Annotated in this window: 54 protein-coding genes and 1 tRNA gene (1 of these 55 running past the window's edge); 27 read left to right on the forward strand and 28 right to left on the reverse strand. The window is 68.4% G+C overall.

The window, feature by feature from the left end:
• The 4 genes from AC1RM6_RS13530 to AC1RM6_RS13545 all read left to right on the forward strand — a co-directional run.
• Nucleotides 1–3,528, forward strand: a 3,528-nt coding sequence (locus AC1RM6_RS13530) for a beta strand repeat-containing protein (RefSeq protein ID WP_493101991.1), incomplete at its 5' end; no start/stop codon positions are given.
• 14 nt (nucleotides 3,529–3,542) lie between these two features.
• Nucleotides 3,543–6,731 (forward strand): CHAT domain-containing protein, encoded by a 3,189-nt coding sequence (locus AC1RM6_RS13535; protein ID WP_493101993.1) that lies wholly within the window; start codon nucleotides 3,543–3,545, stop codon nucleotides 6,729–6,731.
• A gap of 421 nt (nucleotides 6,732–7,152) precedes the next feature.
• Nucleotides 7,153–8,115, forward strand: a complete 963-nt coding sequence (locus AC1RM6_RS13540; protein WP_493101995.1) for a CPBP family intramembrane glutamic endopeptidase — start codon at nucleotides 7,153–7,155, stop codon at nucleotides 8,113–8,115.
• 144 nt (nucleotides 8,116–8,259) lie between these two features.
• Nucleotides 8,260–8,487, forward strand: coding sequence for a hypothetical protein (locus tag AC1RM6_RS13545; protein ID WP_493101996.1), 228 nt, complete (start codon nucleotides 8,260–8,262; stop codon nucleotides 8,485–8,487).
• A 153-nt stretch (nucleotides 8,488–8,640) separates the two neighbouring features.
• Here the strand turns inward: AC1RM6_RS13545 and AC1RM6_RS13550 are convergent, their stop codons facing one another.
• Both AC1RM6_RS13550 and AC1RM6_RS13555 read right to left on the reverse strand, forming a co-directional pair.
• Nucleotides 8,641–8,946: a hypothetical protein gene (locus AC1RM6_RS13550; RefSeq protein ID WP_493101998.1), complete on the reverse strand. Its 306-nt coding sequence runs from the start codon at nucleotides 8,944–8,946 to the stop codon at nucleotides 8,641–8,643.
• A gap of 84 nt (nucleotides 8,947–9,030) precedes the next feature.
• Nucleotides 9,031–9,168 carry a hypothetical protein gene (locus AC1RM6_RS13555; protein ID WP_493102000.1) on the reverse strand — a complete coding sequence of 46 codons (138 nt, stop codon included), beginning with the start codon at nucleotides 9,166–9,168 and terminating at the stop codon, nucleotides 9,031–9,033.
• A gap of 259 nt (nucleotides 9,169–9,427) precedes the next feature.
• Here AC1RM6_RS13555 and icmH point away from each other — a divergent pair, with 259 nt between their 5' ends.
• From icmH to AC1RM6_RS13580, 5 genes are read left to right on the forward strand one after another with little or no spacing between them, the layout of a single operon-like run.
• Entirely contained in the window at nucleotides 9,428–10,297 is an 870-nt protein-coding gene (icmH, locus tag AC1RM6_RS13560; protein WP_493102001.1) for a type IVB secretion system protein IcmH/DotU, read from the forward strand.
• 7 nt (nucleotides 10,298–10,304) lie between these two features.
• The gene (gene tssM, locus AC1RM6_RS13565; RefSeq protein WP_493102003.1) at nucleotides 10,305–11,756 is read left to right on the forward strand and encodes a type VI secretion system membrane subunit TssM; all 1,452 of its coding nucleotides are present in this window, start codon (nucleotides 10,305–10,307) and stop codon (nucleotides 11,754–11,756) included.
• Complete coding sequence (gene tagF, locus AC1RM6_RS13570; RefSeq protein ID WP_493102005.1) at nucleotides 11,741–12,367, forward strand: type VI secretion system-associated protein TagF; 627 nt, start codon at nucleotides 11,741–11,743, stop codon at nucleotides 12,365–12,367. Before tssM ends, tagF begins: the two co-directional genes overlap by 16 nt.
• Complete coding sequence (locus AC1RM6_RS13575) at nucleotides 12,364–13,125, forward strand: PP2C family protein-serine/threonine phosphatase (RefSeq protein WP_493102007.1); 762 nt, start codon at nucleotides 12,364–12,366, stop codon at nucleotides 13,123–13,125. Before tagF ends, AC1RM6_RS13575 begins: the two co-directional genes overlap by 4 nt.
• Nucleotides 13,122–15,122, forward strand: coding sequence for a serine/threonine-protein kinase (locus tag AC1RM6_RS13580; protein ID WP_493102008.1), 2,001 nt, complete (start codon nucleotides 13,122–13,124; stop codon nucleotides 15,120–15,122). Before AC1RM6_RS13575 ends, AC1RM6_RS13580 begins: the two co-directional genes overlap by 4 nt.
• A 294-nt stretch (nucleotides 15,123–15,416) precedes the next feature.
• Here the strand turns inward: AC1RM6_RS13580 and AC1RM6_RS13585 are convergent, their stop codons facing one another.
• Nucleotides 15,417–15,581 (reverse strand): hypothetical protein, encoded by a 165-nt coding sequence (locus tag AC1RM6_RS13585; protein ID WP_493102010.1) that lies wholly within the window; start codon nucleotides 15,579–15,581, stop codon nucleotides 15,417–15,419.
• Between the two features lie 72 nt (nucleotides 15,582–15,653).
• On the opposite strand from AC1RM6_RS13585, the gene AC1RM6_RS13590 reads away from it, so the two are divergent.
• The 6 genes from AC1RM6_RS13590 (at nucleotide 15,654) to erpA (ending at nucleotide 22,967) form a co-directional block, all read left to right on the forward strand.
• Nucleotides 15,654–18,332, forward strand: coding sequence for a bifunctional [glutamine synthetase] adenylyltransferase/[glutamine synthetase]-adenylyl-L-tyrosine phosphorylase (locus AC1RM6_RS13590; protein ID WP_493102012.1), 2,679 nt, complete (start codon nucleotides 15,654–15,656; stop codon nucleotides 18,330–18,332).
• Nucleotides 18,333–18,494: 162 nt separating this feature from the next.
• Complete coding sequence (gene glnE, locus AC1RM6_RS13595) at nucleotides 18,495–20,402, forward strand: GlnE family protein (protein WP_493102014.1); 1,908 nt, start codon at nucleotides 18,495–18,497, stop codon at nucleotides 20,400–20,402.
• 54 nt (nucleotides 20,403–20,456) lie between these two features.
• Complete coding sequence (locus tag AC1RM6_RS13600) at nucleotides 20,457–20,921, forward strand: peroxiredoxin (RefSeq protein WP_493102016.1); 465 nt, start codon at nucleotides 20,457–20,459, stop codon at nucleotides 20,919–20,921.
• Nucleotides 20,922–20,961: 40 nt separating this feature from the next.
• Entirely contained in the window at nucleotides 20,962–21,807 is an 846-nt protein-coding gene (locus AC1RM6_RS13605) for a ferritin-like domain-containing protein (protein WP_493102018.1), read from the forward strand.
• Between the two features lie 262 nt (nucleotides 21,808–22,069).
• A complete protein-coding gene (locus AC1RM6_RS13610) occupies nucleotides 22,070–22,576 on the forward strand; it encodes a M23 family metallopeptidase (protein ID WP_493102020.1) in 507 nt (168 codons plus the stop codon).
• 46 nt (nucleotides 22,577–22,622) lie between these two features.
• A complete protein-coding gene (gene erpA / locus AC1RM6_RS13615; RefSeq protein ID WP_493102022.1) occupies nucleotides 22,623–22,967 on the forward strand; it encodes an iron-sulfur cluster insertion protein ErpA in 345 nt (114 codons plus the stop codon).
• Nucleotides 22,968–23,082: 115 nt separating this feature from the next.
• Here the strand turns inward: erpA and AC1RM6_RS13620 are convergent, their stop codons facing one another.
• Entirely contained in the window at nucleotides 23,083–23,946 is an 864-nt protein-coding gene (locus AC1RM6_RS13620) for a sigma-70 family RNA polymerase sigma factor (RefSeq protein ID WP_493102024.1), read from the reverse strand.
• Complete coding sequence (locus AC1RM6_RS13625; RefSeq protein WP_493102026.1) at nucleotides 23,943–24,401, reverse strand: carboxymuconolactone decarboxylase family protein; 459 nt, start codon at nucleotides 24,399–24,401, stop codon at nucleotides 23,943–23,945. Before AC1RM6_RS13625 ends, AC1RM6_RS13620 begins: the two co-directional genes overlap by 4 nt.
• A gap of 128 nt (nucleotides 24,402–24,529) precedes the next feature.
• On the opposite strand from AC1RM6_RS13625, the gene xth reads away from it, so the two are divergent.
• Complete coding sequence (gene xth, locus AC1RM6_RS13630; RefSeq protein ID WP_493102289.1) at nucleotides 24,530–25,309, forward strand: exodeoxyribonuclease III; 780 nt, start codon at nucleotides 24,530–24,532, stop codon at nucleotides 25,307–25,309.
• Between the two features lie 77 nt (nucleotides 25,310–25,386).
• The gene (locus AC1RM6_RS13635; protein WP_493102028.1) at nucleotides 25,387–26,124 is read left to right on the forward strand and encodes a hypothetical protein; all 738 of its coding nucleotides are present in this window, start codon (nucleotides 25,387–25,389) and stop codon (nucleotides 26,122–26,124) included.
• 40 nt (nucleotides 26,125–26,164) lie between these two features.
• On the opposite strand, the gene AC1RM6_RS13640 is transcribed toward AC1RM6_RS13635, so the two are convergent.
• The gene (locus AC1RM6_RS13640) at nucleotides 26,165–26,812 is read right to left on the reverse strand and encodes a hypothetical protein (RefSeq protein WP_493102030.1); all 648 of its coding nucleotides are present in this window, start codon (nucleotides 26,810–26,812) and stop codon (nucleotides 26,165–26,167) included.
• Between the two features lie 61 nt (nucleotides 26,813–26,873).
• On the opposite strand from AC1RM6_RS13640, the gene AC1RM6_RS13645 reads away from it, so the two are divergent.
• The gene (locus tag AC1RM6_RS13645) at nucleotides 26,874–27,023 is read left to right on the forward strand and encodes a hypothetical protein (protein ID WP_493102032.1); all 150 of its coding nucleotides are present in this window, start codon (nucleotides 26,874–26,876) and stop codon (nucleotides 27,021–27,023) included.
• A 103-nt stretch (nucleotides 27,024–27,126) separates the two neighbouring features.
• Here the strand turns inward: AC1RM6_RS13645 and AC1RM6_RS13650 are convergent, their stop codons facing one another.
• The 5 genes from AC1RM6_RS13650 to lptF all read right to left on the reverse strand — a co-directional run bounded on the left by AC1RM6_RS13650 (nucleotide 27,127) and on the right by lptF (nucleotide 32,425).
• Nucleotides 27,127–27,756 (reverse strand): LysE family translocator, encoded by a 630-nt coding sequence (locus AC1RM6_RS13650; protein WP_493102034.1) that lies wholly within the window; start codon nucleotides 27,754–27,756, stop codon nucleotides 27,127–27,129.
• Between the two features lie 165 nt (nucleotides 27,757–27,921).
• Entirely contained in the window at nucleotides 27,922–29,070 is a 1,149-nt protein-coding gene (locus AC1RM6_RS13655) for an N-acetyltransferase (protein ID WP_493102036.1), read from the reverse strand.
• A 15-nt stretch (nucleotides 29,071–29,085) separates the two neighbouring features.
• Nucleotides 29,086–29,793 carry a sterol desaturase family protein gene (locus tag AC1RM6_RS13660; RefSeq protein ID WP_493102291.1) on the reverse strand — a complete coding sequence of 236 codons (708 nt, stop codon included), beginning with the start codon at nucleotides 29,791–29,793 and terminating at the stop codon, nucleotides 29,086–29,088.
• A 311-nt stretch (nucleotides 29,794–30,104) separates the two neighbouring features.
• Nucleotides 30,105–31,193: an LPS export ABC transporter permease LptG gene (lptG, locus tag AC1RM6_RS13665; RefSeq protein WP_493102038.1), complete on the reverse strand. Its 1,089-nt coding sequence runs from the start codon at nucleotides 31,191–31,193 to the stop codon at nucleotides 30,105–30,107.
• A gap of 8 nt (nucleotides 31,194–31,201) precedes the next feature.
• Nucleotides 31,202–32,425, reverse strand: a complete 1,224-nt coding sequence (gene lptF, locus AC1RM6_RS13670) for an LPS export ABC transporter permease LptF (RefSeq protein ID WP_493102040.1) — start codon at nucleotides 32,423–32,425, stop codon at nucleotides 31,202–31,204.
• A 118-nt stretch (nucleotides 32,426–32,543) separates the two neighbouring features.
• Between lptF and AC1RM6_RS13675 the strand changes: the two genes are divergently transcribed.
• From AC1RM6_RS13675 to AC1RM6_RS13685, 3 genes are read left to right on the forward strand one after another with little or no spacing between them, the layout of a single operon-like run.
• Nucleotides 32,544–33,059: a DUF2141 domain-containing protein gene (locus AC1RM6_RS13675; RefSeq protein ID WP_493102042.1), complete on the forward strand. Its 516-nt coding sequence runs from the start codon at nucleotides 32,544–32,546 to the stop codon at nucleotides 33,057–33,059.
• Between the two features lie 2 nt (nucleotides 33,060–33,061).
• Complete coding sequence (locus tag AC1RM6_RS13680; RefSeq protein ID WP_493102293.1) at nucleotides 33,062–34,027, forward strand: diacylglycerol/lipid kinase family protein; 966 nt, start codon at nucleotides 33,062–33,064, stop codon at nucleotides 34,025–34,027.
• A gap of 11 nt (nucleotides 34,028–34,038) precedes the next feature.
• Nucleotides 34,039–34,995, forward strand: coding sequence for a hypothetical protein (locus AC1RM6_RS13685; protein WP_493102044.1), 957 nt, complete (start codon nucleotides 34,039–34,041; stop codon nucleotides 34,993–34,995).
• A 206-nt stretch (nucleotides 34,996–35,201) separates the two neighbouring features.
• On the opposite strand, the gene ilvD is transcribed toward AC1RM6_RS13685, so the two are convergent.
• On the reverse strand, nucleotides 35,202–37,052 hold the full coding sequence (gene ilvD, locus AC1RM6_RS13690) for a dihydroxy-acid dehydratase (protein ID WP_493102046.1): 1,851 nt from the start codon (nucleotides 37,050–37,052) through the stop codon (nucleotides 35,202–35,204).
• 115 nt (nucleotides 37,053–37,167) lie between these two features.
• Between ilvD and AC1RM6_RS13695 the strand changes: the two genes are divergently transcribed.
• Nucleotides 37,168–38,121, forward strand: a complete 954-nt coding sequence (locus AC1RM6_RS13695) for a LysR family transcriptional regulator (RefSeq protein WP_493102048.1) — start codon at nucleotides 37,168–37,170, stop codon at nucleotides 38,119–38,121.
• On the opposite strand, the gene AC1RM6_RS13700 is transcribed toward AC1RM6_RS13695, so the two are convergent.
• The 4 genes from AC1RM6_RS13700 to AC1RM6_RS13715 form a co-directional block, all read right to left on the reverse strand.
• Nucleotides 38,096–38,365, reverse strand: a complete 270-nt coding sequence (locus AC1RM6_RS13700) for a hypothetical protein (protein WP_493102050.1) — start codon at nucleotides 38,363–38,365, stop codon at nucleotides 38,096–38,098. The genes AC1RM6_RS13695 and AC1RM6_RS13700 overlap by 26 nt on opposite strands.
• Before the next feature lie 103 nt (nucleotides 38,366–38,468).
• Nucleotides 38,469–40,466: an ATP-binding protein gene (locus tag AC1RM6_RS13705; RefSeq protein WP_493102052.1), complete on the reverse strand. Its 1,998-nt coding sequence runs from the start codon at nucleotides 40,464–40,466 to the stop codon at nucleotides 38,469–38,471.
• 185 nt (nucleotides 40,467–40,651) lie between these two features.
• Nucleotides 40,652–41,908: a serine palmitoyltransferase gene (spt, locus tag AC1RM6_RS13710; protein WP_493102054.1), complete on the reverse strand. Its 1,257-nt coding sequence runs from the start codon at nucleotides 41,906–41,908 to the stop codon at nucleotides 40,652–40,654.
• On the reverse strand, nucleotides 41,865–42,107 hold the full coding sequence (locus tag AC1RM6_RS13715) for an acyl carrier protein (protein ID WP_493102055.1): 243 nt from the start codon (nucleotides 42,105–42,107) through the stop codon (nucleotides 41,865–41,867). The genes spt and AC1RM6_RS13715 overlap by 44 nt, the downstream gene beginning before the upstream one ends.
• A gap of 138 nt (nucleotides 42,108–42,245) precedes the next feature.
• Between AC1RM6_RS13715 and AC1RM6_RS13720 the strand changes: the two genes are divergently transcribed.
• Complete coding sequence (locus tag AC1RM6_RS13720) at nucleotides 42,246–42,794, forward strand: Pycsar system effector family protein (RefSeq protein ID WP_493102057.1); 549 nt, start codon at nucleotides 42,246–42,248, stop codon at nucleotides 42,792–42,794.
• Between the two features lie 19 nt (nucleotides 42,795–42,813).
• On the opposite strand, the gene AC1RM6_RS13725 is transcribed toward AC1RM6_RS13720, so the two are convergent.
• From AC1RM6_RS13725 to hspQ, 8 genes are all read right to left on the reverse strand, one after another.
• Nucleotides 42,814–43,716, reverse strand: a complete 903-nt coding sequence (locus AC1RM6_RS13725; protein ID WP_493102058.1) for an NAD-dependent epimerase/dehydratase family protein — start codon at nucleotides 43,714–43,716, stop codon at nucleotides 42,814–42,816.
• Between the two features lie 40 nt (nucleotides 43,717–43,756).
• Nucleotides 43,757–44,881, reverse strand: coding sequence for a glutamate 5-kinase (proB, locus tag AC1RM6_RS13730; RefSeq protein ID WP_493102060.1), 1,125 nt, complete (start codon nucleotides 44,879–44,881; stop codon nucleotides 43,757–43,759).
• Between the two features lie 229 nt (nucleotides 44,882–45,110).
• Nucleotides 45,111–46,166 (reverse strand): GTPase ObgE, encoded by a 1,056-nt coding sequence (gene obgE / locus AC1RM6_RS13735; RefSeq protein WP_493102062.1) that lies wholly within the window; start codon nucleotides 46,164–46,166, stop codon nucleotides 45,111–45,113.
• A 57-nt stretch (nucleotides 46,167–46,223) separates the two neighbouring features.
• Complete coding sequence (locus tag AC1RM6_RS13740; RefSeq protein ID WP_493102063.1) at nucleotides 46,224–46,793, reverse strand: TetR family transcriptional regulator; 570 nt, start codon at nucleotides 46,791–46,793, stop codon at nucleotides 46,224–46,226.
• Between the two features lie 140 nt (nucleotides 46,794–46,933).
• Nucleotides 46,934–47,506 carry a GNAT family N-acetyltransferase gene (locus tag AC1RM6_RS13745; RefSeq protein WP_493102065.1) on the reverse strand — a complete coding sequence of 191 codons (573 nt, stop codon included), beginning with the start codon at nucleotides 47,504–47,506 and terminating at the stop codon, nucleotides 46,934–46,936.
• A 185-nt stretch (nucleotides 47,507–47,691) separates the two neighbouring features.
• Nucleotides 47,692–47,958 (reverse strand): 50S ribosomal protein L27, encoded by a 267-nt coding sequence (rpmA, locus tag AC1RM6_RS13750; protein WP_493102067.1) that lies wholly within the window; start codon nucleotides 47,956–47,958, stop codon nucleotides 47,692–47,694.
• A gap of 27 nt (nucleotides 47,959–47,985) precedes the next feature.
• Nucleotides 47,986–48,342, reverse strand: a complete 357-nt coding sequence (rplU, locus tag AC1RM6_RS13755; RefSeq protein ID WP_493102069.1) for a 50S ribosomal protein L21 — start codon at nucleotides 48,340–48,342, stop codon at nucleotides 47,986–47,988.
• A 229-nt stretch (nucleotides 48,343–48,571) separates the two neighbouring features.
• The gene (hspQ, locus tag AC1RM6_RS13760) at nucleotides 48,572–48,943 is read right to left on the reverse strand and encodes a heat shock protein HspQ (protein ID WP_493102071.1); all 372 of its coding nucleotides are present in this window, start codon (nucleotides 48,941–48,943) and stop codon (nucleotides 48,572–48,574) included.
• A 143-nt stretch (nucleotides 48,944–49,086) separates the two neighbouring features.
• On the opposite strand from hspQ, the gene AC1RM6_RS13765 reads away from it, so the two are divergent.
• The 3 genes from AC1RM6_RS13765 to AC1RM6_RS13775 all read left to right on the forward strand — a co-directional run bounded on the left by AC1RM6_RS13765 (nucleotide 49,087) and on the right by AC1RM6_RS13775 (nucleotide 52,220).
• Nucleotides 49,087–49,176: transfer RNA gene (locus AC1RM6_RS13765), tRNA-Ser, on the forward strand.
• A 264-nt stretch (nucleotides 49,177–49,440) separates the two neighbouring features.
• Nucleotides 49,441–51,366, forward strand: coding sequence for a hypothetical protein (locus AC1RM6_RS13770; protein ID WP_493102073.1), 1,926 nt, complete (start codon nucleotides 49,441–49,443; stop codon nucleotides 51,364–51,366).
• Between the two features lie 170 nt (nucleotides 51,367–51,536).
• Complete coding sequence (locus AC1RM6_RS13775; protein ID WP_493102075.1) at nucleotides 51,537–52,220, forward strand: type 1 glutamine amidotransferase domain-containing protein; 684 nt, start codon at nucleotides 51,537–51,539, stop codon at nucleotides 52,218–52,220.
• Between the two features lie 30 nt (nucleotides 52,221–52,250).
• Here the strand turns inward: AC1RM6_RS13775 and AC1RM6_RS13780 are convergent, their stop codons facing one another.
• Nucleotides 52,251–52,643, reverse strand: coding sequence for a hypothetical protein (locus AC1RM6_RS13780; RefSeq protein WP_493102077.1), 393 nt, complete (start codon nucleotides 52,641–52,643; stop codon nucleotides 52,251–52,253).
• Between the two features lie 70 nt (nucleotides 52,644–52,713).
• On the opposite strand from AC1RM6_RS13780, the gene AC1RM6_RS13785 reads away from it, so the two are divergent.
• Complete coding sequence (locus AC1RM6_RS13785; protein ID WP_493102079.1) at nucleotides 52,714–53,280, forward strand: TetR/AcrR family transcriptional regulator; 567 nt, start codon at nucleotides 52,714–52,716, stop codon at nucleotides 53,278–53,280.
• An 8-nt stretch (nucleotides 53,281–53,288) separates the two neighbouring features.
• On the opposite strand, the gene AC1RM6_RS13790 is transcribed toward AC1RM6_RS13785, so the two are convergent.
• The 3 genes in view from AC1RM6_RS13790 to fdhD are tightly spaced (each overlapping or abutting the next) and all read right to left on the reverse strand, a layout consistent with a single transcriptional unit that may run on beyond the window.
• The gene (locus AC1RM6_RS13790; RefSeq protein ID WP_493102081.1) at nucleotides 53,289–54,518 is read right to left on the reverse strand and encodes a molybdopterin molybdotransferase MoeA; all 1,230 of its coding nucleotides are present in this window, start codon (nucleotides 54,516–54,518) and stop codon (nucleotides 53,289–53,291) included.
• The gene (gene mobA, locus AC1RM6_RS13795; RefSeq protein ID WP_493102083.1) at nucleotides 54,511–55,041 is read right to left on the reverse strand and encodes a molybdenum cofactor guanylyltransferase; all 531 of its coding nucleotides are present in this window, start codon (nucleotides 55,039–55,041) and stop codon (nucleotides 54,511–54,513) included. Before mobA ends, AC1RM6_RS13790 begins: the two co-directional genes overlap by 8 nt.
• On the reverse strand, nucleotides 55,038–55,488 hold the 3' portion of the coding sequence (gene fdhD / locus AC1RM6_RS13800; protein ID WP_493102084.1) for a formate dehydrogenase accessory sulfurtransferase FdhD. 359 nt of this gene lie beyond the right edge of the window; the window shows 451 of its 810 coding nt (coding positions 360–810); its start codon lies beyond the right edge, outside the window; it ends in the stop codon at nucleotides 55,038–55,040. The genes mobA and fdhD overlap by 4 nt, the downstream gene beginning before the upstream one ends.

The following is a 55,488-nucleotide window of genomic DNA, read 5'->3' on the forward strand; positions in this document are numbered from 1 at the left end:
GTCGGCGGGACGACGGCGCTGGCGTCGCTGACGACCAATGCCGGCGGCACCACCGCGATCAATGGCGGGCTGGTCACGACCAGCGGCGCGCAGAGCTACAACGATGCCGTGACGCTGGGCGCCGCGACGACCCTGAACGGCAGCGCGGTCGGCTTCGCGACGACGCTCGACGGTGCTTTCGGGCTGACCGTGAACAGCGCCGGCGCGACGGTGTTCGGCGGTGCGGTCGGCGGGACGACGGCGCTGGCGTCGCTGACGACCAATGCCGGCGGCACCACCGCGATCAATGGCGGGCTGGTCACGACCAGCGGCGCGCAGAGCTACAACGACGTCGTGACGCTGGGCGCGGCGACGGCGCTGAACGGCAGCGCGGTCGGCTTTGCCACCACCCTCGACGGCGGTTTCGGGCTGACCGTCAACAGTGCGGGTGCGACGGTGTTCGGCGGCACGGTCGGCGGGACCACGGCGCTGGCGTCGCTGACGACCAACGCCGGGGGCACCGTCGCGGTCGCGAGCAATATCACCACCAGCGGTGCGCAGAATTATGGCGATGCCCTCACCCTGACCGGCAACGCGACCCTTGCCAGTACCGGCAACGCCGCGATCGGCTTCGGCAGCAGCGTCGACGGGGCGTTCGGGCTGACGGTCGTCACCACCGGCACCACCAGCTTCGTCGGGGCGGTCGGCGGCCGCACCGCGCTGGCCTCGCTCGCCACCAATGCCGGCGGCAGCACCCTGATCAATGGCGGGCTGGTCACCACCACCGGTGCGCAGGCTTATGGCGACGCGGTTCGGATCGGTGCGGCGACGACCCTCAATGGCGCCAATATCGGTTTCGCGACGACCCTCGACGGCGGGTTCGCGCTGGCCGTCAACGACAGCGCGGCGACGGTGTTCGGCGGCGCGGTCGGCGGGACGACGGCGCTCGCCTCGCTGACCACCAATGCCGGCGGCAGCACCGCGATCGTTGGCGGATCGGTGACGACGACGGCCACGCAAAGCTATGGCGACGCGGTGACGATCGGCGCGACGACGGTGCTGCGCGGCACCGATATCGGCTTCGCCACCACGCTCGACGGCGCCCAGGCGCTTACCGTCAGCGGCACCGGCCTGACCAGCTTCGGCGGCGCGGTCGGCGGCACAGCGGCGCTGGCCTCGCTCACCCTCGATGCCGGCGGAACCACCAGCATCGGCGGCGGATCGATCCGGACGACCGGCACCCAGAGCTATACCGAGGCGGTGTCCTTCACCGGCGCGACCAGCTTCACCGGCGGCGATATTGGCTTCACCGCGATCGACGGCAATGCCGCGGCGACGCTGACCGGCGGCGCGATCGCCGGCACCAGCCTGCGCGCGACCAGCGCCGCGATCGGCGCGACCGGCGCCGTCACCCTGACGACGCTGACCGCGACCACCGGCGATGCGACCATCGTCGCCGGCGGCGCGGTCGCGCTGGCGGGCAATGTCAGCGTCGCCGGCAATTACAGCGTCACCGGCACGACGATCGCGCTCGGCAACGACGCCGACAGCGAGACCCACAGCGCCGGCGGCCGCGTCGTCGTCAAGGCGACCGGCGGCAACATCGTCGGCGGGGTCGGGCTGACGCTGGTCTCGAACAGCGGCGGCGTCGCCGACACCGGCTTCGCCCGCTCGCTCAACCTCGACGCGACCGGATCGATCCTGTTCGACACCAGCAGCACGATCAATGCCGGCCCGGCGCGCCAGAGCGTGATCGGCATCGGCCTGCGTTCGGGCGGGACCGCGCTCGCGCTCGGCACCGTCTCGGCCGCGGCGATCCGGTCGGTCAACGGCGATTACAGCGCCTATGTCGCGCCGATCGCGACCTCGGGCGAGATCAGCCTCGTCACCCTCACCACCACCGACGCGATCGGGCTGACCACCAACGCCGGCTCGATCCGCGGCAACGGCTTCACCTCGACCGCGGGCGGCATCGCGCTGACCGCGAGCGGCGGGGTGAGCGGGCTCGGCGGCAACCGCACGTCGATATCGGCGGCGGCCGCCGGCCAGGCGGTGACGATCGCCGCCGGCGCCGCGCTGCTCGCCGGCCCGATCACCGCCGGCGGCGCGCTGACCGCCTCGGCGGCGAGCGCCGACATCACCACCGCCACCGCGGGCAGCACGCTGACGCTCGGCACCACCGGCGGGGCGATCACTTTGGTCACCGCGACCGCGGGCGGCGCCGCGACGATCGACGCCGCGACCTCGGCCGACATCGGCACCGCGACCGCGGGCGCCGCGCTGGCGGTCACCACCCGCGGCGGCAATCTGGTGTTCGGCCAGGGCGGCGGCGCGACCACCACCAGCTTCACCGTCGCGCAGAAGGCGTTCCTGGCGGGGGCAGGCACGGTCTATGCCGGCGGCACCAGCCCGACGGCGGCCAATGCGCTGACCCTGACCGCGCGGGACGCCGATCTGAACGGCGCGGTCCGCGCCGGGGCGGTGACGATCGTCAACGGCTCGCCGACCAACGTCCTGCGGCTGGGCGACGGGCTGACCGGCAGCGCCGGCTTCGACCTGACCACGACCGAGATCAACCGCATCACCGCCGCCAGCCTGACCCTGAACGGCCAGGCACGCGATATCGCGATGGGGACGATCCCGCTGGCGGCGACCACGGGGAGCAGCTTCTTCGGGGTGCTCGGCACCGGCCGGATCGACATCACCGGCACGCTGACCGCGACCCCGGCGGGCCGCACCATCCAGCTCGGCGGCAGCAGCGCCAACACCACCGACAAGGCGAGCTTCATCCGCATCGCCGCGACCGTCGACGGCGGCGGCCGGCTCTATGTCGACAATGCCGCGCTCGACCTGCGCGGGGTGCGGATCGCGGTCGGCCAGGACACCGGCTTCATCAGCACGGTTTCGGGGCAGAGCACCGCCGACGTCGTCAGCAACTTCGTCGCCCAGCCCAATTCGACCCTGTACAACTCGCAGGCGCTCGGCGCGGGCGGGCTCTACACCGCGCCCGACCTGGTCCGCACCGCGACCCTGTCGGTCCGCTTCACCGACTATGCGCTGTTCCAGAACACCGGGATCAGCGGCCAGACCACCGGCGTCGTCATCAACAGCGATGCCCGGCCGACCCTGTCGGTGTCGGGCAGCGGCAGCGGCGCCGCCAATGCGGCCGCCCTGTTCGGGACGATCAACGGCCGCGACGGCAATTCGGCGGCGCTGCTCGGCCCCGACGTGATCGCCACCAACGACCTCAACCTCAACAATTCGCGGATCAACGGCTGCCTGGTCGGATCGGGCGGCGGCGGCTGCCTGATCTCGTCGATCGCCACCCCGCAGATCCAGGTGTTCGACCCCAACCAGATCAACCTGTTCCGGTCGGCCGACGATCTGGCGCTGGCGTTCGATCCGGTGGTCGGCGGCAACAATGAATCGCTCTTCTCCGACATCGGCACGATCGAGTTCCTGACCGACGACGAGCCGGAGAAGGGCGAATGCGACCCGAACAAGGGCGGCGGGTGCGCGGCCAAGGACAAGGATGGGGCGAACCGATGACGGGGCAGGGGACAATGAGGCTGCGTTCCGCGCTGGCGGCGTCGCTGGTACCGTTGGTGCTGGCGGCGTGCGCCACCCCGATGCCGCTGCCCGATCGGTTCGCGCTGGGGCGTGACGACAGCGCGAACCGCTGCGCCGCCAACCGCAGCTGGAACGACCCGCAGCTCAGCAGCCAGTTCGACACCGCTTATGTGATCGGCTGCGAGGGCGCCGCCGCCAGCCGCGCGCTGGGCGCGATCTCGGTGGTCCCCGCCAAGGCGCGCAAGCCCGAACCGGCGACCGCCTGCGGCGCGCCGACCAGCGCCGACTGGGCCGGGATCGGGCCGGTCGAGATCCGCCGCTGCACCGACGCAGCACTGTCGGCGCAGGCGGTGGTGGTGCGCTTCGACCATGGAGGCCGGTCGTATCGCGGCGCCTCGATCCCCAGCGTCGCGGGGCCGATGCGCCGCGCGCTGACCGCGCTGGTCGACCGCGCCGCCCCGACCGGGGAGCGCATGACGCTGGCGTTCGGCACCCGCAGCGACGCGATCGCGCCGGCGCCGGTGGTCGAGGGGGCGGTCGCCGGCGACGCGCTGTTCGATCCGGGCATCCCGCTGCGCGAGGGCATCTCGAACAACCGCCAGGGCCTCTATGTCGAAGCATCGCGGGTGCTCAACGACGCACTCAGCCGGATGCCGGCCGCGACCCCGCCGGGGATCCAGATCGAGCTGCTGCTCGAGGCGGCGCTCGCCGATTCCAACATCCGCTATTCGAACGCCGCCGAGGACCATTTCAAGCGCGCCGAGGCCTTGCTCGCGCGCTACAAGGAAGGCGACCAGGCGGCATTCCTCGAGCGCAAGCGGTCGACCTACCGGGCGATGGACGCGCTCAACCGCCGTGCCTGGCGCGCCGCGCTCGCCAATCTCAAGATCACCGACACCGGCAATCCGCTCGAGGATCCGACCCTGCTCGCCGAACTCAACCGGCCGAAGAACAACGACGTGTCGTCGGCGGTGGCGGGGCGCAGCTCGGCGCAGCTGTCCGAGGTGGTGCTCGACGCCCAGCGCAACTGGGCGCAGAGCGTGGCGCTGCTGCAGCAGGGCGACAAGGACAGCATCGATCTCGCCCGGCCGGTGCTCGCCCAGTCGGCGACCCGGATCGGCGGCCTGCTCGCCGATCCCCAGATCGCGCCGCAGGCGATGCTCTATCTGACCGCGCAGGTCGAACGCCAGGCCGGCCGCATCGACGCCCGCCGCGGCGAGATGCTGAGCGGGGCCGAGCGCACCCAGTCCTATGCCTCGGCGGTCGCCAAGTTCGACTGCGCGATCGCCGCGCTGCGCGGGGTCCATCCGAAGAGCGAGGCGCAATGCGCGATCCCGCTGGCGCCGCTGTCGCGCAGCCGGCTGATCGCCGGCGCGGCGCAGGTCAGCGGCCCGATCGTCGCCGAGACCCAGATCGAGCGCGCCAGCCTGCGCGAGGATGCCGGCGAGGATCCCAAGGCGGTGCTCGCCGATTTTCAGCAGAGCATCGAATCGCTGATCGCCTCGGGCCGGATCGGCACCTCGGCGCCGGTCGGGATCGAGGAATATCTCGACCTGCTGATCAAGACCGCCGACAGCGATCCGGCCTCGGCCGACCGCTTCTTCCAGGCGATCCAGTCGATCGGCGAGCCCGGCATCGCCCGCCAGCTCTCGCAGCTCCAGCAGGTGGTGTCGGCCGACGGCGAGACGGCGGCGCAGCTGCGCGAGCGCGCCGAGCTCAACCGCGACATCGCCGGGCTGCGCTACCAGATCGCCGATGCCGCCGCCGATCCGGCGGCGCGCGACGCGCTCGACAAGAGCCGGCTCGAAAAGGAGCGCCAGCTGATCGACGTCGAGCAGAAGCTCGGCAGCAACGACCGGCTGCGCGCGATCGACGACCGCCCGGTGGCGATCGCCGACGTCCAGGCGAAGCTCGGCGCCGAAGAGGTCTATTTCAAGCTGAGCGAGGTGCGCGCGCGCACCTATGGCATCGTCATCGGCAAGAGCGCGGTGAAGATCTACGCCTCGGCGGCGAGCTCGACCGACCTGCAGAACCGCGCGAACGACGTCCGCGGATCGATCCGCTCCGCCTCGGCCTATCGGCCTCCGTTCAAGGTCGTCCAGTCGCTGGCGCTGTTCCGGCTGATCGCCGGACCGGCCGAGGAGATGCTGCTCGGCGCCAAGGCGATCGTCGTCGATCCGGCGGGGCCGCTGGCGATGCTGCCGGCGAGTGTGCTGGTCACCGACCGCGAGAGTGCGATCGGCTATACCAACATGGTCAAGGCGAAGCTGCAGGGCGTGCGCGACCAGGGCCAGCGCGCGGCGGTGGTGAACGACTATAGCAAGGTCGCTTTCCTCGCCGGCCGTGCCAGCCTGTCGATCGCGCTGTCGCCGCGGTCGTTCGTCGACGCGCGCGGCGTGCCGATGTCGACCGCGACCCAGCCGTTCATCGGCTTCGGTCAGCACGCCTTCCCGATCGGTTCGGTCAGCGCCGACCTCAAGGAGCAGATCGGCCTCGGTTGCCCGATCTCGCGCGCCGAGCTCGCGGCGATCTCCGAAGGCAACGCCCCGATCGACGCGCACAAGATCGACGTCGCCGCGCAGGCGCTCGGCGTGCCGAACGCGCCGCGGATGGTCGGCAAGGACTTCACCGACACCGCGGTGATGGCGCGCAATGATCTCGGCACGTTCGAGGTGCTCCACTTCGCGACCCACGGCCTGCCCGAACTCAAGCTCGAATGCGCGACGATCCCGCCGTCGCTGCTGACGACGCTGGGCGAGCCGCATTCGGACGGGTTCCTGAGCTTCAACGAGGTCGCCGCGCTGCGGCTCAACGCCAATCTGGTGGTGCTGTCGGCGTGCGACACCGCCGCCTCGGCCAGCCAGGCCTCGGCGCGGCGCAGCGGGCAGGAGGATAGCGGCCGCTCGCTCGACGGGCTGGTGCGCGCTTTCCTGACCGCGAACGCCCGCGCGGTGCTGGCGACCTACTGGCCGGTGTCGGTCGAGGCCGAATCCGACGAGCTGTTCCGGACCTTCTACACCAAGGGCCGGACCGAGGTGATCGCCGACTCGCTGCGCGACGCCCAGCGCGACCTGATGGAACAGCCGCGCTACTCGCACCCCTATTTCTGGGGCGCCTATTTCGTGGTGGGCGATGCGAGCAAGATGATGCTGTCGAAGCCGGTGGCGGTCGCGGCGAAGTAGACCGTTTTTAGCCCCTCCCTGAAAGGGAGGGGTTGGGGGTGGGTGGCGCAGCCAAGGGCTCGATGCCCTTGGCGTAGCTTTTGCGGAACCTTCGGGAGGCTCGCTTCGCTCGCCACCCACCCCAACCCCTCCCTGAACAGGGAGGGGCTTTTGTTTGTGGTTCTTTTTCTTCGCCGAAACGAAACAATCGGCGCTTTCCCGATTTGACAATCGCGCAGGCCGGCCGATGATGGCGCGGGGTAGGTTGCGTGGGAACGGGCTATGATCTGTCGTCGACCGGCGGTCTTTTCCGATTTGTTAAACGATGCGGTGGCAGAACGATCTGCCGGTCCGCTGTCGACGATCATGATCCGACGCGGGCCCGAAGCCGGCACCGACCCCAGATCAGGGGACGGGCCGGGGATGGAGAGCACCGCGCATCATGGCTGACATCGGACCCGGCGCCCATCGACCCGCCACGACCCCTGCCACGATCGACGACTCGGTCGTCTATCTGCTGCGGCCGGCGGCGCTGGTCGTGTTCGCGACGCTGCTCGCCTGGCTGACGGTCAAGGCCGCCGCGCATCTCGCCGGCGCTTTGCTGCCCGGCCTGCCCGAAATCATGGACAATGCGCCGCTGCTCGACCTGATCTTCAGCATCGGCGTGTTCGGGCCGATCGCGCTCGCCGGACTGGCGGGGGCGATCGCGGTCAGGGGACGGCTCGGATGGGGCGACAGCCGGCGCGCCTGGCTGGCGCTCGGCCTGGCGGTCGGCATCGGCGGGATCGCGATCAACCTGGTCTATGCGTGGATCGGCGACGGGCTGTCGCGCGGCGGCGCGGGGCCGGTCGATCCGCTGTGGTGGATCGTCGGCAGCCTGCTGGTGCTGTTCCAGGCGACCGCCGAGGAAGTCTATTTCCGCGGCTGGCTGCAGCCGGTGCTCGAGCGGCGCTGGGGCAACGCGGTGGCGGTCACCTTGTCGGCGCTCAGCTTCGCGCTCGTCCATCTCGCGGGCGAGCCCAAGCAGTTGCTGACGATCGTCAACATGGCGCTGGGGGGCGTGCTGTTCGGGCTGCTCGCGCTGCGCTCGCGGGGGCTGCTCGCGCCGATCGCCGCGCATTTCGGCTGGAACTGGGCCGAGGGGCTGTTGTTCGGGCTCGACCCCAATCCCGGGGTCGGTGCGTTCGGCGCGGCGTTCGATTTCGACCTGACCGGGTCGCTGTGGTGGGGCGGCAACAGCGAAGGGCTCAACATGAGCATCGGCACCTCGCTGGTGCTGCTGGCGCTGATCCTGCCGCTCGCGGTGTGGATGCCGAAGATCAAGGTGGCGATGCCCCCGGTGCTGCGCCCGCAGGCGCCGCGGATGTCGGTGGAGACGCGGCGCTATCTGCTGGGGGACGAGTAGGGGCGGTTTTGGGCGAGGGGTGGCAAAGTCCGATTCTCCTTGATGCCGGTCCGTCGATCGAGATCGCGGACCAGAGCCAATAGCCGCAATCGATCCGTCGAGTGTCCAGTTGCAAGGGGGATCGAACAAAGCCATCCTGCCTGGATGGCAGTACTGCGGCTTCTCAAGGTCATCATCAAGCATCTCGCTTTGCAGGTCGCCGCGCTTCTCGGCGCGTTGGGCTATGTGCTGTTCGACAACACCTTGTCCGACCCGGTGGCGCGGTTGTTGGCCGGACTGTTTCTTCTGACGTTGTTGGCGCTGCTCGTCCGCCGGTTCGTCGCTGTTGTGACAGACCCTGTCGGCTCGGTCCGATGGCCGTCCAACAACTGATCAAATTCGGCCAAACGCGGTGCCAAATTCCAATTCGGTGACGGTGCGCTATTTGTAGTCTGGCGACCGAAAATGGGCGTGCCAAAAGTGCACTGTCACCGAATTAGGCGCTTCAATTCGGTGACAGTGCACTTTTAGCGCCGTGCGGATATTTCAGCGGGTGAAGATCGTCGTGCCGCTGGCGACATCTTCAATCCGTGCGATCTCGTTGGATAGGAAGAAGTAGATATGCTTGCCATGGCCGGATAGCGGGATGCCGCCGGCTTCGGCGTAGCGATATTGCTCATCGGAGGGCATGAGGAGCGGGCCTGCGACTTGCTCCACGTTCGTCACCAGCATGCGCTCACCGTCCACGGCGACGACACGGGTCGAGTGGCCGTTCCGCGCGACCAGCAAGCCAACGACCTCAACCTCTGAAATCGTCAATGTAGCGCCTTTCCGATCATTCGGCTGTTGCACGGATGATCGCCTCCGTTTCCGACCGAGCCATCCCGGAGACGGCCATTTCGCAAACCACCCACAGCCGACGCCGCGCATCGCGCCCTAAGCCGACAGCCACGCCGCGATCGCGCCGATCGTCAGGATCAGCGCCGAGCCAGCCAGCGCGGTCAGCAGGCGGGGGGCGAGGCGCGGGCGCGTAGGGGGCCGGGGGGCGTCGTCGCGGGTCATGCCGCCGTCCATCGTCGCGTGTCTCCCCGCTCGCCGATCGATGCCGCTCTCACAAGAACGGCACCAAGTAGTTGAAGCGAATATGCATCCCCGAAAGACGATAACTTGTCTTTCGGCAGGCGTGAAGCTGTGCTTAAACAGGGTCCAAGGGCAATCATCTTGGGGGGATGCATATGGCCGTCCGCAGCTTGTGCTGTGACCATGCGCACAGAGCCTGCGCCGGCTTTGGTCCACATCCCCGATTCGAACCACTGGGACAGGCAGCAGGGCAATGAGCGACGAGGCCGACAACGCGAACCCCGATGGTGCGCCGCGCACCATCTTTCGTCCATCGCCGCTGCAGGGGCTGGCCAAGGGCGCCGAGGCCGGCGCCGCCGCGACCGCCGCGGCACGCCCCGCCGGCGGGGCTGCGGCGCTGCGCGTCGACGACGTGCCGCAGCCGGGCACCCCGCAGGTGTTCCGCAACTGGCTGGTGAGCGAGGTCGGGCCGACGCTGGCGCTGCTCGCATCGGTGCGGTCGGGCCGCGCGCGCATCCCGCTGCCCCAGCTCCACCGCCAGGCCAGCAGCGCGGTCGAGGCCTATCAGAAGGCGATCGCGCCGCACTTCCCCGAGGCGGTCTGCGCCAATGCCAAGTTCGGGCTGTGCGCGACGATCGACGACGTCGCCGCGAATCTGCCCGGCGCCGGCAACGACGCCGCCGAATGGGCCAAGCGGTCGATGGTCGCGACCTATTGCGGCGAGCAGACCGACGAGGACCGCTTCTTCAAGGTCTGCGACGACATGATCGCGCGGCCGGAATCGAGCCGCGACATGATCGAACTCTACCATGCCTGCCTGGCGGCGGGCTATGAGGGCAAGTTTCGCGAGCAGCCCGAGGGGCGCGAGGCGATCCAGGACTATATGAAGGGGCTCCACGACGGCCTCGAACATCCGCGCAGCGTCTCGGCGATCCAGCTGGTGCGCCAGTGGAAGGGCCAGAATGCGCCGATGCAGCGGGTCGCGCTGTACAATTATGTCGCGCTGGCGCTGGTGGTCGCGGTCGGGGTGCTGTTCCTGGTCTATGCCGGCCTGTCGGTGCTCTACGCGCCGTCCCTGGCCACCCCGGCCCCCGCGGCCGCCACCCAGCCCCAGAGCAAGTGAGACCGTCATGAACCGTTTCCTGTCCAGCTGGCTCGCGGTGTCGACCCTGCTCGCCGCGCTCACCATCCTGCTGCTGTGCGTCGCGCTGCCGATCTATGTGCCGGCGCTGCAGCCCGTGGCGATCCGCGCCGCGATCTTCGTCGTCGTCGCCGGCGCCTGGGGCGTCAACGCCTATCTGCGATCGAAGCAGGAGAACAGCGCGTCGAGCGCGATCGCCTCGAGCCTCGCCGGGGGCGCCGCCGCCGACGAGGAGGGCAAGCTGCTCGCCGCGCGGATGGCCGCCGCGCTCGCCACGCTGCAGTCGACCGCGGGCGGCAAGGGCGGCAAGACCTATCTCTACAGCCGTCCCTGGTATGTGATCATCGGCCCGCCGGGCGCGGGCAAGACCACCGCGCTGGTCAATTCGGGCCTGAAATTCCCCTTCTCGAACGAGGAGTTCAAGGGCGTCGGCGGTACCCGCAACCTCGATTTCATGTTCTCCGACGAGGCCGTGCTGGTCGACACCGCCGGCCGATACACCAGCCAGGATTCGGACGCGTCGGTCGATGCCCGCGGCTGGGCCGATTTCCTCAAGCTGCTGCGCACCTATCGTCCGAAACAGCCGATCAACGGGGTGATCGTCGCGATCGCGCTCGACGAGCTGATGCGCGGCGACAAGGCGGCGATCGACGCCCATGCCGCCGCGGTCCATCGCCGCCTCGCCGAGGTGCGCCAGGTGCTCGAGATCGCGGTACCGGTCTATGTGCTGGTCACCAAGGCCGACCTGCTCGCCGGCTTCGTCGAATATCATGACGATCTCGACGTCAACGGCCGCCGCGCGGTGCTGGGCCATACTTTGCCGTTCTCGGCCGACAAGCCGCGCGGACAGCGGTTGATCGACGCCTTCGACGAGATGGCGCGCAACATCGACGCGCGCCAGGCCGGGCGGCTGTTCGGCGAGAAGGATTCGCAGCGGCGCGCGCTGGTGCTCGGCTTCCCGGCACAGCTTTCGAGCCTGCGGCCGCGGCTGCTGCGTTTCCTCGAAGGGGTGTTCGTCCAGGGCGACAAGCCGGTCGGCTCGCTGCGCGGCTTCTATATGACCAGCGGCATGCAGGAAGGCGCCCCGCTCGACCGGCTGATGTCGGGAATGGCGCAGGTCTACGATCAGCCGCGGGTCGCGGTGAAAGGATCGGGCCGCGCCTATTTCCTCAACCGGCTGCTCGGCGAGGTGATGTTCAAGGAGGCCGGGCTGGTCCAGACCGATCCCGACACCCGCCGCCGCCAGAAATTGCGGCTGGGGTTGGGCATCGGCGCGATCGCGCTGGCGACGGTGGCGATCGCCGGCTTCATGGTGATGAACTTCGTCAAGGGCGCGGGCACCGCGGCGGCGGAAAGGCCGCCGGTGGTGCGCCAGGCGGCCGCGGTCGTGTCTGCGCCCGCCTGCGCTGCGGTGGAGGGTGCCGGGTGCCGGGCCGGATAGAAGGCCCCTTCGTCTTCGGCAAATTGCCGAGCCATAACGACTTCGTCGTCCGCGGCCTCGGTCTGGCCGATCGCGAGCGCTGGGACGGCTGGCTGTCGGCCGAGCTGACCGCCGCCAAGGCCGAGCGCGGCGACGCCTTCCCCGAGCTTTACGACCGCGCGCCGATCTGGCGCTTCCGCATCGCGCAGGAGGACGGCTGGCTGACCGGGGTGATGGCGCCGTCGGTCGACGGCGCCGGGCGGCGTTTTCCGATCGTCGCCGGCATCGGCGGCGTCGGCGCTGGCGGCGGCGCGGCGGTGGCGGAGGCCTGCGAAGATCGGCTATATGACGGTTTCGCCCATGGCTGGGCCGTCGACGACCTGCATAAGGCGTTGCATATGGTCGATGTCGGGTGCGATGTGGTCGAAACGGGTTCGCGCTGGTGGACCCCGGGAAGCGAGGAGTTCCCCGAAGCGATGCTCGAGGGCGAATTTCCGGAAGGGTTGGTGCGCATCATGATCATGGCGAACGCGACCCCGGGCTGGACGGCCGACATGACGGGCCGTGCGGCGGGCGACGGGCCGGGCCAGGAATCGGGCGGCGCGCCTTCCGAAGGGGGGACGTGGGCATGAGCGCGATGCTGCGGATCGACGACGCCGCCAAGACCGACACCGGCTGCGTGCGCAAGCTCAACGAGGACAGTTTCTGCAGCCATCCCGAGATCGGCTTCTGGGCGATCGCCGACGGCATGGGCGGGCATGAGGGCGGCGAGCGCGCCTCGGCGGCGATCGTCGCCGCGCTCGACCAGGTCCAGCCGGCGCCGTTCGACGCGCTGGTCGAGGATGTCGCCAACGCGATCCACGGCGCCAATGGCGAAATCTATGCCGAGGCCCAGCAGCGCGGGGTTCAGATGGGATCGACCGCGGTCGCGCTGGTGCTGAGCGAAGGCCGGTTCGGCATCTGCTGGGCCGGCGACAGCCGCGCCTATCTGCTGCGCGACGAGTTGCTCCACCAGCTGACGATCGACCATACCCAGGTCCAGGCGATGCTCGATCGCGGGGTGATCACCCCGGCCGAGGCGAAGAATCATCCGATGAAGCATGTCCTGTCGCGCGCGGTCGGGGTGATGCCCGCGCTCGAGATCGACGCCTTCACCGACGAGGCGCTGCCCGGCGACATCTTCCTGCTGTGCAGCGACGGGCTGACCGCGGTCGTCGCCGAGGAGGAGATCGGCGCGATGATGCATGGCGACAGCCCCGAGGAGATCGTCGACATATTGATCGCCAAGTCGATCGAGCGCGGCGCGCCCGACAATGTGACGATCTGCGTCGTCGCCGCCAACGAAACCACCCAGATCGTCTTCGGCAGCGCCGCGGGGGCGCAGGCATGAACGAAGGCGAGAAGGACGACAGCCGGCCGGCCGAGCCCAAGACCCTGTTCGAGCCCGCCGAAAAGACGGTGCCGCCGGTCGGGGGGCAGGGCCAGGGTTCGGCAGCGCCCCAGGGTTCGGCGCCGCCGGCCGAGCCGGTAGCGCCCGCCTCGACCCCGCCGGCCACCCAGGCGCCGCCCCCGCCGGGGGTGCGCATCGCCGGCCGGATCCAGGTCGGCGACGTGCTCAACCATATGTTCCGGGTCGACCGGTTCCTGGCGCGCGGCGGCATGGGTGAGGTGTTCGAGGGCGCCAATGTCCAGTCCGAGGAACGCGTCGCGATCAAGGTGATGCTGCCCGCGCTCGCCGCCGACGAGAATGTCCAGGCGATGTTCCGCAAGGAAGCGCGCACCCTGACCAAGCTCGCCCATCCGGCGCTGGTCCAGTATCGCGTGCTCGCGCAGGAGCCCGCGCTCGGCGTGCTCTACATCGTCACCGAATTCATCGACGGCACCAACCTGTCCGACGTGCTCAAGAAGCTCAAGCCGACCCCGGCCGAGGTGCGCGCGCTTGGCCGCCGGCTCGCCGACGGGCTCAAGGTCGCGCATGGGCTCGGCGCGATCCACCGCGACATCTCGCCCGACAATGTCCTGCTCGAGGGCGGGCGGCTCGATCGCGCGCGGGTGATCGATTTCGGTATCGCCAAGGATCTCGATCCGGGCAGCAAGACGATCGTCGGCGACGGCTTCGCCGGCAAGCTCAACTATGTCGCGCCCGAACAGCTCGGCGATTTCGGCCGCGAAGTCGGCCCGTGGAGCGACGTCTACAGCCTCGGCCTGGTGCTGCTCGCGGTCGCGCTGGGGCGCGAGGTCGACATGGGCGGAACCCCGGTCGACGCGGTCGACAAGCGCCGCAAGGGCCCCGACCTGAGCGGCATCCCCGCCGAGATCCGCGCGGCGATCAAGCCGATGCTGGTCGCCGATCCGGCGCAGCGGCTGCGGTCGATGGACGAGGTGATCGCGGTGCTCGACGGCGCGCTGCCGCCGAGCAGCGGCAATGGCGAGACCATGGTCGACATGGACGCCGACGCGCCGACCCCGTCGAGCGCGAGCGGCTATCGCACCGCCGACACGTTCGCGGCGGTGCCGGTCAATGATTTCCTGTCCGACGCCAAGAAGGCCGGCAGCGAGAAGAAGGCGTCGAAGGCGCCGTTGTTCGCCGGCATCGGCGCGGCGGTGCTGCTGCTCGGCGGGGTCGGCGGCTATCTGGCGCTGTCGGGCAAGTCGGAGACCGAGACCGCATCGACCGCGCCCGCCGTCGTCGGCGGTACTCCGCGCGAGCAGGTCGAATCGGCGCTGCCCGGGATCGCCTGCTCGTGGCTCGACATCAGCAGCGAGGCCGCCGACACGATCGCGATGACCGGGGTCGCCGAGGACCCGGCGAGCGCGCGTTCGGCGATCGCGACCGCGCTGTCGGCATCGGGCGCGGCGGCGCCGGCGGTCGACATCGACCATGTCTGGGCGGCGCCGCGGGCGATCTGCCAGCCGCTCGAGGCGTTCCGCAGCGTGCGCGACGGCGGCGCGCGGCGGATCTTCTCGACCCAGCCCGAATTCGAGCTGCAGCGCACCACCGGCGGGACGATGGCGGTCAACACCCCGATCACCGTCGATATCGGCGGCGGCAATGGCGGGGTGGCGATCTACGGCATCGATCCCAAGGGGATGGTCGAAAAGCTCGCCGACAGCCGCGCCGAATTCCTGGCGCTGGCCAATGATCCGGCGAACCAGATCAAACGGTCGGGCCCCAACAGCTACACCTTCGTGTCGAACACCGATCATGTCGGGCTGTCGGGGATCGTCCTGATCAGCGGGCGCGAGCCGTTCGATCCCAAGCTGCTCGCCGGCACCCCGGCGACGCGCGGCCCCGACTGGGTCGAACGCTTCAAGGCCGCCGCCCAGGCCGGCGGCTGGCGGACGCAGATGGTGTGGTACAGGACCGTCGACAACCAGCCCGGCTGACGGTTGGGCCGGTATTGGGGTCGTGCCGGGCTGCAAATCGCATCGCGTTTCGCTTCCGGTGCTCACGTACTGAAGTACGCTGCGCGCCGGGTCTCACGCGCCGCGATTTTCGCCGCGGCACGACTCCCAATCCCGACCCAACCGCGGCGCATCAGGGCCGGTCGACATTCGGCTCGGGCTGTGCCGAAAATGGTGTTTTTCGAGAACCGGCGCGCAGCGTACTCAATGTACGTGAGCACCTGAAGCGCAGAAAAACGCCGTTTGCAGGCCAGCCCGAGTGAATGTCGACCCGCCCTAGTCGAGCTGGGCGAGGAGGCGGCGCATGTCGTCGGGGAGGGCGGGGGCGGTCTTGCTGAAGACCGAACGCAGGGCATTGCCGACGCCTTCCTGGATCGACGGGGCGGCAATCGGGTGCGCTCCGTTGCTCCGGGGGCTCGACGGGCCGTTCTGGTTGGTCATTTCCATGCGCTTATAACGCGCCGACCCTCCGCAAAGTTGCGCTCTCAGGCGAAATGCCTAAGCGTGGCCGGAATGACCCAGGTCGATAATAACACCGCGATTTCGGACGCGCTGGCGCGGATCGAGGCGCATTCGCCCTTCCTGCGGGTGCTGGCAAGGCAGCGCGGCGACGTCATCGAGCGGCTGCGCGGCGACGGGCTCGATGCGCTGGTCGGAGACAATCTCGCGACGGTCGAGACCGGCGACGCCGCGCGCCAGCTGCGCCGCCAGCGCCAGGCGGTGGCACTCGGCGTGGCGCTCGCCGATCTGGCGGGGATCGCCCCGTTCGAGACCGTCGTCGGCCATTTGTCGCGCTTCGCCGACCATGCGCTCGACAGCGCGATCCGGGTGGCGATCGCCGAGCGCACCCCCGATGCCGATCCGGTCGGCTTTACCGCGCTCGCGCTCGGCAAGCATGGCAGCCAGGAACTCAACTACTCGTCGGACATCGACCCGATCCTGATCTTCGATCCCGAGACGCTACCGCTCAAGGGGCGCGAGGAGCCGGTCGAGGGCGCGGTGCGGATCGCCAAGCGGGTGCTCGAACTGCTCCAGGCGCGCGACGGCGACGGCTATGTGTTCCGGGTCGACCTTCGCCTCAGGCCCTCGCCCGAGGCGACCCCGCTCGCGCTGCCGCTCCCGGCGGCGCTGAGCTATTATGAATCGGCGGCTTTGCCGTGGGAGCGCGCCGCCTTCATCCGCGCGCGGGCGGCGGCGGGCGACGTCGTGCTGGGGCGCGATTTCCTCGACGCGATCCGGCCGTTCGTGTGGCGCCGCGCGCTCGATTTCGGCGCGATCGGCGAGATCCGCGGCATATCGCGGCGGATCCGCGACCATCATGCCCAGGGCCAGGTCTTCGGCCCCGGCTATGACCTCAAGCGCGGGCGCGGCGGCATCCGCGAGATCGAATTCTTCGCGCAGATCCACCAGCTGATCCATGGCGGCCGCGACCCGTCGCTGCGCGCGCCCGCGACCCTCGACGCGCTCGCGGCGCTCGCCGCCGCGGGCCGGGTCGGCGCGGGGGAGGCAGCGATGCTCGGCGATGCCTATCGGCTGTTGCGCACCGCCGAGCACCGGCTGCAGATGGTCGACGACCAGCAGACCCACCGGCTGCCGGCCAGGCCCGAGGATCTCGACAATGTCGCCGCGCTCGACGGCTTGCCCGACGGCGCGGCGCTGCTCGCCCGGCTGCGTGCGCCGGTCGAGGCGGTCGGGCTGACCTATGACGCGCTCGACGGCGATGCGGTGCGCGAACTGCCGCGCGATCCCGACCGGCTCGAGGCCGAGCTGCGCGCGGCGGGTTTCGCCGACCCGGCGGCGGCGCGCCAGCGGATCGACCATATGCGCGAGGGCAAGGCGCGGTCGCTGCGCACGCCGGTCGCCCAGGCCGCGCTCGAGGCGATGCTGCCCGGACTGATCGACGCGTTCGGCAAGGCGCCCGCGCCCGGCGACGCGCTCAACCGCTTCGACGATCTGGTCGCGGGGCTGCCGACCGCGATCAACCTGTTCCGGCTGATCGAGGCGCGGCCCGCGCTCGGCCATATGGTGACCGACGTGCTGAGTCATGCGCCGGCGCTGTCGCAGGCGCTCGCCCGGCGGCCGGCGCTGCTCGACGGACTGATCGACGCGACCGCGCTGACGCTGCCGCCGTCGGTCGAGACGCTCGCGGCCGAGTTCGGCGGCGATATCGGCTATGAGGAACTGCTCGACCATGTCCGCGCGCGGGTCGGCGAGCGGCGCTTCGCGCTCGGAGTCCAGCTGATCGAGGGGGTGTCCGATCCGATCGAGGTCGCCGCGGGCTATGCGCGGGTCGCCGAGGCGGCGGTCGAGGCGGTCGCGCGGGCGACGATCGCCGCGTTCGAGGCGACCCATGGCCGGGTGCCGGGCGGCGAGATCGTCCTGCTCGCGCTCGGGCGGCTGGGGGGCGGGGCACTGACCCATGCCTCCGACCTCGACCTCGTCTATCTGTTCACCGGCGATATCCTGCCCGAATCCGACGGGCGGCGCCCGCTGGGGGCGACGACCTATTTCAACCGGCTGGCGCAGCGTATCTCGGCGGCGCTGTCGGTGCCGACCGCGGCGGGGCCGCTCTACGAGGTCGACACGCGGCTGCGGCCGTCGGGCACGCAGGGGCTGCTGGCGGTGTCGACCGCGAGCTTCGAGCTTTATCAGCGCGAGAGCGCCTGGACCTGGGAGCATATGGCGTTGACCCGCGCGCGGCCGATCTTCGGGTCGGCGGCGGCGCGCGCCGAGGTCGCGGCGATCGTCGCGGCCACCCTCGAACGCCCGCGCGACCGCGAGACGCTGCGCGCCGACGCGGCGAAGATGCGCGGCGACATGGCGCGGCACAAGCCGGCCAAGGGCCCCTATGACGTCAAGCTGATCGGCGGCGGCACCGTCGACGCCGAATTCACCGTCCATGTCCTCCAGCTCGGCCACCATGTCGGTTTCGACCCGCGATTGCGCACCGCGGCGCGGACGCTCGCCGAGGCCGGGCTGCTCGATCCGGGCTTCGCCGAGGCGCATGCGCTGCTGACGCGGATGCTGGTCGCGCTGCGGCTGGTGTCGCCGAGCTCGGACGAACCGCCCGAGCCGTCGCGCCCGATCGTCGCGCGGGCATGCGGACAGGCCGACTGGGCGGGGCTGGTCGCGGCCTATGCGGCGGCGCGCGAGCTGATCGCGGGGGAGTGGGCGCGGGTTTCGGGGGACTGAGACTAGTTCGTCGCCCCGGCCTCCGCCGGATGACGGGAAGAGGATTCATCCGACCTTAAACCCTCCGCGCTATCACGGCCATTCCATGTGTTGCGTAGCGGTGGGTAGAGCGATGATGTCGAGCATCGAAGGACGGCCGCGGCCGTCGGCGCGGGGACGCGTGTGAAGCAGGACCGGCTCACCACCCCGTTTTTCTCCGACGCGCCGCCGGCGCCCGACAGCAGCCCGTCGCGTGCGCTGGCCGATCTCGTCCATCATGCCGGCGAACTGCTGAGCTTTCCGCCGGCCGAGACGCTGGCGATGGTCATCATCCGGGTCGACGAGCTCGAGACGCTCGCGCTCGGCCTGATCGCGCGGCTGAAGGACAGCGCGACGGTGCCGATCGAGGCGCGGCGGCTGCTCGACATTGCCCATGCCGCGCTGGCGGTGGCGCTCGCCGAGGCCGATCGCGCGATCGTGCTGCCGGCCGGGACCAGCTTCGAGGATGCCGATGCGACGGTGAACGCCGCCGAGCAGCTCGCGGCGCTGGCGCTGATCCGGGCGAGCGCGGCGGCGCTCCACGACCAGCTCGGCCGCGCGATCCGCGCCTGCCTGCTGCCCGGGATCGACGATCCGCTCGAACTGACGCTGGGCGAGGCGGGGTTCGCCGATCCGATCACCGCCGCGCGGCGGCTGCGCGGCTGGACCGCGGGCGAGCCGCCGGTGCTGCGGCGATCGTCCGAACGCGCCGCGCTCGGCGCGATCCTGCCGCGGCTGATCCTGGCGTTGCAAGCGTTGCCCGATCCCGACGCGGCTTTGTGCGCGATCGACGAGATCGTCGCGCGGCTGCCCGCCGACATGGTGCTGTTCGGCGCGCTCGATGCGCGGCCGTCGCTGTTGGTGTCGCTGCTCGCGCTAGTCGCGCGGGCGCCGGCGCTGTCGCGCTATCTGGTGGTCCAGCCGGCGCTGGTCCAGGCAATGGTCGACAGTTCGGCCTATGCGCCGATCCCGACCGTCCAGGATCTCGAAGCCGAGTTCAGCCTGGCGATCGCCGGTGGCGACGCGGGATCGGCGGCGGTGCGGCTGGCGCAGGCGGTCAACCGCCACCGCTTCGCGCTCGGGCTGCAGCTGCTCGAGGCGACCGGCGATCCGCTCGGCATCGCCGCCCGGCTCGCCGACCTCGCCGAAACCGCGATCCGGGTGACCGCGCGCGACGTGCTGGCGCGGTTCGAAAAGCTCCATGGCACGGTCGCGGGCAGCGAACTGGTGATCCTCGCGCATGGCCGGCTCGGCGGGCAGGAGATGACCCACCGTTCGGATCTCGACCTGATCTATCTGTTCACCGGCGACCATCGCACGATGAGCGACGGCGCATGTCCGCTCGACGCCAATGAATATCATGGCCGGGTCGCGCAGCGGATCACCGCCGTGCTGTCGACGGTGACCGCGCTGGGGCCGCTCTACCAGGTCGACACGAGGTTGCGGCCGGGCGGGGCGACCGGGCTGCTCGCCTGCTCGACCGCCGATTTCGACCGCCACCAGGCCGAGCGCGCCTGGACCTGGGAGCATATGGCGCTGACCCGCGCGCGGCCGGTGTTCGGATCGGAATCGGCGCGGCGATCGGTGCGGCGGATGATCAACCTGCGGCTGCGCGCCCCGCGCGACCGTGGCGCGCTGCTTGCCGACGCGGTCAGGATGCGCGCCGAGATCGACCGGGCGATGCCGGCATCGGGGCCGTTCGACGTCAAGCTGGTCAGCGGCGGGCTGGTCGACCTCGAATTCGCGGTCCATGTGAACCAGCTCGACCATCATCTCGGGCTTCATCCCAAGCTGCGCACCGCGATCCGCGCGCTGGTCGCCGCCGGCCGGCTCGACAGCGGGCTGATCGCCGCGCACGAACTGCTCGCGCGGCTGATCGTCACGCTGCGGGTGTTTTCGGGCCAGGGCGACACCCCGGGCGAGGAATTGCGCCAGGCGATCATGCGCGCCTGCGGGCACAAGGACTGGGCGGCGCTGGTCGATGCCTATGATCTGGCGCGATCGACGGTGCAGGATGCCTGGCAGAGCACGCTGGCGACGGCGGGGAGTTGATCGAAGGGGCGATAGCGGCCTAAGCGACCTGGAGAGATTTCAGGAGATAGCGCGATGCCGACCGCAGGTGAAAAGGCCCCGAACGTCATATTGCCGCTGGCCGACGGCAGCACGAAGACGATCGCCGATTTCGCGGGATCGCCGCTCGTCCTCTATTTCTACCCCAAGGACGACACCCCCGGCTGCACCACCGAGGCCAAGGATTTCTCGGCGCTGGCCGACGATTTCGCCGCGGCGGGGACGACGGTGATCGGGGTGTCGAAGGACAGCGCCAAGAAGCACCAGAATTTCGCGAAGAAGCATGACCTCAAGGTCGGGCTCGCCACCGATGCCGACGACAGCCTGTGCGAGGCGTTCGGCACCTGGGTCGAAAAAAGCCTCTATGGCCGGACCTATATGGGCATCGAGCGCGCGACCTTCCTGATCGACGGGGAGGGGACGATCGTGAAGGTCTGGCACAAGGTGAAGGTCAAGGGGCATGCCGACGAGGTGCTGAAGGCGGCGCAGGCGCTGGCCTAATCCGCATCCCGGCCCCCGCCGGGATGACGGACTATGATAGATGGCCACCCCCGACCTCTCCACAGCCTGCCGCGATGTCCTGCTCGCAGCGGATCCGCGCGCCAAGGTCAAGGCGGCGCGCAGGGTCGCGCGCGACTGGCGGCTCGGGCGGATCGGCTGGGGATTCGCCGCGGCGATGCCTGACAGTCCGGCGCGCACCGATCGACCGCCGTTGCTGCCGCCCAACCGGATGCCGCGGCGCGGCGGATCGGTGCGCGGCCGGATCGCGATGCTGCATGCGCTGGCGCATATCGAATATGTCGCGATCGACCTCGCCTTCGATCTGGTCGGGCGGTTCGGCGGGCTGTTCCCGCGCGACTTCGCCGATCGCTGGCTCAAGGTCGGCGCCGAGGAGGCGATGCATTTCGCGCTGGTCGAACGGCGGCTCAACCGCATGGGCGCCAGCTATGGCGACCTGCCCGCGCATGACGGATTGTGGGAGGCGGCGACCGATACCGCCCAGGATGCGCTCGCGCGGCTGGCGGTGGTGCCGATGGTGCTCGAGGCGCGGGGACTCGACGTCACCCCGGCGATGATCGCGCGGTTCGAGGCGGCGGGCGACGAAGCGTCGGCACGGGTGCTGCGCCGCATCGCCAGCGACGAGGTCGGCCATGTCGCGGCCGGGGTCGAGTGGTTCCTCTGGCTTTGTGCAATGCAGCAGCGATTCGATTGCGTAGCGACATGGCAGATGCTGGTGGGCAAGCACTTCCGCGGGGCGCTCAAACCACCGTTCAACGACTCAGCGCGCGGACGGGCCGGTCTGACGACGGATTATTACACCGCGCTTGCGCCCGGTAACGATGTTCCGCACAACTCGCCTCGTCGATCCGGGGGGGCAATCCCGTAACGGCAAACAACAGGGCAACAGCCGGGAGCAACCGCTACCCGGGTGACGTCATAAGCTGGTCGCGGGGGGCATAATGCCGTCGAATGTGAGCAAGTCTCTGAATATTCGTTCTGTTCTCCGTGTTCTCGGCACAAAGAAGAGCTTCTTCCGTTTCGCGGCCCTGTCGCTGGCAGCGGTCCAGCTTCCGGTCGCGGCGCTTCACGCGGAAACTGCGCCTGCATCGGATAACGCCGAAGGCGCCAGCCAGTTCCATGCGCTGTTCATGTCGTGGAAAAAACTCGATGCGATGAACAATGGCGTGATCTCGATCCCGTCGATCCAGCCGATTTCGAAGTTCACCTTCACCAGCTCGTTCGGGGTCCGCTCGGATCCGTTCCGCGGCTATGCGGCGATGCACGCGGGGATCGACCTCGCCTCGCCGACCGGCACCCCGATCTATGCGACCGCCGACGGCATGGTCCAGAAGGCCGAATGGTGGGGTGGTTACGGCAATATGGTCGACATCGATCATGGCAAGGGCATCGAGACCCGTTACGGCCATATGTCGAAGATCATCGCCCATCCGGGCCAGCGCGTGATGCGTGGCGACCTGATCGGCTATGTCGGCTCGACCGGCCGCTCGACCGGCAGCCATCTCCATTATGAAGTCCGCATCGATGGCCACGCCGTCAACCCGATCCCGTTCCTACAGTCGGCCGGCTATCTGGTCGCGGTGAACGAGACCAAGACCCCGGGCACCGCGGTCGCACTGGGCGGTCCCGAAGACTGATATTCGGGTCATTGTGGATCGGCCGGGCAAAGCCTATCTTGCCGCTATGAGCCAGACCGCAGACATCCTCGATATCGACCTGACCCCGTCCGCGGCGGCGCGGGTCGCCGCGATCGCCGCGCGCACCGGCAAACCCGCGATCCTGCGCCTCGCCATCGACGGCGGCGGCTGTGCCGGTTTCCAGTATAAGTTCGAGCTCGCCGATGCGGCGGCCGACGACGACACCGTCGCCACCCGCGACGGCGTGTCGCTGGTGGTCGACCCGATGAGCCTCGACCTCGTCCGCGGTGGCGCGGTCGACTATGTCGAATCGCTTGGCGGTGCGGCGTTCAAGGTGACCAATCCGAACGCGGCGTCGGGCTGCGGCTGCGGATCGAGCTTTTCCATCTGATCGTCGCCCCGGCGGAGGCCGGGGCCGCCCAAGATGCGCGTTTCGGTGTCAACGCGCCTGACCGACAGCGCCCCCGTTTTGGGCGGCCCCGGCCTCCGCCGGGGCGACATATCGCTCAATGCAGATGCCGGAGCTTGTCGGGGTTGCGCATCACGTAGATCGCTGCGATCCGGCCGTCCTCGATGTCGAGCGCGGTGGTCTGGAGTTCGCCGTCGGCCTCGAGGGTGACGAAGCCGGGCAGGCCGCTGATCAGGCAGGTTCGCACCAGCTGCGATCCATATTTGCGGAACAATATCGCGAAGGCCTTGTGGATCTTCAGCACATGATCGGTGCCGAAGATCGGTTCGGGCGCGGCCGGGCGCTTGCCGCCGCCATCGGCGTGGAGGCTGACATCGTCGGCGAGCATCGCCCCGAGCGCGGTCATGTCGCCGCTGCGCGACGCCGCGAAGAAGGCGAAGGCGAGTTCGAGCCCGCGCTGCTTCTCGACCTGGAAGCGCGGCCGGGCGGCGCGGACGTTGAGCCGGGCGCGGCTGGCGAGCTGGCGGCAGGCGGCAGGATCGCGGTCGATCGTCGCCGCGATCTCGTCGAAGCTCTGGCCGAACACGTCGTGGAGCAGGAAGGCGGCGCGTTCGAGCGGCGACAGCCGTTCGAGCGCGAGCATCAGCGGCAGGGTGACGTCGGGTTCCTCCTCGCCCTCATCGACCACCGGTTCGGGCAGCCACGGCCCGATATAAGTCTCGCGCCGGTGCCGCGCCGATTTGATCTGGTCGAGGCACAGCCGGGTGACGGTGCGGCGCAGCCAGGCCTCGGGCTCGACCACCGCGGTGCGATCGGCCCCCATCCAGCGGATGAAGGCCTCCTGCACCATATCCTCGGCATCGGCGACCGATCCGAGCATGCGATAGGCGACCCGGATCAGCTTCGGCCGAAGCGGATCGAAGCTGGTCGCGGCGTCGTGGAGCCCGGCCTGTACGGTCATGCGGCGGCCTTCGCCGCGGCGGGCTCGAGCCACAGGCCGAAGCCGATCGCGATCCGGTTCCAGCCGTTGATGATGTTGATCATCAAAGTGAGGTTCACCTGCTCCTCCTCGCTGAACTGTGCCCGCAGCGCCTCGCCGGCAGCCGCGTGGCGATGGTCTTCGGAGAGGCGGGTCAGGGCATCGGTCCAGGCGAGGGCGGCGCGCTCGCGGTCGGTATAGCAGGGCGCCTCGCGCCATGCCGACAGCAGATAGATGCGCTGTTCGGTCTCGCCCTGCGCGCGCGCCTCGACCGTGTGCATGTTGATGCAGTTGGCGCAGCCGTTGATCTGCGACGCGCGGATCTTGACCAGTTCGACGAGACTCGGCTCGAGCCCCTGGGCGATCGCGGCCGAGGCGGCGAACCAGCTCTTCATCAGGGTCGGCGAGGCGGCGAAGGGATCGAGGGCGGCGGTCATGGCGGGGCTCCTTGCTGGGGTTCGCCGACATGACGAGGCAAGGGTAGGCGTTCGTGACATGGGGGAGATATTTTCTCTCCGGATAACGGCCCGTGACCTTTCCCGCGCCGCACGCTATCCCGGCGCGCATGAAGATCGCGACGTTCAACATCAACGGGATCAAGGCCCGTCTCCCCCGCCTGATCGAGTGGCTCGAGGAGAAGGCGCCCGACGTGGCGCTGCTCCAGGAGGTCAAGACCTCGGACGAGACCTTCCCGGTCAAGGAGATCGAGGCCGCGGGCTATGGCGCGATCTGGCATGGGCAGAAGGGCTTCAACGGGGTGGCGATCCTGGCGAAGGGCGCGCAGCCGGTCGAGCGGATGAAGGGGCTGCCCGACGATCCCGATCCGACCCATAGTCGCTATATCGAGGCCGATATCGGCGAGATGATCGTCGCCTCGATCTATCTGCCCAACGGCAATCCGCAGCCGGGGCCGAAGTTCGATTACAAGCTCGCCTGGTTCGACCGGCTGATCGATCATGCCGGGTCGCTGTGGGAGACCGAGCGGCCGGTGGTGCTGGCCGGCGACTATAACGTCATCCCGACCTCGAGCACCGACGACGTGTTTTCGGAGCGGGCGATGGCGAACGACGCGCTGACCCAGCCCGAGAGCCGCGCCGCCTTCCGCCGGATGAATGCGCTGGGCTGGACCGACGCGCTGCGCACGATCCGTCCGCACGGGCCCGCTTACACCTTCTGGGACTATCAGGCGGGCGCCTGGCAGCGCGACGCCGGTTTCCGCATCGACCATCTGATGCTGAGCCCGGTCGCCGCCGACCGGCTGCTCGACGCCGGGGTCGACAAGGACACCCGCGGCAAGGAAAAGGCCAGCGACCACGCCCCGACCTGGATAAAATTAAGGATGTGACCGCGGCCACAGTCCGTCGTTCGGCGGCCGGTTAAGACACGGCCATCAGGGTTAACGACGGACAAGGGTTTCGGAACATGGCGACTCGCGCCAAGGCACTGTCGGCACGCAGCGGCGAACGCATCTTCTTTTCGGGCATGGCGCTGGCGATGGTCGCGGTGATCGTGATCGGCTTCGCGCCCTCTTATTATCTGCGCGGGGCGATCCCGGCGGCAGGGCCGCTGCTGCCGATGAGCCCGCTGGTCCATCTCCACGGCGCGCTGTTCACCGGCTGGATGCTGCTGTTCGCGACCCAGACCGGGCTGGTCGCGGCCGGGCGGACCGACATCCACCGGCGCCTCGGGATGATCGCCTTCGCCCTGCTGCCGGCGATGATCGTCGTCGCCACCCTGACCGCGCTGCACGGCGTCGCCCGCCATTCGGGGCCGCCGGGGATTCCGCCGCTGAGCTGGCTGGCGATCCCGCTGATCGGGGTGCCGGGTTTTGCCGGGCTGATCTTCTGGGGGCTCGCCAAACGCCGCGATCCGGCCGCGCACAAGCGGCTGATGTTCATCGCGATGACGTCGATGCTCGGGCCGGGCTTCGGCCGGATGGCCTGGCCGGCGTTCATACCGCCGCCGCTGTTCATCTTCGGCTTCAACAATCTGTTCGTGCTCGCGCTCGCCGCCTGGGATGTGAAGACCCGCGGCAAGGTCCACCCGATGACGATCCGGGGCGGGCTGTTCGCGCTGCTGTTCGAAGCGCTGCCGATCTTCATATGGTTCAGCGGGCCGTGGCTGGCGTTCGCGCGCTGGGCGGCGGGGCTGGTGGGGTGATGGTTGGCGTAGGGGTGTCGACCATCGGCGGTACGCAGGTTCAGTCGATCCCGGCTGCCGCCCGCCCGGGTGGCGGGCTATGCGTCGCTTTGATCCAGGCTTGGGCGAGCCGTTCGAAATCGGGGAACCGAAGGTCCGCGGCATCAAGCCCGCTCGCCTGCGCGAGCGCGGGAAGTGCGACAACGAAGCGATCATAGCTGCCGAGAAGTTCGATCGTTGGCGGGATCGTCTTGCGGCGCGATGCCGTCAGCAGGAAGTCACGGACATGCTGGACCATCGTTCGCGGGTCGCCGCCATGGGCCTTGATGTCCATGCCGGCGAGGTCGGAGATGAACATCTGGAAGCGATACTGCCCGGTGTCCTGGATCATGCAGCGCTTCTCCGAATGCTTCCCGTCTCCGAAGCGCTTGGCGCCGAGGAAGATGCCGAGTTCAAGCGGCATGTTGAAGCGCGGCAGCTGGGTCGCGGCGTCCAGCTCGGTGCGCGACAGGTCATGGATGCTGTAGCGGCTCTCGGCGATGATGCGGTAGAGTTTCTCGATCCGCGTTTCGGCGGCATCGTCCATCTCGCGGGCGCAGCGTGCGCGAAAGCCGCAGGCGAGCACCGCGAAGACGAGCGCTTGGAAACTGACCGCGAAACCAACGTCGAAAGGGCAGTTGATGAAGACGTCACGCGCGGATGATGGCACGCGAGGTTACCGCTGATGCGTGTCGAGATAGTCTTTAACGGCCTTGTCGGCTTGCGCGCTGGTGATCGTCGCCCTTTTGGTGACGGGCTTGAGCGATGCGACCGACAGGAAGCGACCGCTCGATGCCGAGCGGCCGGTCTTGCTGGTGTCGCGTGCGGACCCAGGCTTCGACGTCGTTGAATATGCGTTTGTCGCCATGCTCAAAATATAATCTCTAGCCGCCCGAATCGCAACGGCGACTTCGCGTTTGCGCGCTGTCAGCTTCTTCGTTCGGCGGCGGGGAAGGCTCGAAGCAAAACGGCCTCATTCCGGCATTACCGCCGCCAGGCCAGCAGCGACAGGCCGAAGAAGACGAAGATTCCGCCGGTCACCCGGTTGAACATGCGCTGCCAGCTTTCGCGGCGCAGATAGCGGGCGAGGGTGCAGCCGCCGGTGGCGTAGGTGAAGTACCAGCCGGTCTCGATCACCACGAAGGTCGCGAGCAGGATCGCGAATTGCGGCGCCTTGGGCAGATGGGCGTCGACGAACTGCGGAAAGAAAGCGGCGGCGAACAGCAGCGCCTTGGGGTTGCTGATGCTGATCAGGAAGCCGCCGCGGAACAGCGCGCCCGGCGACAGGTCGACGATCGCCAGGCCGTCCTCGGCGATGTCGACCGGGGCGCCGTCGTCGCGCCACGCCTTGATGCCGATCCATACCAGATAGGCGGCGCCGGCGATGCGGATGATGTCGAGCAACTGCGGCAATGCGGCGAGCAGCGCGCTCATCCCCATCGCCGACAGGCCGAACAGCATCAGCAGCGCGACCATGCAGCCGGCCATGGTGAACACTGCCCGCCCGATCCCGTAGCGCATTCCCCGCGCCATGACGTGGAGCATGTTCGGCCCCGGCATCGCCGAGACGAGGAAGGTCGCGCAGACGAAGATCCACCAGGCTTGCAGGGTCATGGGTGGAGTTTAGGCGAAAGCGTGGAAAAGGGCCAGTCGGACCGCAGCCTGCTCCACCACCGTCACCCTGAACTCGTTTCAGGGCCCACCGTGCCACAAGGGGCCGTTCCCGAGTGGAAGAGTGGATGCTGAAACAAGTTCAGCATGACGAAGAAAGAGAAGGATTTACAGCGGCTTCTGGTAGATTCGGTAGATCTTGTTGACCTTCGAATCGATCGTTTCGGCGATCGAGCGCATCCCCTGATTGTCTTCGAGGATCCAGCCGAGTTCGCCGCGGGTCGAGCCATATTCGGAGACCGCGTCGCGGCGGATATATTCGATCATCATGAAGGCGAGCTGCGAGGCCAGGCGGGTCGCCTGGAGCTTCTTGACCACCCCCATCAGCGGCACCCGCATCGTCCGGACCTTGGGCTTGCGCAGCCGCCAAAGCAGCTTGGCCCAGCCGAACGGGAACAGCCGGCCGTCGAGATCGGCGGTCAGTTCGTTGAGGTCGGGCAGGGTCATCATGAACGCGACCGGCTCGCCCTCGACCTCGGCGATGCGGATCAGGTCCTCGAACACGATCGGCCGCAGCTTCTTGCCGGTATAGGCGATCTCGCTTTCGGTGATCGGCACGAAGCCCCAATTGTCCGACCACGCCTCGTTGAGGATCGACAGGATCAGCGCGGCTTCCTCGTCGAAGCGGCTCTTGTCGACCTTGCGGATGCGGATGCGCGGGTTGCGCTCGCCCGACTGGACGATGCGCTGCACCAGCGGCGGGAATTCGTGCGAGATGTCGAGGTCGAAGCTGAGCAGGTCCTTGATCCCGGCATAGCCGAGCGGCTCGATCCAGCCCTGATAGGCGGGGTTGTGATGCCCCATCATCACCGTCGGCGCATGATCATGGCCCTGGATCAGCAGCCCCGGCTCCTCCCAGATCGAGCAGCTGATCGGCGCCATCACGCTGGTCATGCCCTTGTCGCGCAGCCACGCCTCGGCCTGGGCGATCAGTGCGGTCGCGACCTCCTGGTCGGTCGCCTCGAGCAGGCCCCAATTGCCGATGCCGGGCCCGCCGCCCTGCTCGGGCGGCATGCTGAGCCAGAGATGGTCGATATGCGCCGAAATCCGGCCGACCAGTTCGCCGCCGCGCTCCGCCAGGAACAGCTGCTGCTCGGCATGTTCGTAGAACGGATTCTTGCCCGGGGTGATCAGCTCCATCGCCTCGACGCGGAGCGGCGGAATCCAGTTCGGATCGACCTTGTTGAGCTTATAGGCGAGATCGACGAAACGCTTCTTGTCGGCCTTGCCGGCGACGGGCCGGATCTTCACGGTCATAGGGAGGTCAGCCGATCAGTGCTTGATGCGGCTGGCGGGGTGGCCGGTGGCGACGCCGCCCGACAGGTTGGCGACCTGCGGATAACGCTCGGCGATCTCGGGCGTGTAGCCGAGGTTGAACACCGTCGCGCTCTTCTTGGCCTTGTCGATCCGGTCGTAATAGGTGCCGAACAGCCGGTCCCAGAAATAGTTGGTGATACCGAAATTGCCGCGCTCGTCGTGGAAATGATGCGCCATGTGGCGCGCCTTCATGTCGACCAGCATCTTGTATTTCGGCTTGTAGGCGAGGTGCTGGATGCAGTGGCAGAATTCGTAGAAGCAGGTCGTCAGCAGCCCGGTCGCGAAGGCGGCGAGCGCGGCGCCGGTGCCGCCGATCGCATAGCCGATCGGTGCGGTCGCCAGTGCGATCGTCGGCAGCGTCGTGTGAAGCGCGCCGAACAGGATCTCGAGGCGATTCGGGTCCTGGTGATGGTCGTAATGGATGCGCTTCCAGGTCGCGGCGAGGAATGGCACCTTGAACATCCAGCGGCTGTGCAGCACCCAGCGGTGCAGGCAGTACCAGACCAGCGGATAGACGGCGAGCGCGAAGCCGATCGCGATCAGGGTCGGCACCAGCGGCGCCGGGTAGCGGAAGAACATGCCGATCGCGACCGCGGCGCACAGCAGATAGCCGATGATCGCCGGATATTGGAAATAGGCGATCCACAGCTCGCGCAGGGTCATCCGGTCCAGATGATGCTCTTTGGCCCAGAAGGAGGGCTTGGCGGTCAGCTTCACTGCGATTCCTTAAAAGCGCCCCACATATGGGCTGCCATATTGGCGTTGGTTAGTGAATTGGCAATGCGGCGCTTTTGCGGCTGAACGTTGACGGCGGGGGGAGGCGCCCCTGTCGTCATCCCGGCGGAGGCCGGGATCTCAGGCGTATGCCACCGCGCATGCCCCATGTTCCGTCCCTGCCGACTGAGATCCCGGGCGATGCCTGCACTCGGACGGGCGAAGCCCGATCCAGGGGCCGGGATGATGAGCGAGAAAGGCTACTCCTCGGTGCGAATCAGCACGGTCTCGCCGATCAGCAGGAACAGCAGGAACGGCGCCCAGGCGGCGAGCAAAGGCGGGTAGGCGCCGAGATTGCCCATCGCCAGCGCGGCATTGTCGGCGACGAAATAGGCGAAGCCCAACGCCATGCCGATCACCGCGCGGACGAACAGCCGGCCCGAGCGGGCGAGGCCGAAGGCGGCGACGCCGGCGAGCAGCGGCATCAGCACCGACGACAGCGGACCCGAGATCTTGTGCCACATCGCCGCCTTGAGCGGCCCGACCGGCCGGCCCGCGGCCTCGAGATCCTCGATCGCGGTCTTGAGCTGGAACAGCGATTTCGACGCCGGATCGACGGTCGCCAGAGTGAAGCGGTCGGGGGTGACGCCGCGCGCGAAGAACAGCGATGGCGCGGTGGTGGTGACCCCGCGGGTGACGTTGAAGTTCGACACCGGCCGCAGGCTCCAGCCGCCCGGCACCTGCACCGCCTTCGCGCCGGTGATGATCTGGAGCAGTCTGCCGCCGTCGCGATCGTAGATGGTGACGTTTTCCAGCACCGCCTGGTTGCCGCGCCCGGTCGCCGACAGCGCGTGGATCAGGTCGTCGCCGTCGCGGACCCAGACGTCGCTGACGATCCGGCGATCGACCGGGATCGGGCCATAATTGGCGTTTTGCCAGGCGGTGAGGGTCGATGTCGACCGCGCCACAACCCGTTCGTTGAAAGTGAAGGAGATCAGCGCGACGCCGATGCTGGCGACCATCAGCGGCGCCAGGATCTGGTGCGCCGACACCCCGGCCGCCTTCATCGAGACGATCTCGCTGTTCTGGTTGAGCGTCACGAAGGTGACGAGCGTGCCGAGCAGGGCGGCGAACGGCAGGAAGCGCTGGATGATCTGCGGTACCCTGAGCGTGGTATAGACCCACAGCGCATGGTTGCCGTTGCCGGGATATGCCAGGATGTCGCCCGACTCGCCGAGCAGGTCGAGCGCCATCAGCACGATCACCAGCGCCGCCAGCACCGCGAACGACCGCACCAGGAACATCCGCGCCATGTAGAAGGTGATGGTGCGCGAGGCGAAGAACTTCATGTTGACGCTCATTGCGCGGCGCCCTCGCCATTGGATACCGATTTGCGGCCGAGCTTGATCCAGCGGACCACCGTCTTGACCGCCTTGTCGGCGACGCGCTCGAGCGCGCCGATCGGCTGGCCGCCCGGCACATAGGCGATCGTGCGGTACATCCACACCACCAGCGCCGCGAACAGCGCAAACGGCAGCCACAAGGCGATGATCGGGTCGATCCGGCCGAGCGCCGCGACCGAGGCGGCGTAGGAATAGATCTTGAACTGGGTGACGATCAGCACGATCGACAGGAACACGCCGAGCGCCGACGAAGACCGTTTCGGCGGGATCGCCAGCGCCAGCGCCAGCATCGGCAGCAGCAGCATCGTCACCACCTGGACCAGCCGGAAATGGAATTCGGCGCGATATTCGCTCTTCGCCTTGGCGGTGATGTTTTCGGTATGGGCGACCCGAGCGAGTTCGGGGATCGTCATTTCGAGGTCGCGACCGCCGCGTTCGCGGAACGCCGACATCTTGGGCAGGTCGATCGGCAGGTCATGGCCGACGAACTGGAGCACCCGCGGCTCCTTGAACTGGGGTGCATTGTGGACGAGCACGCCGTTGCGCAGGCGGAAGATGATCGTGTCGGGGTCGTCGGTCGCCATGAACTGGCCGTGCTCGGCGGTCACCGCAAGGCTCTTGCCGTCGTTGGTGTTGGTCATCACGAAGATGCCGGTCAGTTCGCGGCCGCCGTCGCGGCTGCTTTCGACCCGCATCGTCATCCGCTTGCCCAGCTTGGTGAACTCGCCGACCTTGATCGAGGCGCCGAGCGCGCCCGATCGCAGTTCGAAGCGCAGCCCCTCATAGGCGTAGCGCGAATAAGGCTGGATGAAGCCGACGATCGCCAGATTGAGCAGCGCGAGCGCGATCGCATAATAATAAGGCACGCGCAGCAGCCGGCCATAGCCCATGCCGATCGCGCGCAGCACGTCGATCTCGGATGACATCGCCAGCCGGCGGAAGGCGAGCAGGCAGCCCAGCGTCAGCCCGATCGGGATGCCGAGCGACATATATTCGGGGATCAGATTGGCGAGCATCCGCCAGACCACGCTGACCGGGCCGCCTTCGGACACCACGAAATCGAACAGCCGCAACATCTTGTCGAGCGTCAGCAACATCGCGGCGATCACCAGCGTGCCGAACAGCGGCGTAGCGATCAGGCGGGCGAGGTAGCGGTCGGTAAGCGTGCCAAATCTCAACTTTTAGACGCCCCATGACCATGTTCTGGCCGCAATCGCGGCCCATCTCCCGACTCATGGGGGCGGAGTACCGGCCATGCGTCAGCGCAGGGCTATAGCTTCCAGGAGTGATGAGGTCATGTCGAAACTTGTGGGTGCAGCGTTGATGGTCATGCTCGGGGCGGCCCTGCCGTCCGGCGCGGGCGCCGCTGCGCTCGGCCCCGATGCCGCCGCGTGCGAGCCCGGCGGGTCGTCGCCGGCGCTGCTGGTGCATGTCGACGGGTTCAAGTCGCGGACCGGCAATGTGCGGGTTCAGCTCTACGGGTCGAACCCGCAAGAATTCCTCGAAAAGGGCAAGAAGCTGCGCCGAATCGACCTGCCGGTGTCGCCGCACGGGGCGATGGAGATCTGCGTCGCGCTGCCGGCCGCTGGCGATTATGCGATCGCGGTGCGCCACGACGTCGACGGCAGCGGCAAGTCCGGCTGGGACGATGGCGGCGGTTTCTCGCGCAATCCGAAATTGTCGCTGCTCTCGCTCAAGCCCGAATATAGCAAGGTCGTGATCCATGGTGGTGCCGGCGTGAAGCGGATCGATGTGACGATGCAGTACCGCAAGGGCCTGTCGATCGGCCCCATCGCGATGGCGAGCCGTTGACGATGGCCCGGGTCGCGCTCCTTTCGAACCCGCGTTCGACGGGGAACCGCGCCCTGCTGCCCCGCATCCGCGCCTTCTGCGCGGCCAACAGCGACGTCTTCCATTATGAAGTCGAGAATATCGACCAGATCGGCGACGCGCTGCGCACCATCGCCCGGGTCAAGCCCGCGGTGCTGGTGGTCAATGGCGGCGACGGCACCGTCCAGGCGGCGCTGACCGAACTCTATCTCGGCGGCCATTTCGAAGGCGCGCCGCCGCCGGTCGCGGTGCTGCCCAACGGCAAGACCAACCTGATCGCGCTCGATCTGGGCGCGGTCGGCGATCCGATCGCGGCGCTCGAGCAGGTCGTGCGGCTCGCCAAGGGCGGCCTCGAAAAGCATCTGGTGGTACGCGAACTGATCGCGCTGTCGGGCGACAGCGCGGGCAAGCCGGTGCTCGGCATGTTCCTGGGCGGTGCCGGCCTCGCCGACTCGATCCTCTATTGCCGCAACAAGATCTATCCGCTCGGCCTGCCCAATGGGCTCAGCCATGTCCTGACCGCGCTGGCGGTGCTGGCGACGCTGCTGCTCGGCATCAAGGCGGCCTTCCTGCCGCCGCGGGCGATGCCGATGCGGGTGACGATGATGAAGCAGGGTCAGCTCAACGGCCGCTTCGCGGTGCTGATCGTCACCACGCTCCACAAGCTGCTGCTCGGCAGCACCCCGGGCCAGGCGACCAACGGCATGCTGCAGATGATCGCGGTCGAACATCGCCCGCTGCCGCTGCTGCGCGCGCTGGGCCTCGGCATGCTCGGCCTGTTCGGCCGCAGCCGGGTCGACGGCATCCATATCGAGCAGGGCGACGAGATCCGCATCGAGGGCGATCGTTCGAGCGTGATCCTCGACGGCGAGATCTTCCAGGCGCTGCCGGGCGGTGCCTTGGTGCTCAAGCCGACCCCGCCGGTCTCGTTTCTCCGCCTGGCCGCTTAAGGCGAAGGCCGATGGAATCGGACGGCCGTTTCGCGCCGCTCCGTGCGCTGGTCGCCGCGGAGCTGGCGGTGCCGGTGTCGCCGCGGGTGACGGCGATGGCGGCGGCGATCGCCGACCTTTACGGATCGGCTGCGCGCGCGGTGCTGTTCTACGGATCCTGCCTGCGCGAGGCGCAACTCGACGGGCTGATGCTCGATTTCTACATCATCGTGTCGGATTATGACGCCGCGTTCGGCAAGGGCTGGTTCGCCTTCGCCAACCGGCTGCTGCCCCCCAATGTCTTCCCGTTCCAGCATGAAGACGGCGAAGGCACGCTCGCGGCCAAATATGCGGTACTGAGCGAGGTCGATTTCGCCCGGCTCGCCTCGGCCGAAACCCGCAACGTCTCGGTCTGGGCGCGGTTCGCGCAGCCGTCGCGGCTGGTCTGGGCGGCGAACGAGGTCGCGCGGCGGCGCGCGGTGTCGGCGGTCGCGCATGCCGCCCCCGCGCTGCTCGCCGCCGCCCGGCCGGTGCTGCCCGATACGCCGACGATCGCCGACCTCTGGTCGGGGGCGTTCGCGCAGACCTATGCCGCCGAACTGCGCGCCGAACGCAAGACCCGGGCCGGATCGGTGGTCGACGCCGATCCCGACCGCTACCGGCTCTTCACCCCGGCGGTGCTGCTCGCCGCCGACCTGCCCGCCGAGATCCGCGGCGACCGGATCGCGTTCGGCGATGCGCTATCGCCGGCCGATCGCGCGGCGGGCGCAAAGCTGTGGGCGCGGCGGCGCCGCGAGGGCAAGTTGCTGACCGCGGCGCGGCTCGCCAAGGCGAGCACCACCTATGCCGGCGGGATCGATTATCTCGCCTGGAAGATCAACCGCCACGCGGGTGCCGCGATCGTGATCAAGCCCTGGCAGCGCCGCTGGCCGCTGCTGGGGGCGGTGAGCCTGTTGCCCAGGCTGCTGCTGCGCGGGGCGGTGCGGTAGGGGATCCGTCATCCTTCTTCTGAAGCCTTCTCCCGTTCTTTACGGGAGAAGGTTTGGATGAGGGTTTTCTGCTTTCTTATGCCGCGCTGATATCGTGCGGGAAGAAGGAAGGCAGAAGAAGACCCTCACCCAAACCCTCTCCCGCGAAAAGCGGGAGAGGGCTTAAGAAGGTAACGGGAGAAGGTTTCGGAAGGCGGAAGCCGCCCTTATTTCTCGACCTGCGACACGTCGCGCACCGCGCCGCGGGCGGCGTTGGTGGTGAGCGCGGCGTAGGCGCGCAGCGCCGGCGAGACCGGGCGCTTGCGGCCGAATGGCTTCCAGGCGGCGGCACCCCGGTCCTCCATCGCCGCGCGGCGCTCGGCGAGCAGCGCGTCGTCGAGGTCGAGGCGGATGGTGCGGTTGGGGATGTCGATCAGGATCGGATCGCCGGTCTCGACCAGCGCGATCAGCCCGCCCTCGGCGGCCTCGGGCGAGACATGGCCGATCGACAGGCCCGAGCTGCCGCCCGAGAAGCGGCCGTCGGTGACCAGCGCGCAGGCCTTGCCGAGCCCCTTCGACTTCAGATAGCTGGTCGGATAGAGCATCTCCTGCATGCCGGGGCCGCCCTTGGGCCCTTCGTAGCGGATCAGCACGACGTCGCCCGGTTCGACCTGTGCGCCGAGGATACCGACCACCGCGGCGTCCTGGCTTTCATAGACGCGCGCCTTGCCGGTGAAGGTCAGGATCGACTCGTCGACCCCGGCGGTCTTCACGATGCAGCCTTCGGGGGCGAGGTTGCCGAACAGCACCGCGAGCCCGCCATCGTGCGAATAAGGATGGTCGGCCGAACGGATCACCCCGTTCTCACGGTCGGTGTCGAGTTCCTTCCAGCGTGCCGACTGGCTGAACGCGGTCTGGGTCGGCACCCCGCCCGGCGCGGCCGAATAGAAGCGGCGGACCTCCTCGCTGCTCGTGCGATCGAGGTCCCAGCGGTCGAGCGCGGCGGCCATGGTCGGCGCGTGCACCGTCGGCAGGCTGGCGTCGATCAGGCCGGCGCGATCGAGCTGGCCGAGGATCGCCATGATCCCGCCCGCACGGTGGACATCCTCCATATGGACGTCGTTGCGCGCCGGCGCGACCTTGCACAGGCAGGGGACGCGGCGCGACAGCCGGTCGATGTCGGCCATGGTGAAATCGACCTCGCCCTCATGCGCGGCGGCGAGCAGATGGAGGACGGTGTTGGTCGACCCGCCCATCGCGATGTCGAGGCTCATCGCATTTTCGAACGCGGCGAAGGTCGCGATCCCGCGCGGCAGCACGCTGGCATCGTCCTGTTCGTACCAGCGCTTCGCCAGGTCGACGATCAGATGGCCGGCCTCGCGGAACAGCTTTTCGCGGTCGCTATGGGTGGCGAGCACCGATCCGTTGCCGGGCAGCGACAGGCCGAGCGCCTCGGTCAGGCAGTTCATCGAATTGGCGGTGAACATCCCCGAGCATGAGCCGCAGGTCGGGCAGGCCGAGCGCTCGATCGCCTCGACATCCTCGTCGGCATAGCTGTCGTCGGCGGCGACGACCATCGCGTCGACCAGGTCGAGCGCGCGTTCGGCGCCCTTGACCACGACCTTGCCGGCCTCCATCGGCCCACCCGATACGAAGACGACCGGGATGTTGAGCCGCATCGCCGCCATCAGCATGCCCGGGGTGATCTTGTCGCAATTGGAGATGCACACCATCGCGTCGGCGCAATGGGCGTTGACCATATATTCGACGCTGTCGGCGATCAGCTCGCGGCTGGGCAGCGAATAGAGCATGCCGCCATGGCCCATGGCGATGCCGTCGTCGACCGCGATCGTGTTGAATTCCTTGGCGACGCCGCCGGCCGCCTCGATCTCGCGCGCGACGAGCTGGCCGAGGTCCTTCAGATGGACATGGCCGGGGACGAACTGGGTGAAGCTGTTGGCGACGGCGATGATCGGCTTGCCGAAGTCGTCGTCCTTCATGCCCGTGGCGCGCCACAGCGCGCGGGCGCCGGCCATGTTGCGGCCGTGGGTGGTGGTGCGCGATCGATAGGCCGGCATGTCGTCTGTCCCGTCTTGTCCAGTGCCCGTATGTGCAGTGGCTGGGCGATAGGCCGGTTCACACCGATAGTGAAATATATTAATATGCGCCGATAAGGTCGTACAGGATATGAGTTTGGACGTTCGCCAGCTCCGCCATTTCGTCACCGTCGCCGATACGCTCCATTTCGGCCGCGCCGCCGAGCGGCTCGGCATGACCCAGCCGCCGCTCAGCCAGTCGATCCTCGCGCTCGAGCGCGAACTCGGCGCGGCGCTGTTCGAACGCACCAAGCGCAGCGTCGCGCTGACCGCGTTCGGCGCGCAGTGGCGTCCCTATGTCGAGGCCGCGCTCGGCGCGGTGGCGGGGCTCGGCGAGACCGCGGCGCGGCTGCAGGCGGGGACGGTCGGCCATCTCGACCTCAGCTTCGTGAGCACCGCCGACTATAGCGTGCTGCCCGACCTGGTGCGCCGCTTCGCCGGCGGCTTCCCCGATGTCGAGATCCGGCTGACCGAGGCGACCAGCGACGTGCAGATCGCGACGTTGCTGGCCGGCGAGGGCGATGCCGGGCTGATCATCTCGCCGCCCGGCGCGCCCTTGCCCGACCGGCTGTCGTCGCTGCCGCTGCTGCAGGAGCGGCTGGTGGCGGCGGTGCCCGAAGGCTGGATCGGCGATGGGCGGCTCGCGCTTCAGGAGGGGCGGCTCACCGCGCCGACGGTGATCGCCGCGCCGCTGATCATCTTCCCGCGGCGGGTGGCGCCCGCCTTCCACGACCTGGTGACCGGTTATCATCTGCGCCATGGCGGGCGGGCGGCGATCGTCCAGGAGGCGATCCAGATGCAGACGATCATCAGCCTGGTGTCGGCGGGGATGGGGATCGCGCTGGTCCCGGCCTCGCTGCGCAACCTCGCGCGGACCGGGGTCGCCTATCTCGACCTGCTCGGCGAGGTGCCGATGCTCGAGACCGCGCTGATCTGGCGCAGCGGCGACGCGACGCCGACGCTAGACCGGTTCCTGGCGATCGGGCGGGCGATGGCGGTGCAGTCGCCGTTCGAGGCAACCGAGGTCAGTGGACCTTGGTCCGCCAGGTGACGATCGCCAGCGCGCAGCCGGCGACCACCCCCACGGCGCAGGCCGCCAGCAGCCAGGTCGGCGATCCCTGGCCGATATCGGTGCCGCCGGTCGCCTCGTACCAGCCATAGAGCTGGCGACCACAATACCAGATCAGCGCCGCGGCGACCGCGAAGCCGATCGTGCGGCGGACCGAGATGACCCAGAGCAGCGGCAGGACCAGCCCGACGATGATGACGGCTTCGGCGAGCAGTTTCTTGTCCATCGCAATATCGTCTTCACTCGGTTCACGGGCCGCGCGAGTCGGCGCGGCGGCTGGATAGCAGGCCGGGAAAGCACTCAAAAGGGGGATATGGTGCGCTGCGCCTTCAGGCCGCGCGCGACTTGCTCGGGGTCGGCTGGCGCCCGATCGCCTTGGCGATCGCCTTGCCGAGCGCGTTGATCGTGAACGGTTTGCGCAGCACCTCGAAGCCGGTGAACTGGTCGCTCTGGCCCGCCTCGCCGACATAGCCGGTGGCGAACAGGATCGCGATATGCGGATGGTCGCGGTGGATGCGCTCGACCAGTTCGGGGCCGGTGATGCCGGGCATCATCACGTCGGTCAGCAGCAGGTCGAAATCATGGCGGGTGGCGAGCAGTTCGAGCGCCTCGGCGCCGCTGCCGCAGCCGGTCGGGCGGTGGCCGAGTTCCTTCAGCGCGGCGAAGGTCGCGTTGTGGACGCGCGGATCGTCCTCGACCAGCAGGATCGACAGGTCATGGCGTGCCGGCGTCTCGATCGGCTCCATCGCCGCGCGCTCCCGATGGTCGATCGCCGCCGAACCGCGCTGGCGCGGCAGGAACAGCGAGATGGTGGTGCCCTGGCCCGGGGCGGAGTCGATCGTCACGTCGCCGTGCGACTGGCGGACGAGGCCGAAGATCTGGCTGAGGCCGAGCCCGGTGCCCTTGCCCGCGGGCTTGGTGGTGAAGAAGGGTTCGAAGGCGCGCGCCTTGACCTCGTCGGTCATCCCGCTGCCGTCGTCGGTGACGCCGATCCGGACATAGTCGCCGGGGACGACCGCGCCATATCTGTCGTTGCCGGCGGCGATGCTGATATTCTCGACGCACAGGTCGAGCCGGCCGACCCCGTCCATTGCGTCGCGGGCGTTCACCGCCAGGTTCAATATCGCATTTTCGAGCTGGTGGCGGTCGGCCCAGATCGGCCAGATCCGGTGCGCGACCTGGGTATGGACCGCGATTCGGTCGCCCAGCGTGCGGTCGAGAAGGTCGGTCATGCCGAGCACCAGCGCCCCCGGCGACAGCTGGTCGGGCAGCAGCGGTTCGGCGCGGGCAAACGACAGCAGCCGGCGGGTCAGCGCCGAGGCGCGGTCGGCGCCCTCCATGGCGCTGTCGATATAGTCGCCGGTATCGGGCGAATGCTGGTCGAACTTGCGCCGCGCCATGTCGAGCCCGCTGACCACGACCGCGAGCATGTTGTTGAAGTCGTGGGCGATGCCGCCGGTGAGCTGGCCGACCGCCTCCATCTTCTGCGACTGGGCGAGCTGCGCCTCGGTGCGGGCGCGGATCGCGGCTTCGGTGCGGAGCTGTTCGTTGGCGTCACGCAATTCGCGGGTACGGTCGGCGACCGCTTCCTCGAGCAGGGTCGCGCGGTCGCCCTCGGCCTCGGCCAGTTCGGTGGCGCTCTGGCGCTGCGAGGCGGCGAGCGCCGCCAGCCAGCCGAGGGTGAGCGCGAGCGCGACTACGCTCAGCCCGAGCGCGGACAGCAGGGTCGCGAAATTGTTCGAGCGTTCGGCCGAGAAGATCGTCGCCTGCGACCGGGTGTCGAGCCGGGCGCGTTCCTTGTCGGCGATCCGGTCGAGCGTGTCGGCGATGTCGCGCACCGTCGGCGACTGGCCGGCGCGGTTGAACATGCCGATCGCATACCAGCCCTTGCCGACATTGGCGAAGCCGGCGGCGTCGGCGAGCTCCTTCTGGCGGCGGCGATAGACCTGGTCGAGATGCTCGACCAAAGCCGCCTGGTCGGGGGCGTCGGCGGTAAGGCGGTGGAGCTGGCGCAGCTGGCCCTCGGCGCGGCGCCATTCGTCGTAGAAGGTGGTGCCGGTGCGCTTGTCGCCATTGACGACATAGCGGCCGAGCGCCGCCTCCGACCGCGCCAGCGACGCGTCGAGCGAGCGGGTCAGCACCATCACGTCGTAGCTGTGCTGTTCGAGCGCGAGCGCATCGTCGCGCGCGGCGTTCGACCGCGCGACCATCCACACCACCGCGATCGCCAGCGCGATCGCGCACAGCCCGGTCAGCGCAACCCCGGCCGCACGCCAGGTCGCGGGCGCGATGCCGCGGCGCAGGCTAGCGGGGGAAAATGTCGCCATGGGCACATAATAGGCCAGAGGCGGGAGAGGGCAAAGCGTGAAAGGGTTAACGGGTGGGGAGTGGGCCTGCTCCCTAGGTCGTCATCCCGGCGGAGGCCGGGATCTCGGGCGTATGCCACTGTGCGTGCCCCATGCTCCGTCCCTGACGACCGAGATCCCGGCCTCCGCCGGGATGACGGAGAGGTTTAAGGAATGACCCCCGTCGCGCGGCCGGCCTTGGCGAACATCTCGAGCACGTCGCCGACCTGCTCGTCGCTATGTTCGGCGCACAGCGAGCAGCGGAGCAGGAACATGCCGGCGGGGGTCGCGGGCGGGCGGGCGGTGTTCACGTAGAGACCGGCCTCGAGCAGCCCCTGCCACAGCGCCACCGCCTGCGCCATGTCGGTGAGGATCACCGCGATGATCGCCGACTGGGCGGTGTCGGTGCCGAGCTTGTAGCCGAGGTCGCGCAAGCCCTGGTGGAGCCGCTTCGAATTCTTCCACAGATGCGCGCGCTTCTCGCCGGCATGCATCAGCTTGCGGATCGAGGTCGCGGCAGTCGCGACCACCGACGGCGGCAGCGAGGCGGTGAACACATAGGGACGGCAGACGAGGCGGAGCACCTCGAACTTCGGATGATTCGACACGCAGAAGCCGCCGACGGTGCCGACCGATTTCGAGAAGGTGCCGACGACGAAGTCGATATCGTCGGCGCAGCCCATCTCCTCATAGACGCCGCGGCCGTTGGGGCCGAAAAAGCCCATGCCATGCGCTTCGTCGCACAGGATCATCGCGCCATGCTTCTTGGCGACCGCGACCATCTCGGGCAGCGGGGCGACGTCGCCCATCATCGAATAGACGCCTTCGAGGATGACGAGCTTGCCGGCTTCCTTGGGCAGGCGGCCGAGGCGCTTGTCGAGATCCTCGACCGAATTGTGGCGGAAGCGGACGACCTCGGCATTGCCGAGCGCGCAGCCGTCATAGATCGAGGCATGGCTGTCGGCATCGAGGATGATGTAGTCGCCCTTGCCCGCCAGCGTCGACACCACGCCGAGATTGGCCTGGTATCCGGTCGAGAAGACGATCGCGTGATCGGTCCCGTAAAATTCCTTGAGCGCGTCCTCGCACTCCTTGTGGCCCTGATAGGTGCCGTTGAGCACCCGGCTGCCGGTGGTGCCCGCGCCATAGGCGTCGAGCGCGGCCTTGCCGGCGGCGATCACATCGGGATCGAAGGTCATCCCCATATAATTATAGGTGCCGAGCAGGATCGTGCGCTTGCCGTTGATGATCGCCTCGGTCGGCGAGAGCACCTTCTCCATGACGATGCCATAGGGATCGCGCACGCCGGTGGCGAGCAGCGCCTCGCGCTCGTTGATCAGCGGGTCGAATTTCGAAAAAAGGTCTGTCGTCACCTTGGTGTCAGCCCCTGAGCTTGGCGACGGCGTCGACGAGCTGGCCGACATTCTCGATCTCGGCCTGCATGTTCATCGTGATGATGATGTCGAACTCGTCCTCGATCGCGGCGACGAAGTCCATCACGGTCAGGCTGTCCCATTCGAGGTCGCCGGCGAAGGTGGTGGAATCGCCGAGCGCGATCCCCTTCTTGTTGAAAGGGGCGATCTGGCCGACCACCGTCTCGAAAATGTCTTTTCTGTCGCTCATCGGGAGTCCTTACAGGGGTTGGGACGCGCATGCCAAGCGAATGCGGCGGGAACGCGGCAGAGCCGGGTCGGGCTTTGGCGGCGGCGCTTGGCAGCAGCCCCGGCATCGTGGCATGACAGCGCAGCAGGGGGACGGGCGATGGCAGACGATATCGAGGCACCAGTGGTGAAGCGCGCGCCGCCGCGCGGCCAGTTCGCGCCCGACGCGGTCCATCTGCTGCGCACCACCCAGCAGATCCAGTATCAGCTCAGCCAAATGGCCGACCAGAAGGCGAGCCTGCTGATGGGCGCGACCTTCGTGATCTTCACCATCACCGTCGGCCAGGTGAAGGGCGGGGCGGCGCCGCCCGCAGCGCTGCTGATCCTGGGGGCGGCCGCGTTCGTTGCGGCGCTGCTCGCGGTGCTGGCGGTGCTGCCGTCGACCAAGGTGCCGCCCAAGACCAACGGTCCGGGCAATATGTTGTTCTTCGGATCGTTCACCCAGATGAGCGAGGACGAATTCGTCCAGATGGTGCTCGACACCGTCACCGACAGCGACGCGGTCTATGCGGCGTTCGCCCACGACATCTACCAGAATGGCCGTGTGCTCGCGCGCAAGAAGTACAAGCTGCTCGGCTATGCCTATCGGGTGCTGCTCGGCGGGCTGGTGCTGAGCTTCGTCGCGTTCATAGCCCATTTTCTGATCTGAATGCCTACTAAGGCGGACGCTACAGCCACTTTTCCTTGCGGTACCAGTCGGCGGTCGCCTTGAGCCCCTCGACGGCGCCGACCTTCGGCGTCCAGACCTCGGTGGGCGGCCGCCGGGCGCTGACCCAGTCGGGGTGGCAATAATAGCCGACGCGGTCGGCGGTGAGCTTGGCGGCGGCGCCATGGCGCAGCTTGTCGTAGAGAGCGACCAGCCGCAGCAGCGGCGCCGGGACCGGCAGAGCGATGATCTTGGGCCTGCCGACCGCGGCGCCGAGCAGCTTTGCGAATTCGCGGTGGCCGTAGCCGTCGGTCGCGCCGTCATCGGGTTCGACGATCTCGCCCGCAGTCTCCGGATGTTCGGCGAGTGCGACCAGCAGCCGGGCGAGGTCGCCGGCCTCGATGATCGACAGCCGGCCACGCGGCGGCAACGGCACGAAGCCCTTCGCCGCCAGCCGGAACAGTTCGAGTATCTCGCGGTCGCCCGCGCCGTAGATCGCCGGCGGGCGCACGATCGTCCAGGCGAGGTCAGACTGGCGCAGCACCGCCTCCGACGATGCCTTCGACCAGCCATAGTTGGACAGGTCGGGCTCGCGCGCCGACAGCGACGAGACATGGATGAAGCGGTCGATTCCGGCGGCCTCGGTCGCCGTGATCAGGGTGGCGGTACCGGTGACGTTCCCCTCGACGAAGCCGCCAAGATCGGGGGCGTTGATCACGCCGGCGATATGGATCACCGCGTCGGCGCCCGCGACCAGATCGGCCAGCGCCTCGGGCCGGTCGAGCGCGCCCCTGACCCACTCGACATTGGCGCGCGGCAGTTGTGGCTTGCGGGCGAGCGCGCGGATCTGGTGGCCATGTTCGGCGGCGACGCGCAGCACATGGCCGCCGAGAAAGCCGGTGCCGCCGGTGATCGCGAGGATCATGCTCAGGGTTCCCCAAAGGTGGTTTGAACAGCGCGCGCCATCACAGCAGCACCATATGGTCGCGGTGGACGAGCGCCGCGCGCGGGGCGTAGCCGAGGATCGCCTCGATCGCCTCGCGGCGCTTGCCGACGATCGCGGCGGCGTCGGTCGCGTCATATTCGGCGAGGCCGCGGGCGACGACATGACCGTCGGGGCCGGCGATGTCGATGACGTCGCCGCGCGCGAACCGCCCCTCGACGACGACCGCGCCGGCGGCGAGCAGGCTGCGACCGCTGCCGAGCGCGGTGACCGCGCCTTCGTCGATCGCGATCCGCCCCTTGGCGGTGAGCCGTCCGCCGAGCCAGGCCTTGCGGGCATTGCCGCTCTTCTCGCCGACGAACACGGTGCCATGGCCATCGGCGTCGAAGGCGGCGAGCGGATGGTCGCGCTTGCCCGAGATGATCGCGAGATGGACCCCCGAGCGGGTCGCGATCTTCGCGGCCTCGAGCTTCGAGATCATGCCGCCCGATCCCATGCCCGACGCCGATCCGCCATCGGCCATCGCCCGGATGCGCGCGTCGATGCGGCGGACCTCGGGCACCAGGGTCGCGCCCGGATCGCGCTGCGGATTGGCGGTGTAGAGCCCGTCGATGTCGGAGAGCAGGATCACCCCCTGCGCGTCGGCGGCCTGGCCGATCCGCGCGGCGAGCCGGTCATTGTCGCCGAAGCGTATCTCTTCGGTCGCGACCGAGTCATTCTCGTTGATCACCGGCACCACGCCGAGGCTGAGCAGCCGGTCGAGGGTCGAGGCGGCGTTGAGATAGCGGCGCCGATCCTCGAGATCGTCGAGGGTGACGAGGATCTGGGCGGCGGTCAGCCCCTGTTCGCCGAGCAGTTCGGCCCAGCGGTGCGACAGCGCGATCTGGCCGGTGGCGGCGGCGGCCTGCGCATCCTCGAGGCTGGCGCGCCCGCCCTTGGCGAGCCCGAGCCGGCGCGCGCCGAGGGCGATCGCCCCCGACGAGACGACCGCGATCTTCTGTCCGGCGCGGTGGCGCGCGGCGATGTCGGCGATCACCCCGGCCAGCCAGTCGCGCCGCACCTCGCCCGCCGGGTCGACGAGCAGGGCGGAGCCGATCTTGACCACGAGGCGCGGGCAGGCGGCGGGGGCGAAGCGGGTGGCACTCAAACTCCCTCTCCCACTTGGGGAGAGGGAAGGGGCCCGCGCCGCAGGCGTGGGAAGGGTGAGGGCACGCGATTTGATAATGAGGGCCGCGGCCTTTGATGCACCGTGCCTAACCACGGCGCCTTTGGCGCCGGCACCGCGCTCTTGTCATGCCCCCGGCATGACGACGCACGGCGCCCCTCCCACCGCTTCGCGGCGGGCCCCTCCCTCTCCCCTGCAGGGAGAGGGGTTCTTAGATCGGCGACCAAGGTGCGGGTTCCTCGCCTGCGGGGACGACGGCCTCGGGTGCGGGGCCGAGCGCTTCGATGATGCGGTCGAGGACCGGCTCGAGGCCTTCGCCGCTGGCGCCGGAGAGCAGCATCACCTCGCCCTCGATGCCGTTCTGGGCGGCCTTCTTGACCAGCTTCTTGCGGAGCTTTTCGACCGCCTTGGCATCGACCGCGTCGATCTTGTTGATCGCGACGATCTGCGGCTTGTCGGCGAGGCCGGCGCCATAGGCGTCGAGTTCGCCCAGCACGATGTCGAACGCGCCGGTCGGATCCTCCTCGGTCGCGTCGACCAGGTGGAGCAGCACCCGGCAGCGTTCGATATGGCCGAGGAAGCGGTCGCCGATGCCGGCGCCGTCGGCGGCGCCCTCGATCAGGCCGGGAATGTCGGCGACGACGAATTCGCGGTTCTTGTGGCTGGCGACGCCCAATTGCGGACGCACCGTGGTGAACGGATAGTCGCCGACCTTGGCCTTGGCGTTCGACACCGCGTTGATGAAGGTCGACTTGCCGGCATTGGGCAGGCCGACCAGGCCGCAATCGGCGAGCAGCTTGAGCCGCAGCCAGACCCACATTTCCTCATAGGGCCAGCCGCTGCCATGCTGACGCGGGGCGCGGTTGGTCGAGGTCTTGTAGCTGGCATTGCCGCGGCCGCCGTCGCCGCCGCGCAGGAACACCCGGCGGACGCCGGGTTCGGTGAAGTCGGCGAGCACCTCTTCCTTGTCCTCGGACAGGACCTGGGTGCCGACCGGCACCTTGATCACCAGATCGTCGCCGCCGGCGCCGGTGCGGTTCGATCCGGAGCCGCCCTTCCCGCGCGGCGCGCGGAAATGCTGGGTATAACGGAAGTCGATGAGGGTGTTGAGGCCGGCGACGGCTTCGAAGATGATGTCGCCGCCCTTGCCGCCATGGCCGCCGTCGGGGCCGCCATATTCGATGAATTTTTCACGACGGAAGCTGACGGCGCCGGGACCGCCCGCGCCGGAACGTATGAAAATCTTGGCTTGATCTAGGAAATGCATCGGCGCGCTTTACAGATTTTACCGACAATTTGAAGCTTTGCGTGTTGCGTGGCCCGTTTACCAGCCGCGCATGTGCTTAATTTGCGCGGCGATCACCTCGCGACCGGCGTCGCGCGGCAGTTCGAGCGCGTCGGCCATCTGGGTGCCGATCAGCCCGTCGCCCAGCGCGGCGAGGAACAGCGACAGGGTGATATGGCGCACCGAGGCGCCGCGATGGTCGCCGAGCTGCTCGACCAGGTCATGGACCGAATCGAGGATCGGCTTGAGCGCGGCATGATCGCGCGACAGGATCATCCACGAGACGAGGGCGGCCATGCCCTCCTTCTCGAACGCGTCGAACACCCGGTCGACGACGTCGCGGGCATCGCCCTCGATCGCGCGCGACAGCAGCACCGCCTCGCGGACCTCGGCGGTGATCCGTGCCATCATCATTTCGGCCATCGCGGTGCGCAGGCCCTCGGCCGAGCCGAAATGGTGGAGCAGATTGGCGTGGGTGCGGCTGATCCGCTTGGCGACCGCGGCGAGGGTGACCGCCTGCGGCCCTTCCTCGATCAGCACCGCGCGCGCTTCCGCCAGTGCGATCTCGCGCATGACCTGGGGCTGGAGACGGGGGCGGGTGTGCGGCATGGCGGGCGCATATACGGTTGCGACCGTGCCCGGTAGCGCGATGCGCCAGTGGAATTTCTGCGCGGGGGGCAAGGGGGGCTTGGGCGGGGCTCGAAATGGCGGATTCGGGCGGGGGGAGGCCCGCCCGAATCGCGAAAGCGCTATGCCGCGAGAGCATCCTCGCGGTCGGCATGTTCGATCACCGGGGTCTTGCCATGGGCGAAGGCCTGGCGGCGATAGACGATGCTCGGCTCAAGGCTCGAGCGCGCCTTCGACATCGTCATGGCTTCGCCGACCGGTTCGAAGCCGAGCTTCGCCAGGACATGGCCCGAGGCCGGATTGTCAGCGAAATGGCGTGCGGCGAGCTGCGGCAGCCGCAGCGCGCGATCGGCGATGTCGACCACCGCGCGCGCGGACTCGGTCGCGAAGCCGAGGCCCCAATAAGGGCGCGCGATCCAGTAGCCGAGCTCAGGCGCGCCGCCCTCGCTTTCCGGTGCGTTGAGCCCGATTCCGCCGACCAGCCGCGGCGCACCGTTGGTGCGCGCGAAGATCAGCAGCCGCGGCAGCGGCCCCGGTTCGATCCCGACGAAGGATTCGGCATCGTCGAGGCCATAGGGCCAGGGCGCGCGCGACAGGTTGCGCACGATCGAAAAATCACCGATCGCCGCAGCCAAAGCCGTGGCATCTTCTCTCCAGGCCGGCCGCAACAGCAGCCGTTCGGTACGCGCGAACATGTGGATTTCCTCCCTCTCCGTCGCCCCCAAACGCCCTTAAAAGCAATTGGTTACACGACGGCGACAAAAAATTTAACGTGCGAGGAAGACACGAAAAAGGGAGCCGGTGCGACCCGTCTCCCTCATGATCCAGCGCGCTGGATCTTCGGGTCGCCCTTGGGACGACCCGATATGGATTCGTCCGATTATTCGGCTGCGATCGCCGCTTCGACGCTCACATATTTGCGGCCGAGCTTGCCGTCATGGAACGACACGCGGCCTTCGACGAGCGCGAACAGCGTGTGATCCTTGCCCATGCCGACATTGCGGCCCGGGTAAACGCGGGTGCCGCGCTGGCGGATGATGATGTTGCCGCCGATGACTTCCTGGCCACCGAACTTCTTCACACCAAGGCGGCGACCTGCCGAATCGCGACCGTTGCGCGAAGAGCCGCCTGCTTTCTTATGTGCCATTTGCTATAACTCCTTGCGTCTCTTCGATCAGGCTTCGACAGCCGCGGGAGCGGCCTCGGCCTTCGCAGCCTTCTTCGCCTTGGCTTCGCCGCCGATCGACAGGATCTTCAGGATCGTGTGCTGCTGGCGATGGCCGTTGCGACGGCGATAATTGTGACGACGGCGCTTCTTGAAGACGATGACCTTCTCGCCCTTCGCCTGCGCGATGATTTCGGCCGAGACGGTGAGGCCGGAAACGGCCTGCAGGTCCGAACCTTCACCGGCGAGCAGCACGTCGCCAAGCGACACGGTCTCACCGGCATCGCCGGCGATCTTCTCGACGACGATCTTGTCTCCTGCGGCAACGCGATACTGCTTGCCGCCCGTGCGCACGATAGCGAACATGGCCCTCATCACTTCTTCAAAGCTGTTAGCACAAGCGACCAGGGCCGATGGACCGGGCTGCCTACGCGGGAAAGATGGGTCCGCTAACGGCAGGCCATCCAAATGTCAACCGTTCCGCCATGGTAAAAGGCCCGTAACCACGGGCTTTCGGGCATGTTTGCGGGAATCGCCCACAAGTTTTTCGGGTTGGCGAGGATGGGGCGAAGCGAATCGCCCCAATCGATCTCGATTAATGTTTGTGTTCGCGCCGCAGATTGTAGCGGCCGTCGGCATAGCCGTCGAACAGGCCGTCGATCGCCGGATGATCGATCATCTCGTCGCTGTCGTCATGGACCAGATTCTGCTGGCTCACATAAGCGACATAGGAACTGTCGCCATTTTCGGCGAACAGATGGTAGAAGGGCTGGTCCTTCGCCGGACGGATGTCGGCGGGAATCGCCTCATACCATTCCTCGCTGTTGGCGAAGACGGGGTCGACGTCGAAGATCACGCCGCGGAATTCGAAGATGCGGTGGCGCACGACCTCGCCGATCGTGAAGCATGCATGCGCCACGGGCGGGCTGGACAGGCCGGAAACCGCGGCATTGCCGGCGGCGGACACGGATACGCTTTTCTCAATCACAGCCGCCAATGTAGGCAATGCGCACAAACATGCAAGCGGGTGCTTGGCAAGCGCATAATCTTCCGCTAGTGGCCGCCCCTCATCGACCGGACGGGCCTCCACGGGCCCGGACTACCTCATGCGGAGAGGTGCCAGAGTGGTCGATTGGGACGGTCTCGAAAACCGTTGTGCCTTTACGGGTACCGTGGGTTCGAATCCCACCCTCTCCGCCAATTTCCCCCAACGAGCGGCCGTCAGGCCAGCGGCGGGCGGGGCGCCGGAGCGCCGTCGCCGTCGGATTTTCGACATGCCGCGGGATAGGTCGGCGGGTGACACGGCATGCGGAGCGCATGTTCCGCGATGTTCCTGCCGGATGTCCCGAAAAATACTGCTCAAGCAATAATCCCGTTCGACGACTGTCTTGCCGTGGTTTTATTTTCCCGCGATATCCGGATTCGTGCCTTTTTCAGGCCGGTTTCGTAGGAGGGGGACGTCGAATGGTCGCAATATCCGGAACCGCAGGCAATGATGTGTTGACCGGGACCGATGCGGCCGACGTCATCACCGGCCTGTCGGGAAACGACAGCATCAGCGGCGGTGATGGCGACGACATCCTGAACGGGGGCGATGGCGACGATATTCTCGATCCCGGTTTCGGTGCGGATCTCGTCTATGGCGACGCCGGCAATGATGTGATCCGCTTTTCGGCGGTCCGGTCGAGCAATATCGCGACCCCCGTCGGACTGCTCAACGGCGGCAGCGGCAACGATGTCCTCGACCTCAGCAACGTCGGCCCCACCACCCTGGGAATCATCCAGAACAATGCCGGCCAATACGCGGTCGGCGTCTATGTCGGCACACAGAAATTCGAACTGGTCGGCATCGAGACGATCAAGCTTGGCGCCGGCGCGAGCCTGATAAATTTCTATGAGGGGAGGCTCGACGGCGTCGCCATCTATGCCGGAGGCGGCAACGATCAGATTATCGTCAGTGGAAGCAAGACGATCTTCGCCGAGGGCGGCGACGATTTCGTCTTGCTCGGCGGTTCCTATCTTCAATCGTCGGTGGGTTTCGCCTCGGGCGGGGATGGCCAGGACTCGCTGACCGCCAATATCGGTGCGGTTCTCGACATCGCTGCGCGGACATTGGTGATGGGGCAGGGAAGCTGGACGTTCGAGGGATTCGAGACCTATTTGCTGTCGACCAACGGCTATAGCTCGACCGCCTATGGTGACGATGGCGACAATATCATCGGCGTTTCCTCGACGCTGGACACCGGCGCGGCGGGGGTGACGATCCAGGGGCGCGGCGGCAACGATCGGATCACCGGCAGCGCCGGCGCCGATTATCTGGACGGAGGAACGGGGAACGACAGGATCGATGGCGGCGCCGGCAACGACCGCATCGTCTATGACGCCGCCGACACCCCCGATTTCATCCTGGGTGGCGCGGGCACCGATACGCTGGTCGTCAATGGCGACGTCCTGCCGACGGGGTTCAGCCTCACCGCCCATGGATTCGAGAATGCGGAACGGAATCAAACCGATCCGGGCGGCCATAGCTGGTCGACGATCCAGTCGATCTACACCTCCGCATGGGCGCTGTCGCAGCAGACGACCGTCAATGACGATTCGTCGCGGGTGGTGGTCACCTTCGACCTCGCCAATGCCACGGCCAACAGATCGGAGCTGAGCTATTATGATACGCTCGGCAGGCTCGATTTCGTCGATCAGAACCGGGATGATGGCAGCCGGGTGATCGTCGACTATGATCAGGCGAACACCCAGTCGTGGAGAACCCAGCTCACGGCTTACGATGCGCAGGGGCGGGTCGATTTCTACGACATCACCGGTGACAACGGCCTGCGGACGATCGTCGATCTCGATCAGGCGGGCAACCAGCCGTGGAGCACGCAACGGACCTATTATGACGCGCAGGGCCGGATCGATTTCTACGATATCACCGGCGACAACGGCCTGCGGACGATCGTCGATCTCGATCAGGCGGGCAATCAGGCCTGGACGTCGCAGTTGACCTATTACGACGCGCAGGGCCGGATCGACTTCTACGACATCACCAGCGACGGCGGGCTGCGGACGATCGTCGATCTCGATCAGGCGAACAATCAGAGCTGGACGTCGCAGCTCACCTATTTCGACGCGCAGGGGCGGGTCGATTTCTACGATATCAACGGTGACAACGGCCTGCGCACGGTCGTCGACGTCGATCAGGCGGGCAATCAGGCCTGGACGTCACAGCTGACCTATTATGACGCGCAGGGCCGGATCGACTTTTACGACACCAATAATGACAATGGCACCCGCACCATCGTCGATCTCGACCAGGCCAACACCCAGCCCTGGTCGCAGCACGTCACGCTGTACGCCGCCAACCATACGATCCTGCAGGATTATTTCATCTGAGGCTGCGGCGATGCGCCGCCGCCCGGGGACGGCGCGGGCGCGCAGGACCCGGCCGCCGATATTTTAACCCTAATTAACGCCGCGCAGGCGTGCTCCGGTGATAGCGAAGACCCGTGTTCGCAGAAGGCCCGATTTCCTCAATCGCGCCGCTATCCCAGGAGGAGATTATCGTGACCCAGCATGTCCTGTTCATCGTCACCAACGCTCCGGTGATCGGTCCGCACAATCGCAAGACCGGTTTCTTCTTCGCCGAGATCGCGCATCCATTCGAGGTGCTCGACAAGGCGGATATCGCGATCGAGTTCGCGTCCCCGGCCGGCGGATGGGTGCCCTATGACGCCTATGACGAGAGCGACCCGGCCCAGAAGGCGTTTTTCGAGAGCAAGGCGTTCCGCCGGCTGAATCGCAGCCGCAAATTGTCCGAGGTCGATGCCGCGGACTATGATGCCATCCTGATGCCGGGCGGGCTCGGGCCGATGGTCGACATCCAGCGCAATGCCGACGTCCAGAAGGCGGTCACGCGCGCCTGGACGACGGGCAAGCTGGTGACCGCGGTCTGCCACGGCCCCTGCTCGCTGCTCGGGGTGGACCTCGGCGACGGCACCCCGTTCGTGCAGGGCAAGAAGCTCACCGCCTTCTCGAAGAAGGAGGAATATGACTATGCCCGGGAGGACGTGCCCTATGAGCTCGAGGATGCGCTGAGGGCCGAGGGTGCGGACTATTCGTCGGTCGCCAACTGGGAGCCGCATGTCGTCGTCGACGGGCGGCTCATCACCGGCCAGAATCCCGCGTCGGCGGGGCCGCTGGCGAAGGAACTGCTCGCCGCGCTCAACCGGATCGCCGCTGCGGCGTAGAAGGGCGGACCGGCGCCGCCGCCTGGGCGATCAGGCGGCGGCGCCCGCGCGCGGGCGTGCCATCAGCAGCGCGACGCCCAGGCTCACCCCATAGCCCCAGAGCAGCCAGGCCGCGCCCGCGCGCAGCGCCTCGGCCTCGTCGCCATAGACCGCGGGCAGCCAGTGGAGCACCGCGCCGTCGATCATCATCGCGATCGCCCCGACCAGCGCGACCCCGGCGAGCAGCTGGTCGGCGACGAGCCGGGCCGCGCGGCGGATCAGCACGACGCTGCCCCAGGCGAAGAACAGGGTGGTGACGAAGGACAGGCCGCCGAGCAGCGGGTCGGTCAGCGCGTCCGGGAACAGGCGAATATACAGCGTCGCCGCGCCCCACAGAGCGAGCGCGACGATGGTGAGGATCGGGACCTGGCTGCGGGTGAACATGGGACCTCCACGACTCGATGTAGTATATGCTACATAGCAGGGTGATGTAGCATCTGCTACAGGCGGTCGCATGACGACCGACAGGACCGATCCGAAGGCAAGGAAGCGCGCCGCGCTGGCGACGGCGCTGGGCGATATCGTGCTCGCCGAGGGACTCGACGCGCTGGCGCTGCGCCCCGCCGCGGCGCGGCTGGGGACCAGCGACCGGATGCTGCTCTATTATTTCGGGACCAAGGCCGAACTGGTCGCCGAGACGCTGGCCGACGTCTCGCGGCGACTCGCCGGCCGGCTTGCGGCGATTCCCGTCGGCGCCGGGCTGTCGCCGGCGGCGATGATCGACCAGGCGAGCCGGCTGATCGCCGAGCCTGCGCTGCGGCCGTTCATGGCGTTGTGGGCCGAGATCGTCGCGCGGGCGGTACGCGGCGACCCGGCCTTCGCGGCCACCGCCCGCGCGATCGGCGCCGGCTGGCTCGGCTGGATCGTCGAGCGGACGTTGTTTCCGGACGGGGTCGATCCCGATCGCGGCGCGGCGGCGATCCTCGCGGTGATCGAGGGTGTGTCGACGCTCGGGCTGATCGGGATCGATGGCGGTGCCGGGTTCGCCGATGCGCTGTGCCGAAGCCTGGAAGGACGATAGGCCCTGCGTCAGCCGAGCGGCAGGTTCTTGGCGTGCACCTGCGCCGTCGATGGTCCGTCGCCGGGCCGGTCGACCCGGAGCCAGCAATCGGCCTGGAGCAGCGAGTGGAGGATGTGCGAGCGCTGGTCCATCGTGGTGTCGATCGCGAGCCGCCCCCGGTCGTCGATCGTCCGCCGGCCGCGCAGGAACAGGGTGGTGCCGGGGCGGCCGGGCTCGGCCGAGGTGATCGGGTCGCCGGTCTCGGCGGGCAGGCCGAGCATGCGACGGATCGCGGCGCCGACGAAGAAGCGGAAGCCGGTCAGCGCCGCGAGCGGAGTGCCGGGCAGGCCGAAAAAGGGGCGGCCGTCGGGCAGCAGCGCGAACAGCAGCGGCTTGCCCGGGCGCATCGCGATGCCGTGGAACAGGATGCGGCAGCCGCGATCCTCGAGCCGCGCGCGCACCAGGTCGAAATCGCCGACTGAGACCCCGCCGGTCGACAGGATGACGTCGCCCGCCGCGGGCCGGGTGGCGGCGTCGAGCAGCAGGTCGATCGCCTCGCCGCGGTCGGGGGCGCGGCCGACCGCGGTGAAGCCGAGCCCGGCGGCAGCGGCGCAGGCGGCGATCATCGGGCTGTTGCTGTCGACCAGCGCGGCGGGATCGAGCGCGCCGCTGCCGGCCTCGGCGAGCTCGCTGCCGGTGGCGAGCAGCCCGATATGCGGCACCCGGCGGACGTCGACCTTCGCGACCCCGAAGGCGGCGAGCACGCCGATCATATCGGCGGCGAGGCGGACCCCGGCGGGCAGGATCGTCGCACCTTGGGCGATATCCTCGCCGATCGCGCGGACGTTGCGCCCGGCCTCGATCGGGCGGTGGATGACGAGCCGGCCGTCGACGATGGTCGCGGTCTCGCGGGTCAGCACCGCATCGGCGCCGTCGGGCACCGGCGCGCCGGTGGCGATCGGCACGGTTTCGCCGGGCGGCAGCGGCGGCGGCCAGGTTCCGGCGGGCACCAGCGCGCCGATCGGCAGCGCGATCACTGCCTCGGCACAGGCGGTGGCGATCGTGTTGCTGGCGACCGCGAAGCCGTCCATCGCCGAGGCGCGGAAGCGCGGGGCGTCGGCGCCGGCGGCGACTGCCGCCGCGGTCACCCGGCCGAAGGCGGCGGCGATGGGGACGGACTCGCTGCCGAGCGGGGTCACGTTCGCGGCGATGATCGCCAGCGCCTCGTCGACGCCGATCCGCGGCGCGCGCTCAGCCATGGCGGGCCTCGATCGCGGCGAGATCGGCGGGGGTGTTGATATTGGCGATCGGCACCGCCAGCGTCCGCCGGGCGGCGCCGATCCGGTCGGCCCAGCCGCGCATCGACCGGCGCGGATCCGCGGCGACATGGCGGTCGAGTTCGTCGGCGAGCGCGCAGGGCCACAGCCCGATCACCGGCAGATCGGCGAGGCAGGCCGGGGCGGCGCCGAGCTGCGCGCGCAGATTCTGCGGGATCTGCGGGGCATCGCAGGGCACGCTCAGCACCGCGTCGAAACCGCGCGCCTGCCCGGCATGAAGCGCGGCGGCGAGCCCGCCGAGCGGGCCGAGGCCGGGGGCGGGGCGATCGGGGACCATGTCATAGCCGTCGATCGTTCGGCCGCAGATCAGGATCGCGTCGCACTGGCGGCCAAGCACGTCGATCATATGCGCGATCAGCGGCGCGCCGCGATAGGACGCGACCGCCTTGTCGCTGCCGAAGCGCCGCGACTGGCCGCCGGCGAGGATCGCGCCGAGGATCTTCATGACGATGTCGCCTCGGGGGCCAGCATGGCGTCGGCGCGGGCGAGCACCCGGAGCGGCAGGCCGGCGGCGGCGGCGCGTTCGATCGCGAGGCTGGTCGGCGCCGAGATCGTCGCGAGCAGCGGACAGCCCGCGAGCACCGCTTTCTCGACCAGCTCATAGGAGCAGCGCGACGACAGCAAGGCGAATCCGTCGTCCCAGCCGAGGCCCTCGCGGAGCATCGCGCCGATCAGCTTGTCGAAACTGTTGTGGCGCCCGACATCCTCGCGCACCAGCCGGATCGATCCGTCGGCAGCGCAGGCGGCGGCGGCGTGGGCGGCGCCGGTCGCGCGGTTGAGCGGCTGGTGATCGCGCAGAGACGTCAGCGCCCGGAAGATCGCGGCATCGCCGGCGCGCGAGGTCGCTGCGACCGCGGGCAGCGGCCGCAGCGCCTGTTCGAGATTCTCGATC

The sequence above is a fragment of the Rhizorhabdus sp. GW822-FHT03C02 genome, assembly GCF_058801765.1.

Excerpts from the sequence above, each read along its gene's own strand:
- AC1RM6_RS13535 (WP_493101993.1), top strand. The coding sequence starts at position 3,543 with ATGAGGCTGCGTTCCGCGCTGGCGGCGTCGCTGGTACCGTTGGTGCTG.
- AC1RM6_RS13540 (WP_493101995.1), top strand. The coding sequence starts at position 7,153 with ATGGCTGACATCGGACCCGGCGCCCATCGACCCGCCACGACCCCTGCC.
- AC1RM6_RS13545 (WP_493101996.1), top strand. The coding sequence starts at position 8,260 with ATGGCAGTACTGCGGCTTCTCAAGGTCATCATCAAGCATCTCGCTTTG.
- AC1RM6_RS13555 (WP_493102000.1), bottom strand. The coding sequence starts at position 9,168 with ATGGACGGCGGCATGACCCGCGACGACGCCCCCCGGCCCCCTACGCGC.
- icmH (WP_493102001.1), top strand. The coding sequence starts at position 9,428 with ATGAGCGACGAGGCCGACAACGCGAACCCCGATGGTGCGCCGCGCACC.
- tssM (WP_493102003.1), top strand. The coding sequence starts at position 10,305 with ATGAACCGTTTCCTGTCCAGCTGGCTCGCGGTGTCGACCCTGCTCGCC.
- AC1RM6_RS13575 (WP_493102007.1), top strand. The coding sequence starts at position 12,364 with ATGAGCGCGATGCTGCGGATCGACGACGCCGCCAAGACCGACACCGGC.
- AC1RM6_RS13580 (WP_493102008.1), top strand. The coding sequence starts at position 13,122 with ATGAACGAAGGCGAGAAGGACGACAGCCGGCCGGCCGAGCCCAAGACC.
- AC1RM6_RS13585 (WP_493102010.1), bottom strand. The coding sequence starts at position 15,581 with ATGACCAACCAGAACGGCCCGTCGAGCCCCCGGAGCAACGGAGCGCAC.
- AC1RM6_RS13590 (WP_493102012.1), top strand. The coding sequence starts at position 15,654 with ATGACCCAGGTCGATAATAACACCGCGATTTCGGACGCGCTGGCGCGG.
- AC1RM6_RS13600 (WP_493102016.1), top strand. The coding sequence starts at position 20,457 with ATGCCGACCGCAGGTGAAAAGGCCCCGAACGTCATATTGCCGCTGGCC.
- AC1RM6_RS13605 (WP_493102018.1), top strand. The coding sequence starts at position 20,962 with ATGGCCACCCCCGACCTCTCCACAGCCTGCCGCGATGTCCTGCTCGCA.
- AC1RM6_RS13610 (WP_493102020.1), top strand. The coding sequence starts at position 22,070 with ATGTCGTGGAAAAAACTCGATGCGATGAACAATGGCGTGATCTCGATC.
- erpA (WP_493102022.1), top strand. The coding sequence starts at position 22,623 with ATGAGCCAGACCGCAGACATCCTCGATATCGACCTGACCCCGTCCGCG.
- AC1RM6_RS13620 (WP_493102024.1), bottom strand. The coding sequence starts at position 23,946 with ATGACCGTACAGGCCGGGCTCCACGACGCCGCGACCAGCTTCGATCCG.
- AC1RM6_RS13625 (WP_493102026.1), bottom strand. The coding sequence starts at position 24,401 with ATGACCGCCGCCCTCGATCCCTTCGCCGCCTCGCCGACCCTGATGAAG.
- xth (WP_493102289.1), top strand. The coding sequence starts at position 24,530 with ATGAAGATCGCGACGTTCAACATCAACGGGATCAAGGCCCGTCTCCCC.
- AC1RM6_RS13635 (WP_493102028.1), top strand. The coding sequence starts at position 25,387 with ATGGCGACTCGCGCCAAGGCACTGTCGGCACGCAGCGGCGAACGCATC.
- AC1RM6_RS13650 (WP_493102034.1), bottom strand. The coding sequence starts at position 27,756 with ATGACCCTGCAAGCCTGGTGGATCTTCGTCTGCGCGACCTTCCTCGTC.
- AC1RM6_RS13655 (WP_493102036.1), bottom strand. The coding sequence starts at position 29,070 with ATGACCGTGAAGATCCGGCCCGTCGCCGGCAAGGCCGACAAGAAGCGT.
- AC1RM6_RS13660 (WP_493102291.1), bottom strand. The coding sequence starts at position 29,793 with ATGACCCTGCGCGAGCTGTGGATCGCCTATTTCCAATATCCGGCGATC.
- lptG (WP_493102038.1), bottom strand. The coding sequence starts at position 31,193 with ATGAAGTTCTTCGCCTCGCGCACCATCACCTTCTACATGGCGCGGATG.
- AC1RM6_RS13675 (WP_493102042.1), top strand. The coding sequence starts at position 32,544 with ATGTCGAAACTTGTGGGTGCAGCGTTGATGGTCATGCTCGGGGCGGCC.
- AC1RM6_RS13680 (WP_493102293.1), top strand. The coding sequence starts at position 33,062 with ATGGCCCGGGTCGCGCTCCTTTCGAACCCGCGTTCGACGGGGAACCGC.
- AC1RM6_RS13685 (WP_493102044.1), top strand. The coding sequence starts at position 34,039 with ATGGAATCGGACGGCCGTTTCGCGCCGCTCCGTGCGCTGGTCGCCGCG.
- ilvD (WP_493102046.1), bottom strand. The coding sequence starts at position 37,052 with ATGCCGGCCTATCGATCGCGCACCACCACCCACGGCCGCAACATGGCC.
- AC1RM6_RS13700 (WP_493102050.1), bottom strand. The coding sequence starts at position 38,365 with ATGGACAAGAAACTGCTCGCCGAAGCCGTCATCATCGTCGGGCTGGTC.
- AC1RM6_RS13705 (WP_493102052.1), bottom strand. The coding sequence starts at position 40,466 with ATGGCGACATTTTCCCCCGCTAGCCTGCGCCGCGGCATCGCGCCCGCG.
- spt (WP_493102054.1), bottom strand. The coding sequence starts at position 41,908 with ATGTCGGCCAGCTCGTCGACGCCGTCGCCAAGCTCAGGGGCTGACACC.
- AC1RM6_RS13715 (WP_493102055.1), bottom strand. The coding sequence starts at position 42,107 with ATGAGCGACAGAAAAGACATTTTCGAGACGGTGGTCGGCCAGATCGCC.
- AC1RM6_RS13720 (WP_493102057.1), top strand. The coding sequence starts at position 42,246 with ATGGCAGACGATATCGAGGCACCAGTGGTGAAGCGCGCGCCGCCGCGC.
- AC1RM6_RS13725 (WP_493102058.1), bottom strand. The coding sequence starts at position 43,716 with ATGATCCTCGCGATCACCGGCGGCACCGGCTTTCTCGGCGGCCATGTG.
- obgE (WP_493102062.1), bottom strand. The coding sequence starts at position 46,166 with ATGCATTTCCTAGATCAAGCCAAGATTTTCATACGTTCCGGCGCGGGC.
- AC1RM6_RS13740 (WP_493102063.1), bottom strand. The coding sequence starts at position 46,793 with ATGCCGCACACCCGCCCCCGTCTCCAGCCCCAGGTCATGCGCGAGATC.
- AC1RM6_RS13745 (WP_493102065.1), bottom strand. The coding sequence starts at position 47,506 with ATGTTCGCGCGTACCGAACGGCTGCTGTTGCGGCCGGCCTGGAGAGAA.
- rpmA (WP_493102067.1), bottom strand. The coding sequence starts at position 47,958 with ATGGCACATAAGAAAGCAGGCGGCTCTTCGCGCAACGGTCGCGATTCG.
- rplU (WP_493102069.1), bottom strand. The coding sequence starts at position 48,342 with ATGTTCGCTATCGTGCGCACGGGCGGCAAGCAGTATCGCGTTGCCGCA.
- AC1RM6_RS13770 (WP_493102073.1), top strand. The coding sequence starts at position 49,441 with ATGGTCGCAATATCCGGAACCGCAGGCAATGATGTGTTGACCGGGACC.
- AC1RM6_RS13780 (WP_493102077.1), bottom strand. The coding sequence starts at position 52,643 with ATGTTCACCCGCAGCCAGGTCCCGATCCTCACCATCGTCGCGCTCGCT.
- AC1RM6_RS13785 (WP_493102079.1), top strand. The coding sequence starts at position 52,714 with ATGACGACCGACAGGACCGATCCGAAGGCAAGGAAGCGCGCCGCGCTG.
- AC1RM6_RS13790 (WP_493102081.1), bottom strand. The coding sequence starts at position 54,518 with ATGGCTGAGCGCGCGCCGCGGATCGGCGTCGACGAGGCGCTGGCGATC.
- mobA (WP_493102083.1), bottom strand. The coding sequence starts at position 55,041 with ATGAAGATCCTCGGCGCGATCCTCGCCGGCGGCCAGTCGCGGCGCTTC.